We start from the raw sequence: 57,671 nt of genomic DNA on the forward strand, positions 1-57,671 counted from the left end.
ATATTAAAAATATAATATTATTCCATTCATCAATATAAAAGGAACTTAAGTGAAAGCAAAAATTCTCATTCCATCGTTATCTGTTCTCCTGATGGGTATATCGGCTTTAAGTTATGCGGACACTCCCGCCGGTAAAGTTCATTTCAATGGGCTAATTACTGCATCAACTTGTGACTTAGAGCAAGGTACAGGCAAGGGACAGAATGACCAGACCGTAACGCTTCAGACAGTGGACGTTGCTGATTTTGGCGCTGCTGTAGGTAATGAAGCAGCAAACTCTGCAACAGATTTTAATATTAATCTTACCGGTTGTACGACACAATTAGGTAGCATCAACCTTGAATTTAGCGGTAATACCACCGATGCCACCGATAATACAGCCCTGGCAATTGACACCGGTGCAGATAAAGCAACAGGCGTAGGGATTCGTATTTATCGTGAAGGTGCTTCTTCACCGATTAATTTTGCTACTGATCGTACCGATGCAGAAAGCTCTGCGGTAACACTTTCATCCATTAGCCCAACCAATGGTGATGGCAAGCATAGCTTTAATTATAAAGCGGTTTATGTCAGAACAGCAGATACAATTACTGAAGGTCAGGGTAACGCGACTGCGGATTATCGTATCGCTTACTATTAATGATATATTTCAAAGGGGTGAAATTACTACACCCCTTAATTACTAAAGTAAAAATGCATGAAAAAATACTCTTTATTACTGATTGTATTATTTGCCAACATTGCTTACGGGGGAGTGGTTATTCGGGGAACAAGAATTATTTACCCGTCCACGGCGCGGGAAATCCCTGTAGAAGTGACGAATCAAGATAAAGAGCGTTCATACCTTGTTCAGGCCTGGATGAGTGACTTTGCCAATGATGCAAATAAGAAAACGCCATTTGTACTCACTCCGCCGTTAGTTAAACTGGAAGCTCAGAAAAACACGCTTTTCCGCTTAATCTATACCGGTACGCAAAAATTGCCGGAGGATCGTGAATCCATTTTTTGGCTAAATGTAAAATCCATTCCTGGGATGTCAGAAGAGTCTTCACAGGTGCCGAATCAACTGCAATTTGCCGTTCAGAGCCAGCTCAAAGTTTTTTATCGTCCGCTGGGGCTTGCTGATGATGCCAATACCGCCTATAGCAAAATCGCTTTCCGGATACAAGGCAACAGGCTAATCGCCAAAAACCCAACACCTTACTTTGTCACCTTCCGCACTCTGGCAGTGAATGGTAAGCCCGTATCGTATAAAGGAAACGGCGTTGTGAAAATGATGCTCAATCCATTTGGCGAGCAAACATATACTCTGACCGCATCCTCTTCTGAAAACAATAGTGTTGAATGGTCAGCAATAAATGATTACGGCGGTACGACAAATACCATAAAGACCCGGTTATAAGCGCAATAGATTGTTCAGGAAAACAACAGGAATTATCTCGTACAAGGAAAGTAATAATAACATGAACTCCTTACATCTATTTTGTTTGCATGTTGTTGTAACAATAGTGCCATTGACACTGTTACAAAACAGTTACGCCCGCGAGGTGTTTAATTACAAACTTTTAGAGTCAGGGGCTTCAGAAAGCGAACTGGAAGCCATTAAAAATTTTGACAAAAATGATGGCCTGGTGCCCGGTAAATATCGGGTCGATGTTTTTATGAATAATCAACGCATTACACGTAAAGATATTGATTTTGTCGTTGATGATAAAGCGAACAAACTCTTACCTGTGTTAAGCAAAAAAGAGTATATCGCTATGGGGGTTGCCAATAGCCCCTCCGCGTCATTTGCCACGCTGGCAGATGACGATATCGTGACGAATTTAGAAAATTATATTCCCTTTTCATCAGTGCGCTTTGAGCAAAGTTCGCTGCGCCTGTATCTGTCAGTTCCACAACTGGCGATGAACAATGCCGCAAACGGGTATATTGATCCGGTTTTATGGGATAATGGATTGCCTGCGTTGTTTACAAATTACTATTTTAGCGGCTCACATAATTGGCAAGATGGTCGTTCAGATAATAGTTCATACCTTAATCTGAATAATGGTATTAATCTTGGCCCCTGGCGTTTAAGAAATAACATTAATTACAACGATGGCACCTGGCAAAATATTGATACCTATATCTGGCGAAATATCCCTGCGTTAACCAGCAAACTCATTCTTGGCGATACCTGGACAGATTCAGCCGTTTTCGATAGTTTCCAGTTTCGTGGGGTAAAACTGGAAAGTAATGAAAATATGCTTCCTTACAGCATGAGAGGTTTTGCCCCCGTTATTCGCGGCGTTGCCAAAAGCAATGCGCAAGTGACGATTCGACAAAATAATTATATTATTTACCAAAGTACGGTATCCCCAGGTCCTTTCGAATTACATGATGTCTCTCCTGTTTCTTCTGGTGGGGATATGGAAGTCACGGTAAAAGAATCTGATGGTAGCGAACAAAAATATATTCAGGCATCAGCTTCAATTCCTGTCATGCGCCGAGAAGGAGCCATGTCTTATAGTTTATCTGGCGGAGAATATCGCTCATCTGATAACTCCCATGATAAACCCGGCTTTGCTCAGGCGACGCTGATTTACGGTTTACCTGCAGGCATTACCCTCTATGGTGGCACAATTTTTGCCAGTGATTATCGTTCTGGCGCATTAGGCGCAGGTGTCGATTTACAACACTTTGGCTCGCTTTCAGCAGACATTACTCGTTCATATAGCCAGACGGTTGATGACAGTTCACAACAAGGACAATCTTACCGATTGCTTTACTCGAAAAATTTCTCCAGCACTGAAACGAATATCACGCTTGCTGGCTACCGTTATTCCACAGAGAATTTCTATACCTTTAGCGAAGCACAAAATAATAAAGAGTATGATGAGGACGACGCGTTTTCATACCGTAACAACTATAACCGCCATCGTCGGTTACAACTTACCATTAATCAGGCGATCCCCTCGTTTGGTCAGTTCAATATTTCGGGCTATCAACAAGATTATTGGGGACTCGGGGGTAAAGAGCGCAGCCTCAGCGTAGGGTATAGTCATAGTTGGGAAAATGTGAGTTTTAGCCTAAGTTATTTACTGACACGAATGCCAGACAATAATAAGAACGATCAACAACTCTCACTTTCTGTCAGCGTTCCACTAGGAAAATGGTTACCTGGTGCGCATGTTAATTACAATAACACCAGCAGTAATAGCGGTCACACTTTAAACAGTGTGGCGCTTAACGGTACTGCGCTGGAAGATAATAATCTCAGTTATAGTCTGCAACAAAGTCATGGCGATCAAGGTTATGGTGGCAATACGTCACTCAGTTATCGCTCCAGTAAAGGCGTAATTGGCGCAGGCTGGAACTATGGTCAGGATCAACGGCAATTAAATTACAATATGCAGGGCGCAATTGTTCTGCATCCGTATGGATTAACCCTTGCTCAGTCTTTAGGTGAATCATCGATTCTGGTGCGCGCCCCTGATGCCAGTGGGCTGGGCATTAACAGAGGAACGTCGGTTTATACCGACTGGCGAGGATACTCCATCATCCCTTACGCATCAGCATTTCAGCGCAACCGTATCGCCATCAATACGCAAACCTTGCCGTCAAATGTTGAAATACCGGAACCGGTACAAGAAGTTATTCCTACGGAAGGCGCATTAGTCGTAGCCAATTTTTCAACGCGATATGGTCAGAAATTACTTTTAACCTTAATGCATAAAGACAAATTTGTTCCCTTTGGAGCCGTAGTCACTGCTAAAGATGAGCAAATTTCAACCCTCGTTGGGCGAAACGGTGAAACGTATTTATCCGGCGCACAAGCTAATCAAAAATGGCAAGTCAAGTGGGGAAAATCGGCCACTGAAAGTTGCCAGGTTCGTATATTACCAGAACTACTTCAGACACCGCAAAACATGACTAATCTTATTATTGCCACCGCAGCGTGTGATTAACATCATGAAGATAAAAATCATCAGTACTTATAAAGTTACAAGTCGTGAAGCGTTATTGCTGCTGGTTATTTTGATAGCAGCCTTTGTTCCTTCTCTTAGTTTCGCTAAAACATGTAGCTACACCAGTGGTGGACCGGCATTAGTTTCATTTTCTGATATTTCGATCAATTCTGAATACAATAAAAACACAGCGCCAGGAACCATAATTTTTGATCGAAGTTACCATTCCAGTCACTCAGGACAGATCACATGCTCAGATAATTATCCTGATTACAGTGAAGGGTTTGCCACTTCTCCTTCAACTTTAGTCGGCAGTGATATCTGTTTATTCAATGTGCCTTTGACTAATGGAAAAAATTCTGGCGTCGGCATTAAAATATTTTACGATTTAAAGAATAATAATACCACCCCAAACAATTACTGCATGGAATACCCTAAACGCACCAGCACTGCAAATAAAAACAACTTCTCCGTTGAGGGTAATTTCCGCATACAATTAAAAGTCATCGGAGAATTACAGGGTGGTGAAATTGATTTATCTCGTTTTAGTAATGCTGGCATTTGGTGGAATAATATTGAGGCATTTTCTCTCGAATTTAGCAACACCATTATTAATCTTCACTCATTGAGCTGCGACCTGAACACGCCTGATGTTCCAGTTTCATTATCACCCGCCGCAGGAATTAATTCCGACACCACCTTCAAAGGGATTAACTCCACTTCGGCGCTGGTAGATTTTAATATCGGACTAACGTGTGATCCGGGAACCAATGTCGCCATACGTTTTGAAGGCGATACGGTAAGTGGAAGTAATAATTCAATCCTGAAGCTAACTCAACAGAATAATTCTGCCTCTGGGGTTGGCGTACAGATCTTAGATAAGAATAAAAATATTATCCCCCTTAATCAACCTGATTACGTTTTACAGTTAAGTAATATTCAGCAATCAGCCACGTCGTTGAATTTTAGTGCGCGATATATTCAGACAGAAAGTAATGTAACGCCAGGAAAAGCGGATGCGGATGCGACATTTTATCTTTCGTTTCCGTAATGAACAGCAATAAACCCGCGAACAGGTGCCGGAAGCATCCGGCACCTGGACTATTATTGCGGCGACAGTCTCAGCGACTCAACAACCTCAATCCAGCCATGCTCACTGGCGATGTTCTGCCCGTTCAGCCAGCGGCGCAGCATATTCAGTGCCATCATTGCGCACACTTCCTGACGGATAGCCAGGCTGTAGCGCGTAGTGCTGAAACGCACACGCAGAGCGAAAGTGCCGTCTGGTGTGGCTAGCGCAAAGTTGAGATGCTCGTTCTCGAAACCAGAAACAGCCAGTGCCAGCCCGGCAAAATGGTTGGCCCGCCGTTCTGTAATCCAGTGTGCAGTTTGCGCCAGAGTTTCTTCCTGTGAAGGAACCACTTCACATGCCAGTAATGGCGCACCTGCGCGCGCGAGTTGCAAAGCCAATAAACCACCGGTGAATTGCTCACTCAACGTCAGGCTGAACTGGCGACTTTGCAGTTCGCGACTGATTTGTGCAGGCAGTCCTTCTGTGCCTTCGAAAATCATGCTCTGCCCGGCGACGCGTTTAACGTCCAGCCACAGTTTTTCCATCGCCTGTTGCTCGCTTGCCGGTCCAGTGAGTTTCAGTTCAATAATCGGCATGGAAGAGCGATAGCCCATCGTCACACCTGGCGGCAGTTGCAACATATCCAGGCTTTGTGCCAGATCGCTTTCCGAACGACCAAAAGTGGTCAGCCGCAGACAAACCGGCGGCTGCGGCAAAGAAAAACGCTCGCGCAGGCGCGGCAGGATTTCATGCTCCACCATCACCTTAAACTCCGACGGTACGCCGGGGGTAAAGAATATCAGGCAACGGTTAAGCTGCACGGCAAAACCACAAGCGGTGCCTACCGGGTTATTGATAAATTCAGCACTGGCTGGCAGCTCCGCCTGTTTGCGGTTGCTCGGCGCCATTACGCGACCACGTTCGCGGAAATAGCGTTCCATCTCATTGAGCCAGGCTTCATGAAGAACCAGGCTTTCACCTTTGGCTGTCGCTGCGGCGAGTGCGCTTAAATCATCACTGGTCGGCCCCAGTCCGCCATTGACGATCAGCACATCGGCGTGCTGACTACGTTCGCGCAGAATGGTCACTAAATCATCAAGGTTATCGCCCACTGTATTGCGGCGAGATAATGGCAATCCCTGATGAAAGAAAAAATCCGCCAGCCAGGCAGCGTTAGTGTCAACGATTTGCCCGTGTAACACTTCATCCCCGGTGGATAACATTTCCACTTTTAACATGGTTATCTCCTGCTTTTGTTATCGAATCACTATAACGCAAAGGGAGATAAGGCGTAGTAAGAAACTGAATGGCGCGGCAGAACGCCGCGCCGGAAGGCATCAGAAACTGGCGTTAACACCGACATACGGGCCGTCAGCCACGGCGTTGTCGCGGTTACCGTCTTTACCCGACAGATTCAGGTAGCGATAACCCGCCTCAATACTGACTGGACGCATAATGGTGTAACGCGCGCCAGCATTCGCTTCTTCATAACTTTTAATACCACTGGAGAGCGAATCCGGAGAGTAGTAATACTCACCAAACAGACGGAAGCTATCGCCAATTTGCCACTGCAAGCCACCGCCTACCGCTGCGGCATAACCTTCATCGCCGTCGTTCGGGTTGGTGTAAACGCCTTTACCGCCCACAGTTGCCATTAACGGTCCCAGCGGCAGATTCAATCCCAGACCAACGCCCGCGACGTCACCGTCGTCATCGTTATGTGTCCAGTTACCGCTTAATGCCAGACCGGTCGATTCAGTACCGAAACCGACGCCAATATTGGTATATTCTTTTCCCGCCTGACCGCTAATGCTTATCGCATTTGCCGATGCAGAAACCAATAGCATTCCAGCCAGAACTGGCAGCGCAAATTTTTTCATTTTTACCTTTTCCCGCAAGAAGATAATTAAAAGTCCCCAAAGCTGCGGGATTGTACTGCCTGACACAGAGGATTCAATGCGTGAAAAAAGCGATCTGCTAACTTATTGTAACTAAATACTTCTTGAATAATTAAGTGCAGAAAAAATAGCCACCAAAAAGATGAAACCAAAAAAAACAATCACCATGATTATCATCGCAAAAAAGACCAATGCCACTTTCACGCGTTGATCCATTGCCGTATTCTTTTGTTTTATTTTTGGTGGTAAGGAATATTCCCATGCGGCAACGGACTATAGTTTGTCCCTTAATTCAAAATGATGGTGCTTATCTGCTGTGTAAAATGGCCGACGATCGCGGCGTTTTCCCCGGACAATGGGCGCTGTCTGGCGGCGGCGTAGAACCCGGTGAGCGCATTGAAGAAGCATTACGTCGTGAAATCAGAGAAGAGCTGGGCGAGCAACTGATTCTTACTGACATCACGCCGTGGACGTTCAGTGATGATATTCGCATCAAGACATATGCAGATGGCCGCAAGGAAGAGATTTATATGATTTACCTGATCTTTGACTGCGTCTCTGCCAACCGTGAAGTGAAAATTAACGAAGAGTTTCAGGAATACGCATGGGTAAAACCTGAAGATCTTGCTCACTATGATTTGAATGTCGCCACTCAGAAAACATTACGTTTGAAAGGTCTGATGTAACAGTAATGACAGCCATTATTGGCTGTCATATTAACAAATCACCGATTAACAAACTCACCATCCAGTAAAACGTTGCCTTTTTCCACATGCATTACCAACCCATCCAGATAATCTGGTTTAAATGTCACGTTTCGTTTATCTTTTGCGACATAGGTCAGACAATGGTTATGGGTGAAAATAACGATATTTTTATCTGGAGCTTTGCTTTGCAACTCCTTAATTGTGCTATAAATCTCATTTCTACATTGTAAAAACCGTTTATCTACCGTCAGTTTTTTTCCAGCAGAAAACCAGGTCGCTGATTGAATAGTCCGAACGGCATTACTGGAATAAAGATCGAAATCAGGGATGTCCGCGCTAAAAGCTTTGCCCAGTTCACGGGCATTCTGAGCACCTTTCACCGTAATGCCTGTTTTGTCTGACAAGCATTGATTAGAGGAGCGATCGCAGCGTTCCGCATGGCGAAACAGAACCACAACCGGGTGCTGCTGCGCTAATCTGGCCAGCGTTTTATTGTCGATACGCGGCAAACCATTACTGCTCCAGGCAGCATGTGTACCCAGCCCCACAATCGCCCCAAGCGCCAGTAAAATGTAGATATATTTTTTAGACTTCAACGAAGTCCCACTAAAAGCTAACACTTAAGCTCCACCTATAGACAAGCGTAGCCAGCTAAATGACCGCGAAAACAAACGACATTTTCACCGGTAAATAGTGGCTGGGATAGTATTAAAACATTACGATGCACGCAAAATGCCTTAAATCTTGTCAAATTAAAAGCCTGAATAAGATACAAAAACAAAAAAAATAATATTTAAGCCTTATATTCATTCCTTAAGGTTAAATTAATATTCTACCCTTAGAATTTCATTCCAAATGGCAAAATACACATAACGTTCCCTATGACAGATATTAGCGAATAACAGGGAAAGGTATTCAATGGCCGAAGGAAAAACGATGTCAGACTTTTTACCTTTTTCGCGTCCGGCAATAGGCGCGGAAGAACTCGCTGCAGTTCAAGAGGTTTTCGAATCCGGTTGGATAACCACTGGCCCGAAGAATCAAGCACTGGAAGCGGCCTTTTGCCAGTTGACAGGAAATCAACATGCCATCGCAGTCAGCTCGGCCACTGCTGGAATGCATATCACGCTGATGGCGCTGGGGATTGGCGCTGATGATGAAGTCATCACCCCCTCCATGACCTGGGTTTCAACCCTCAATATGATCTCCCTGTTGGGCGCAACGCCGGTGATGGTGGACGTTGATCGCGATACGCTGATGATCACGCCTGAAGCGATCGAAGCGGCCATTACGCCCTACACCAAAGCGATTATCCCGGTGCATTATGCCGGAGCGCCAGCAGATATTGACGCCATTCGCGCCATTGCTGAACGCCACGGTATCGCGGTCATTGAAGATGCCGCCCACGCCGTCGGTACGTATTACAAAGGTCAGCATACTGGTGCAAAGGGCACCGCTATTTTTTCGTTTCACGCCATCAAAAATATTACCTGTGCGGAAGGTGGCCTGATTGTTACTGATAATGAAAATCTTGCCCGCCAGCTACGGATGCTGAAATTTCACGGTCTGGGTGTCGATGCCTATGACAGACAAACCTGGGGCCGTGCACCGCAGGCTGAAGTCTTAACGCCGGGCTATAAGTACAATCTGACCGATATTAACGCCGCGATAGCTCTGACGCAGTTGAATAAATTAGAGCAACTAAATACTCGCCGTCGCGACATTGCCCTGCAATATCAGCAAGCACTGGCAACTCTCCCTTTCCAGCCTTTAAGCGTTCCTGCATGGTCACACGTTCACGCCTGGCATCTGTTTATCATTCGTGTTGATGAACAACGTTGTGGTATCAGCCGCGATGCTCTGATGGAAGCGTTAAAAGAAAGAGGCATTGGAACCGGGTTACATTTCCGCGCCGCCCACACGCAAAAATATTATCGCGAGCGTTTTCCCACGCTGTCGTTACCGAATACGGAATGGAATAGCGAACGCATCTGTTCGTTGCCGCTGTTCCCGGATATGACCACCGCCGATGCCGATCGCGTCATCACTGCCCTTCAGCAACTCGCAGGACAATAAGCCATGTTTGAAATCCACCCTGTTAAGAAAGTCTCGGTGGTTATTCCCATTTATAACGAGCAGGAAAGTTTACCGGAATTAATCAGGCGCACCACCGCAGCTTGTGAATCACTGGGCAAAGAGTATGAAATACTGTTGGTTGATGACGGCAGTAACGACAACTCCGCACAAATGCTGGTCGATGCCTCACAAGCGGAGGGCAGCCATATTGTGTCTATTTTGCTTAACCGCAATTACGGACAACATTCGGCAATTATGGCGGGATTCAGTCACGTTACCGGCGACTTAATCATTACTCTTGATGCCGATCTCCAGAATCCACCAGAAGAAATCCCCCACCTGGTGGAAAAAGCCGATGAAGGTTACGACGTGGTAGGGACTGTGCGCCAGAATCGCCAGGACAGCTGGTTTCGTAAAACCGCCTCGAAGATGATTAACCGGCTTATCCAGCGCACCACCGGCAAAGCGATGGGCGACTACGGCTGTATGCTGCGCGCTTATCGCCGGCATATTGTCGATGCGATGTTGCACTGCCATGAACGCAGCACCTTTATTCCTATTCTGGCGAATATCTTTGCCCGCCGCGCCATTGAAATTCCGGTGCATCATGCCGAGCGTGAGTTTGGTGAATCCAAATACAGCTTTATGCGCCTGATTAATTTGATGTACGACCTGGTGACCTGCCTTACCACTACGCCGCTACGTATGCTGAGTCTGCTCGGCAGCATTATTGCGATTGGCGGTTTTAGCATCGCGGTGCTGCTGGTGATTTTACGCCTGACCTTCGGACCACAATGGGCGGCTGAAGGAGTCTTTATGCTGTTTGCCGTGCTGTTTACCTTTATTGGCGCTCAGTTTATCGGCATGGGCTTGCTCGGTGAATATATCGGCAGGATCTACACCGATGTCCGCGCCCGCCCCCGCTATTTTGTTCAGCAAGTTATCCGTCCATCCAGCAAGGAAAATGAATAATGAAAACCGCCGTTTTTGCCTATCACGATATGGGATGCCTGGGCATTGAAGCCTTGCTGGCTGCCGGTTACGAAATTAGCGCCATTTTTACTCATACCGATAATCCTGGCGAAAAAGCGTTTTATGGTTCGGTGGCTCGTCTGGCGGCGGAAAGAGGCATTCCGGTTTACGCGCCGGATAACGTTAACCATCCGCTGTGGGTAGAACGCATAGCCCAACTGTCACCTGATGTGATTTTCTCTTTTTATTATCGCCATTTGATCAGCGACGAGATTTTGCAGCTTGCTCCCGCAGGCGCATTTAATCTGCATGGTTCGCTGTTACCGAAATATCGTGGTCGCGCGCCGCTGAACTGGGTGCTGGTGAACGGTGAAACGGAAACGGGCGTTACATTGCACCGAATGGTGAAACGTGCCGATGCCGGGGCCATTATTGCCCAGCTACGCGTTACCATTGCGCCGGATGATATTGCCATTACGCTACATCATAAATTGTGCCACGCCGCGCGTCAGTTACTGGAACAGACGTTACCCGCTATTAAACACGGTAATATTCTGGAAATCGCCCAGCGTGAGAACGAAGCCACCTGTTTTGGTCGCAGAACACCTGAGGACAGCCGCCTCGAATGGCATAAACCGGCTTGTGAACTCCACAACATGGTGCGTGCCGTTGCCGATCCCTGGCCTGGCGCCTTTAGCTATGTTGGCAATCAGAAATTTACAGTCTGGTCGTCCCGCGTTCATTCCCTTACTACTGCCGCACAGTCGGGCAGCGTGATTTCTGTTTCACCGCTGTTGATTGCCTGTGGTTATGGCACGCTGGAAATCGTCACCGGACAGGCGGGCGACGGCATTACCATGCAAGGCTCACAATTAGCGCAAACGCTGGGGCTGGTGCAAGGTTCACGATTAAATAGCCAATCAACCTGCGCTGCCCGACGCCGTACCCGGGTACTCATCCTCGGAGTGAATGGCTTTATTGGTAACCATCTGACAGAACGCCTGCTGCGCGAAGATCATTATGAAGTTTACGGTCTGGATATCGGCAGCGATGCGATAAGCCGTTTTCTGAATCATCCGCATTTTCACTTTGTCGAAGGCGATATCAGTATTCATTCCGAATGGATTGAGTATCACGTCAAAAAATGTGATGTCGTCTTGCCGCTGGTGGCGATAGCCACACCGATTGAATATACCCGCAACCCGCTGCGCGTATTTGAACTCGATTTTGAAGAGAATCTGCGCATTATCCGTTATTGCGTGAAGTACCGTAAGCGAATCATCTTCCCGTCGACTTCAGAAGTTTATGGGATGTGTAGCGATAAATACTTCGATGAAGACCATTCTAATTTAATCGTCGGCCCGGTGAATAAACCGCGCTGGATTTATTCGGTTTCAAAACAATTACTTGATCGGGTGCTCTGGGCGTATGGCGAAAAAGAAGGTTTACAGTTCACCCTCTTCCGTCCGTTTAACTGGATGGGGCCAAGGCTGGATAACCTGAATGCGGCGCGAATTGGCAGTTCGCGCGCTATTACGCAACTCATTCTCAACCTGGTGGAAGGTTCACCGATTAAGCTGATTGATGGCGGAAAACAAAAACGCTGCTTTACTGATATTCGGGATGGCATTGAAGCGTTATACCGCATTATCGAAAATGCGGGAAATCGCTGCGACGGCGAAATTATCAACATTGGCAATCCTGATAACGAAGCGAGCATTGAGGAACTGGGCGAGATGCTGCTGGCGAGCTTCGAAAAACATCCACTGCGCCATCACTTCCCACCGTTTGCGGGCTTTCGGGTTGTCGAAAGTAGCAGCTACTACGGCAAAGGATATCAGGACGTAGAGCATCGTAAACCGAGCATCCGCAATGCCCACCGCTGCCTGGGCTGGGAACCGAAAATTGATATGCAGGAAACCATCGACGAAACACTGGATTTCTTCCTGCGCACTGTCGATCTTACGGAAAAATGATCATGACCAAAGTGGGCTTACGCATTGATGTCGATACCTTTCGTGGCACCCGTGAAGGCGTGCCGCGTCTTCTGGAAATCTTGAGTAAGCATAATATTCAGGCCAGCATTTTTTTCAGCGTCGGCCCGGACAATATGGGTCGCCATCTCTGGCGACTAGTGAAACCACAGTTTTTGTGGAAGATGCTGCGCTCAAACGCGGCATCGCTTTATGGCTGGGATATTTTACTGGCCGGTACGGCATGGCCAGGTAAAGAGATTGGTTATGCCAACGCCGATATCATTCGCGAAGCGGCTAAATACCACGAAGTCGGCCTGCACGCCTGGGATCACCATGCCTGGCAAGCCCAGAGCGGTAACTGGGATCGCCAAACAATGGTCGACGATATTGCACGTGGTCTTCGCACCCTTGAAGAGATTATCGGCCAACCGGTAACCTGTTCTGCCGCTGCGGGCTGGCGTGCCGACCAGCAGGTGATCGAAGCAAAAGAAGCGTTCCATTTGCGCTACAACAGCGATTGTCGTGGGGCGATGCCGTTTCGTCCATTGCTCGAATCAGGAAAACCCGGTACTACGCAAATTCCGGTGACCTTACCCACCTGGGATGAAGTGATTGGTCGGGATGTGAAAGCGGAAGATTTTAACGGTTGGTTACTCAACCGCATCCTGCGAGATAAAGGCACGCCGGTTTATACCATTCATGCCGAAGTTGAAGGCTGCGCTTATCAGCATAATTTTGTGGATCTCCTCAAACGCGCAGCTCAGGAAGGCGTGACATTTTGCCCTTTAAGCGGACTGTTATCAGAAACGTTGCCGCTCGGACAAGTTGTTCGCGGAAGTATTGCCGGACGTGAAGGCTGGCTGGGTTGCCAACAAGCTGCGGGAATGCTTCCATGAAATCCGTTCGCTATTACGCAGCATTCTTTGCGTTTATCACCGCCTATTATCTCTTGCCGATTAATTATCGTCTGCTCTGGCAACCAGATGAAACGCGTTATGCGGAAATCAGTCGGGAAATGCTGGCATCCGGAGACTGGATTGTGCCCCATCTGTTAGGGCTACGTTATTTTGAAAAACCCATTGCCGGATACTGGATTAACAGCATTGGGCAATGGCTATTTGGTGCGAATAACGTTGGTGTGCGGGCAGGCGTTATCTTTGCGACCCTGTTAACCGCCGCGCTGGTGGCCTGGTTTACACTGCGCTTATGGCGCGATAAACGTCTGGCACTACTCGCCGCAGTGATTTATCTCTCATTGTTTATTGTCTATGCCATCGGCACTTATGCCGTGCTCGATCCGTTTATTGCATTCTGGCTGGTGGCGGGAATGTGCAGCTTCTGGCTGGCAATGCAGGCACAGACATGGAAAGGCAAAAGCGTGGGATTTTTACTGCTGGGGATCACCTGCGGCATGGGGGTGATGACTAAAGGTTTTCTCGCCCTCGCCGTCCCGGTATTAAGCGTGCTGCCGTGGGTAGCGACGCAAAAACGCTGGAAAGATCTCTTTATTTACGGCTGGCTGGCGGTTATCAGTTGCGTACTGACGGTTCTCCCCTGGGGACTGGCGATAGCGCAGCGGGAGTCTGACTTCTGGCATTATTTTTTCTGGGTTGAGCATATTCAACGCTTTGCGATGGATGATGCCCAGCATAAAGCCCCGTTCTGGTACTACTTGCCGGTCATTATCGCCGGTAGCCTGCCGTGGCTGGGGTTACTCCCCGGTGCACTGTACACAGGCTGGAAAAACCGCAAGCATTCCGCAACCGTCTATTTGTTGAGCTGGACGATAATGCCGCTGCTGTTTTTCTCCGTCGCGAAAGGCAAATTACCTACCTATATTCTTTCCTGCTTTGCACCTCTGGCAATGCTGATGGCGCATTACGCTTTGCTGGCAGCAAAAAATAATCCTCTGGCGTTGCGGATGAATGGCTGGATTAACATCGCTTTTGGTGTCACTGGCATTATTGCCACGTTTGTAGTCTCCCCCTGGGGAGCAATGAACACTCCAGTGTGGCAAACCTTCGAGAGCTATAAAGTCTTCTGTGCATGGTCGATTTTTTCGCTATGGGCATTTTTCGGCTGGTATACCTTAACAAACGTGGATAAAACCTGGCCTTATGCCGCGCTTTGCCCGCTGGGGATGGCGTTGCTGGTAGGATTTTCAATTCCTGACAGAGTTATGGAAGGAAAACATCCGCAATTTTTTGTCGAGATGACACAAGAATCACTGCAGCCAAGCCGCTATATTCTTACCGACAGCGTCGGCGTTGCCGCTGGTCTGGCATGGAGCCTGCAACGCGATGACATCATCATGTATCGCCAGACGGGTGAATTGAAATACGGCCTTAATTATCCGGATGCGCAAGGGAGATTTGTCAGCGGTGATGAGTTCGCAAACTGGCTTAATCAACATCGTCAGGAGGGGATGATTACACTCGTGCTTTCGGTTGACCGCGATGAAGACATCAACAGTCTCGCCATTCCGCCCGCTGATGCCATCGATCATCAGGGACGTCTGGTGCTCATTCAGTATCGCCCCAAATGATCTGGATGATTTTAGTCTTTGCCAGTCTGCTTAGCGTAGCCGGGCAGTTGTGTCAGAAACAGGCAACCGGCTTTGTGGCAATAAAAAAGCGGCGCAAACATATCGTACTGTGGCTGGGACTGGCGCTGGCTTGTCTTGGCCTTGCCATGGTGCTCTGGCTACTGGTCTTGCAGAGCGTTCCGGTAGGCATTGCCTACCCGATGTTGAGTCTGAATTTTGTCTGGGTGACGCTGGCGGCAGTAAAACTGTGGCACGAGCCGGTATCGCTGCGTCACTGGTGCGGGGTAGCATTCATTATTGGCGGCATTGTGATCCTGGGGAGTACGGTGTAATGGGGCTGATGTGGGGATTGTTCAGCGTCATGATTGCTTCTGCAGCACAATTAAGTCTGGGTTATGCGGCAAGTCATCTGCCATCGATGACGCGGTGGCGGGATTTTATCGCGGCGTTTTTTGCTTTTGATACCGGTGCTCAGATTCTGCTGGTCGGATTGCTTGGTTATCTGATCTCAGTTTTTTGCTGGTATAAAGCGTTACATCAACTGGCACTCAGCAAAGCCTATGCCTTACTGAGTATGAGTTATGTACTGGTATGGATTGCTTCAATGGTGCTTCCTGGTTGGGAAGGGACTTTTTCACTGAAGGCGCTGCTGGGCGTAACCTGTATTGCGAGCGGATTAATGCTGATTTTCCTTCCCACGACAAAACAACGTTACTGAATTTTCCCAGCCGATTTACACTGCCGTTCCCACTCATCGGGGCTGTAACTGCTTGCCGAGAGGACTTTCACCGTGTGCAACTTTTCACGATTAATACAGTAAAGCGCATTCTGCAAAGGCGAGAGTAAATCCCCCACTTTCACGGCGAAGTCACTCTTCACTTCAGCGATCATTTTTATCGCGCCGCCAGCATCGCAGAGCATAATTACATGTCTCTTATCTTGTTTATCGCAACACGATTTTTTGACCAGCCATTCCATTGCATTATCCTGTTAACTAAGAGTTTTCACATTAAGTTACAGATTAACAGATAAACTCTTTATCAACGGCAATGGAATGGCAAAAATGAGAAGTGAAACGGATGTTCCATTACTGCTGGCGTTGAACCCACTCTTTCAACGCCTGGCGTGAAATTTTAATGCCGCCGTTTTTCAGTTCTGATGGCAACGTCAGCCAACGCACCGGTTGCTGAAAACGGGCCAGCTTATCTTTCACCCATTCGCTAAGATCCACGCTGTCCTGGTCATACTCCACCACAGCTACCGGGCGATGACCAAACTCCTTGTCTGCAACGGGGACGATAAACACCTGCAAAACCGCAGGATGCGCAGCAATAACCCGCTCCACCTCTTCCGGCTGAATACCTTCGCCACCGCTAAAGAACAGATTATCCAAGCGCCCGACAATGGTCAGTTTACCGTTATGCATCTCGCCGCGATCGCGCGTAGCGTACCAGCCTTCATCATTGAGCAGCGACACCAGTTGCCCGTTACGCCAGTAACCTTCTGCCATACTGGCAGCGCGCAACCATACCTCATCGTTAACAACTTTCACTTCCCGACCGGGCAGCGGCGAACCGACGTCTGCCAGACCGTCGGCTTCTTTCGCACACACCGTGGAGGCAAACTCGGTCAGACCATAGCCGCAAAAGCAACGAATACCCTGCTCGCGTGCCTGTTCCGTCAATTCGACCGGGATTGCCGCGCCGCCAAGCAATACCGCTTTCAGGGAAACGGAACTACGGTTAACCAGCAAACGCCAGAGCTGCGTCGGCACCAGCGAAGCGTGAGTACAGCCTGCCAGCATTTGCTCCAGCGGCTGTTTATCGCGTACCGTCATCCGCGCGCCAGCATACAACCAGCGCCACATAATTCCCTGCCCGGAAACGTGAAATAGCGGTAAAGAGAGCAGCCAGTCATCGTGCTCGCCAAACGGAATCAGCGATAACACCCCTTCGGCGCTGGCAAGATGAGCCTGATACGTATGGACAGCGGCTTTCGGCAACCCGGTAGAACCAGAGGTCAACGTCATTGAGCACAGGCGTGTCGGCTGCCACATAGCTGCATATGCGCCCTCTCCAGCCTGAATTTGCAGCGACGTTAACGCCGGAAAGGTGTTCTCCCCTTCCGGCACCAGCGCAAATTGCAGCGTAAGATTGGGCAGCAACTCCTCAAGCAACGGCTGCGGAAGCTGTGGGTTGACGGGAAGCACCCGCGCACCGCATTGCAGCAACGCCAGCCAGGCCAGCAGCGTTTGCGGTGTATTCCACGCCCGCAGCATCACGCCGCTGCCCTCAACCACGCCCTGCGCCGCAAAGCCCGACGCTAATTCATCGACGCGAGCACAAAGCTCGCGCCAGTTGAGTTGCTCGTCATTGAGACGCAAGGCGATGGCATCTCCCCGCACCTGCCGCCAGTGACGCCACGGCCAGTCAGAGAAGATCATAGCAGCCGCTCCAGTGCATCTACTTCCACTAACGGTAGCGGGCTACCCGGCCAGCGACGAACCTGCTGCGCCTGCATCAGATCCAGCGTGTCCAGACCCGGAATGGTGTCTGGCGTTAACCAGGCCGCAATCCGCGCCAGTTGCGTTAAGCCTAAGCTCGACTCGATGGAAGAACTGATCACCGCCGTCAGCCCCAGCGCGTGCGCCGTCTGCACCTGCTCGCGTACTTTCTCCAGGCTGCCCGTGAGCGTAGGTTTGATCACCACCGCGCGCACGCCCTCTTCCGCCACAAAGGCAAAATCCGGCTCGCGCAGGCTTTCATCCCAGGCAATGGCAATGCCAGTTTCACGGGCAAAGGCGCGGGAATCATCGCGTGTTTTGCACGGTTCTTCGAGAAAAGCGATGCGGTCGCGATAATCCGGATTGACATATTTGGCAAACTGCTGGCTCTTCAGCGGCGTCCAGGCGCGATTCGCGTCAAGACGCAAATGCAGATCCGGAACCGCTTCCAGCAACAGATTCACTACCATGCCATCGCGCACGGCTTCGTACAATCCCACTTTGACCTTCGCCACTTTCTCGCCAGGCATATCGGCAAGTTTGAGGATCAGATCGTCCGGATCGCCGTTACACAGCGGTGCCGCACGGTAATTGGCTGCTTGCGGCAACGTATCAGTAAGCTCTGCCAGCGCGCAGCTCACGCCAAAGGCGACGGAAGGCATTTGCGGTAATTCGCAATCGCCTGCCAGCCAGTCATTTACCCAGGCAAGCAGCACGCTTTGCGCCTCTTCCCAGGTTTCCTGACTGAAGCCCGGCAGTGGGGAGATCTCTCCCCACCCTTCGCGCCCGCCATCGCGCAGGCAAACGTACAGCCCGTCGCGGGTTTTTAACCGCCTGTCGCGCAGAACCACCCCCGCGTCCATGGGGATCTGCCAGCGGTATACCTGCGCGCTACGCATTACGGATTCCGTTTAAATTTGCTGAAATCAGGCTGACGTTTCTGGTTGAAAGCATTACGACCTTCCTGACCTTCTTCCGTCATGTAGAACAGCATGGTGGCGTTACCCGCCAGCTCTTGCAGCCCTGCCTGACCGTCGCAGTCGGCGTTCAGCGCAGCTTTCAGGCAGCGCAGCGCCATCGGGCTGTTTTGCAGCATTTCGCGGCACCAGCGGACGGTTTCTTTTTCCAGATCCGCCAGTGGCACAACGGTGTTCACAAGGCCCATGTCCAGCGCCTGTTTTGCGTCGTACTGACGGCACAGGAACCAGATTTCACGCGCTTTTTTCTGCCCGACAATACGCGCCATATAGGAAGCGCCCCAGCCGCCGTCGAAGGAACCGACTTTCGGGCCAGTCTGACCGAAGATGGCGTTTTCTGCCGCAATGGTCAGATCGCACATCATGTGCAGAACGTGACCGCCGCCGATAGAGTAGCCAGCGACCATCGCGACAACCGGTTTCGGACAGGTGCGGATCTGGCGCTGGAAGTCCAGAACGTTCAGGTGATGTACGCCGGAGTCATCTTTATAACCACCGTAGTCACCACGGACTTTTTGATCGCCGCCAGAGCAGAACGCTTTATCGCCTGCGCCAGTCAGAATGATCACGCCGATGTTATCGTCATAACGCGCATCCGCCAGCGCCTGGATCATCTCTTTTACCGTCAGGGGACGGAAGGCATTGCGCACCTGCGGACGATTAATGGTGATTTTTGCGATACCGTCGGTGGATTTTTCATAACGAATGTCCTCGAAACCTTCGGAGCAGTCGTGCCATTCAACCGGTGCGTAAAGCATTGCTTCATCAGGATAAATCATATTGTGTCCTTTAGTCAGAAACGCAAGATCTGCGCCAGACTTGCGATTACGCCAGCGGGATTTTCCCGGTGCGCGTTATGTCCGGCGCGAGGAATGACATGGCAGTCAGCAGCCAGTTCCGCCGCCAGAGCGCGGAATTTGCTGTCACGTTCACCACATAAATAATAAAACGCAAATGTGCGGGCGCTAAGGTTAGCACGTAAATCAGGCTGGACGGACAATGAGGTTGCTTCCAGCATGGCGGCAAGGGTTGCGCCATTATTGTTGCTACGCAGCGTCACCAGTTCCCGGCGCTGCTCGTCGTTAAGCGAGGCAAAAACTGGTTGTTGATACCAGTCGGCAAATACTGCCGTTAATGGTTCTGTGCGAAAACGCTGCGCCCAACGGTGATCGGAACGCTGACGTTCCGTGCGTTGTTCAGCATTTTGCAACCCCGGATGACCGCCTTCCACAACAACCCCACTCAGCCCCGGCATCCCCTGACAAGCCGCCATCATCGTCACGCGTCCACCAAGCGAGTACCCCACCAGCCAGCAGTTAAGTATGTTGTAACTAACAAGGGTTTTACGCAGTAAGTCGGTGACATCATCAAAACCATCGACGCTAATTTCCGCCGAACCGCCGTGACCTGGGAGATCAACATACAACCGCGAGTAGTCGGCAAACGCTTCGCCGACTTCCTGCCATTCGTGGCAATCACCGGAAAAACCGTGCAGAAAAACCAGCCAGGGTAAACCTGGCTTGCCGTGTTTTTCCTTCGCGTGCAGGATCATAAATGGCTTACCTGCGCCAGCAATTGCTGGAGGGTCTGTGCGCCATCGGTGTCGTTAACCACCATCTCAATCACGGTGGTGGTCGGGGTGCGCCAGGCGTCGGCAAGCGCCGCTTCAAGTTCCTGCCAGTTTTGCGGGCGATGATATTTCAGCTCAAACATCGCGGCAGCATGATCAAAATGGACGTTTTGCGGCATCAGATAGAAACGCTCGCGCTCGCTTGTCGGCGTTGGTAGCAGCGAGAAAATTTGCCCGCCGTTGTTGTTTACCACAATTAATACCAGCGGCGCGGAAACCTGACGCAGTAACGCCAGTGCGTTCAGGTCGTAAAGTGCGGAAAGATCGCCAACAATCGCCAGCGTGGGTTTACCGCTCGCCCGCTGAACACCTGCGACGGTAGAGAGCAGTCCGTCAATACCGCTGGCTCCACGGTTGCTGTAAACCGGATAACCTGCCGGAAGTTGCGAGAGCGCATCAATCAGACGCACCACCAGGCTGTTACCGACAAACAGTTGCCCCTGTTCCGGCAGATAGTCGCTGATGCGGTGCGCCAGTTGCGCTTCACCAAATGCATCTCGGCGCGCCACAACCGCCTGCATTGCCTGTTCAGCCAGACGCGGGATATCAACGCACCAGGGCTGGCGTTTTTCTGCCGGATGCAGTTCCAGCCAGTCGGCGATATTAGCAATCAGCCGACGTCCACGATGGTGCGCCGGGTCGAGTCGCCCTTCGATATTATCAACAATCCAGTACTCTTCCGGCTCACAACTTGCCTGCCATTGCAGTAACCGTTTGCCGGTCAGGCTGCTCCCCAGTTGCACCACAATCTGCGCCTGCTGTAACTCGCTGATCGCTTTGGCATTGCCTAACCAGAGATCGGCACACGGCAGCGGCTGCCCGGTTTGCGACAGTACGTCGCCAATCAGCGGCCAGCCAAGAGTTTGCGCCCACAGGGCGACTTTTTTGCCCTCTTCCGCACTCATGCGACCCGCAACGACCACACCGCGCTTTTGCCGCCAGAAGAACCAGTCGCGCTGTTTTTCACTTTCCAGACGAGGCGCTTCACGCAGCCACGGTTTATCGTCCTGCCACCAGTCGCCCAGACGTTGTTGCCAGCTAAGCCCGGTGTCGTCCATCTCGCCATACAACGGTTCAGCAAACGGGCAGTTGATATGGACTCCGCCAGTATGCAAAGTACCGAGAGCATGGTCGATGGTGGATACCAGCCAGCGAGCGGGAATATCCTGGGTCGGACGCGGTAGTGAAATGCTATGCATGGGGTGAGAGGCGAACATTCCCGGCTGGCGAATCGCCTGATTCGCGCCGCAGTCAATCAGTTCCGGCGGGCGATCGGCGGTTAAGAGGATCAGTTTCTCTCCGGTTAACCCCGCTTCAATCAGTGCCGGGTAGAGATTTGCCACCGCCGTGCCGGAAGTCACTATCACCGCCACCGGCTGTTTGCTGACCTTCGCCAGCCCCAGTGCCAGATGCCCCAGCCCACGCTCATCAAAATGGGTGTGGTGGATGAATGCAGAATTTTCCGCCGCCGCTAACGTTAACGGCGTAGAACGAGAGCCAGGGGCAATGCAGACGTGTCTGACGCCATGACGCGTTAATGCTTCCAGAATGACCGCCGCCCAGCGTCGGTTAAATGCGCTTACTGACATGAGTTTGTCCGGTATCAATATTGCGGCTAAGTATAAGGAGCTACAAAAATAGATTATTGATATGAATCGGTAATGATGCGACTCATTACTATTCCATTTGTAATAATGTTCGCAACCCTGCTGCTTTGTTGTCGATTTCCTGCCACTCCTGCTCGGGGTCTGAGCCTCGGACAATGCCTGCTCCGGCATATAATCGCACCACATTGTCACTGATTTTCGCCGAGCGCAGGGAAACGCAGAATTCGCTTTGTTGTAATGAGAGATAACCCGCAGAACCGGCATACCATTCACGGGTGAACGGTTCGTGCCGGGCGATGAACTGCCGCGCCAGATCGCGCGGTAAGCCAGCAACGGCTGCCGTTGGCTGCAACTGATGTAAACAGATCACATCATCCGCTTTGTTGAGTGAAGTCCAGATACAGCGGCGCAGATGCTGCACTTTACGCAGGCGCAGTACCTGCGGCGGTAACACATCCAGCGTCTGGGTATCGGCCTGCAATCGTTGGCAGATATCTTCCACCACCAGCATGTTCTCGCGCTGGTTTTTATCATCCGCCATCAGCCACTCACCCAACTGTTGCGCCTGCTTATCATCAGAATGATTTGCTACCGTTCCCGCCAGGGCTTCGGTACGCAGAGCTTTGTCTCGCCGCCGCCATAGCCGCTCAGGCGTTGAGCCAAGAAAAGCATTTTCGCCATCAAAGGCCATGTAAAAATGATAGCAGTTCAGATTGAGCCGACGACTGGCAGCCATCATCGCCGCCGCATTGACCGGACTTGCGAAATGCAGGTCAGTCGCCCGAGCAAGAACCACTTTGTCGAGCTCACCTTCAGCGATGGTTTTCGTTGCCAGTTCGATTAATCGCGTCCAGCCAGTTTTGTCCGGCCAGTGTTGTTCTTTCGTGGTGGTTAAACGTAACGCGGGCAAAGGTTTAATATTCGCCAGTGTGGCGATAAATTCTTTTGCCTTAACTGCATCGTGCTGAAGGGAATTTTCACTGAATAGCGTCAGCCGTAGCGTGGCTTTACCGCCACAGCGTCGCCATTCCAGACGTGGTAAAAGTAGATTACCCTGCGACGGGTCAAACGCATTCAATCCCCAGATGCGTAAGTCGGTGTGTTCCGGATACTGACGAAGAAAACGTTGCGCCTGATCCAACGACGTAAAGCGGGTGATTGCGCCCAGCACGGCAGCTTCTTCATCGCCATTACGTTGTTGCCAGTAAAATTGCGGATACGTTTGCTGACTGGCCTGCCAGCTTAAGGCATCAAAAGCGTCATTGAGAGGGAAAGGAATGTCGAAAACCCGAATGCCGGGTGTCGCCGGAATCTCTTGCGACAAATGGCGCAGTAGATTTTCCAGCGCCGTAGTAAGTGATTGCACGCGGACCTCTCCCTGTTAAAAGCCTCACATTATACGGGGTACTACAGAAAAAATGCAGTACCCCAGTGTAGGGAGGTTTTAACGGCGAGCCAGCAACAGTCCTAATACCAGTCCAACAGCCGCGCCAACGCCAATTCCCTGCCAGGGTTTTTCGTGGACGTAGTCATCGGCGCGATAAACCGCCTGCTTCGCCCGATAGTAATAACTGTCAGAAGCCTGGCTTACCCTTTTTTTCACATCATCCAGCGCCTTTTCTGCACGCGCCTTTAACTCAACATATTTTTGATCGGCGGGATCGCCAGAGGAACGTAGTACCTCTTCAAGTGTTTCACTCAGCAACGTCAGGTCGTCATCGATACGTGTATCACCAAACTGATTAGACATTATCGTTCTCCATTTGCGTAAAACCTGCCACTAACTATAGACAACGGTTATCGATTACGCCTGAATAACCTCGCGCGCCATCCCGATATGCGGAATACCATCTTCCTCATAAATATCGGTCACAGGGATGAAACCAAATTGCCCATAAAAGTTTTGTAAATGCGCCTGCGCCCCCAGATAAATCGGCTTCTCCGGCCAGTGGCGAGTACACGATTCCAGCGCCTTACTCATCAATTGTTGACCGATTTTTTCGCCGCGTAAGTCTTCGCTGACAATCACCCGACCAATCACGACGGGTTGCAGTTCGTCGTCACTTTTCAGAATCCTCGCATACGCCACCAGTGTCCCGTTATGCCAACCGAGAATGTGGCGATTTTCTCCCTCCAGATCGTCACCATCGATATCCTGGTAAGGACAGTTTTGTTCCACTACAAATACCGCACAACGCAGTTGTAATAAGGCATAAAGCTGAGAAACGGATAAATCAGAATGATGCAGATCTTGCCAGTCGATCATGGAAGGCTCCTTTGTGCTGTTTGCTTTATACTAGCCGGAATATTTTCAGCAGCGTGATGAACTCATGGAATTAATTTTTTTAGGCACTTCAGCAGGTGTTCCGACCCGGACACGTAATGTCACAGCCATATTGCTTAATCTGCAACATCCGACGCAAGCCGGGCTTTGGTTATTTGACTGTGGTGAAGGTACACAACACCAGATGTTGCACACGGCATTTAACCCTGGAAAACTGGACAAGATTTTTATAAGCCATCTTCATGGCGATCACCTTTTTGGCTTGCCCGGGTTGCTATGCAGTCGTTCCATGTCAGGCATTGTGCAACCATTAACGATTTATGGTCCGAAAGGTATCCGCGAATTTGTTGAGACAGCGTTACGCATTAGCGGCTCATGGACCGATTATCCGCTGGAAATTGTTGAAATTACGGCAGGAGAAATAGTTGATGATGGCCTGCGCAAGGTAACGGCATATCCAATGGAACATCCACTGGAGTGTTACGGCTATCGTATTGAAGAACATGATAAACCAGGCGCGCTGAATGCCCAGGCGTTAAAAGATGCCGGCGTACAACCGGGTCCGCTGTTCCAGGATTTGAAAAAAGGCAAAACAGTCACGCTGGAAGACGGTCGGCAGATTAACGGCGCTGATTACTTATCCGCGCCTACACCGGGTAAATCAATCGCCATTTTCGGTGATACCGGCCCTTGCGATGCCGCAATCGATCTTGCTAAAGGTGTCGACATAATGGTTCACGAAACAACGCTGGATATGGAGATGGAAGCCAAAGCCAACAGTCGTGGGCACAGTTCAAGCCGTCAGGCGGCGACTCTGGCTCGTGAGGCGGGTGTCGGCAAATTGATCATTACTCACGTCAGCTCACGCTATGATGATAAAGGCTGTCAGCATTTATTACGCGAGTGCCGGGCAATTTTCCCGGCAACAGAACTGGCGAGCGATTTCGCGGTGTTTCACGTATAATTTTTAATTAATTGATAACAGGGCAAAATCGCCCTGTTTCATCAGCCAATGACTCAGGCTACTTTTATATAAATCTATCAAGCCAACAATATATTTGAGCATGATATTTATCATTAATAGTGATAAATAACAGACTCGCCTATGTCCTGGTTTTATTCCCGGTGTCGATTTCTCTGACCATCTTAATTACTGGCAGCAAGATATCCCCGCCGTCATGATTACAGACACCGCTTTTTATCGTAATAAACAATATCACCTGCCCGGTGATACCGCAGACAGACTGAACTATCAGAAAATGGCGCAGGTGGTGGATGGTGTTATAACCTTGTTGTACAACAGTAAATAATAAAATTTTCTCGAAGCGGCTCCAGAAAAAGCAGCTTGTATATTTTATTTCCCCCCGTCTGTTTTAAGATGCGCAAAAGGAAATCTGACGGGAGAAATAAGATGGGAATGATTGCGTATTTTGCGGAAATTAACTCAGAAAAGGCCAACAAGTTGATTGAGTCTAATGAGAAATCTTTAATGGACGATATTCATGAAACGATTTCAGGCTCAAGGCGACTGGATATTGATAAACGCTGGGACTTTTTACATTTTGGCCTGACGGGCACCTCTGCTTTTGATCCAGCGAAGAATGATCCGCTGAGTCGTGCGGTGCTCGGTGAACATAGTCTCGAAGATGGCATCGATGGTTTCCTGGGATTGACCTGGAATCAGGAGTTAGCCGCCACTATTGACCGACTGGAGGCACTCGACCGAAATGAACTGCGTAAACAGTTTTCCATTAAGCGACTCAATGAAATGGATATTTATCCGGGAGTGACCTTTTCAGAGGAGTTAGAGGGGCAACTCTTTGCTTCGATCATGCTTGATATGGAAAAACTGATTAGTGCGTATCGACGTATGCTGCGGCAAGGGAATCATGCGCTGACGGTTATTGTTGGGTGATGGTGTCAGGGCACCATAAAAAAACCGCCGAACATGTCGGCGGCTTTCTCAGCTTACTGACTGACGACTCACATCATCGGCATTGCCAAACGCACAATGCTAATCAGCGGTTGCGGCCATACACCCAGCACCAGAACCAGCAGGGCAGAGATCAGCACCACGATACCACCTGCTGTGTACTGCCAGTCTGACGGCGCATCACGGTTTGGCTGTTCTGAACCATGAAGGTACAGGCTCACCGCCACGCGCAGGTAGTAGTAGAGGCCGATTGCCGAACCGACAACCACGGCGCCCACCAGCCACCACAGGTGTGCCTGGACACCGACAGCCAGCACATAGAACTTACCGATAAAGCCCAGCGTCATCGGAATACCTGCCAGCGACAGCATCATCACCGTCATCACTGCCGCGAGTATCGGGCGATGCCAGAACAGACCACGGTAAGAGAACAGGGAATCAGCATCCGGGCCACGGTACGGGCTGGACATCAGGCTGACCACACCGAACGCACCGAGGCTGCTGAACAGATAACCGGCCAGGTAAACCCCTACCGCTTCCATCGACATCTCGCCGGTTTGCAGCGCAATCAGCGCCACCAGCAGATAGCCGAGGTGAGAGATAGACGAGTAACCGAGCAGACGTTTGATGTTGGTCTGGCTCAGCGCCATCAGGTTACCGAAGATGATGGAGGCAAAGGCGATAATCGCCAGCACCACGCGAATCGCTTCGCTGTCACCCACCGGTGCGTAAAGGAACAGACGCATCACCACACCGAAGATAGCGATTTTACTCGCCGTCGCCAGGAAAGTGGAAACCGGCGCAGGCGCGCCCTGGTATACGTCTGGCGTCCACAGGTGGAACGGAACCAGAGAGAGTTTGAAGCCGAGGCCGACAATCATCAGGCCAAAACCTGCCAGCAACAGCGGCTCGTTGAGCATACCGTCGCCGAGGTTTTTACCCAGCGCGACAAACGACAGGTCACCAGACTGTGCATACACCAGCGCCATACCGAACAGCAGGAAAGAAGATGCTGCGGCAGAAAGGATGGTGTATTTGATACTGGCTTCCAGCGAACGTTTCTGACGGAAAGCGTAACCGACCAGGCCAAACAGCGGCAAAGAGATCAGTTCGATACCGAGGAACAGAGACGCCAGATGGTTGGCATTCGCCAGCAAGATCCCGCCCAGCGCGGCAATTAACACCAACAGGTAGAACTCGTCCTTGTTGTCGTTATAGCCTTCAAGCCACGGGTAGGCGAAAGTACAGGTGGCGAGGCTCGCCAGCAGGACCAGCCCGGTATAAAGCATGGCGAAACCATCAACGCGCATCAGCGGCGTAACGTCCATAGCGCCAGCCTGGCCGACAAACCAGAGCGAAACCAGCGCCGCGTTAAGCCCAATAACCGAGAGCGTAGCGTTGAGGAAATGATTGCGTCGCCACGCAATGGAGAGCATCACAACCACCACCGTCAAGCCGACGATCAGCAACGGTAGCAGTGCGATCAGGTTTTGTGGAGTTATTGTCATGGCGATTTACGGCCTTGTAGTAGTAACGGAATTAACAAACCACTGCTGGATATTGCCAATCGCGGAGTGCGAGGTATCCAGAATCGGCTGCGGATAGAAGCCCAGCAGTACCAGCAGCACCACCAGCAACAGGATCATAAACAGCTCACGCAGCGACATCCCTGGCAGTTCCTGGCTGGCAATCTGGCTTTTCGCTTTACCGAAGTAAGCGCGATGCAACATCGCCAGCGAATAAACAGATGCAAAGACCAGCCCAAAGGTAGAGATAACGGTAATCACCGGCACAACCTGGAAGCTGCCGAACAGAATCATAAATTCGCCGACGAAGTTACCGGTGCCTGGCATCCCAAGCGTTGCCACCGCAAAGAACAGCGACAGTGCTGGCAGCCATTTCATCTTGCTCCACAGACCGCCCATCATGCGCATGTCGCGGGTATGGATACGTTCATAGAGCTGACCGCAGAGAATAAACAGACCCGCCGCCGACAAGCCGTGCGCAATCATCTGAATTACCGCGCCCTGGTAGGCCAACTGGCTGCCGGTGTAGATAGCAATCAGCACGAAGCCCATGTGGGAAACCGAGGTGTAGGCGATCAGACGTTTGATATCGGTCTGAGCGAAGGCCATCCACGCACCGTAGAAGATGCCGATAACACCCAGCCACATAGCGATTGGCGCGAACTCTGCCGACGCGTTCGGGAACAGCGGCAGGGAGAAACGCAGCAGACCGTAAGCGGCGGTTTTCAGCAAGATCCCCGCGAGGTCAACGGAACCGGCAGTCGGTGCCTGGGAGTGCGCATCCGGCAGCCAGCCGTGCAGTGGAACCACCGGCATTTTCACCGCAAAGGCGATGAAGAAGCCCAGCATCAGCAGATATTCCACACCGCTGGACATTGGCGTATTCAGCAACTCTTCATAGTTGAAGGTCCAGACGCCAGTCGCATTGTAGTGAACAAAAACCAGCGCCAGGATGGCGATCAACATCACCAGACCACTCGCCTGGGTGTAAATGAAGAACTTGGTTGCCGCCGTGATACGCGTTTTACCGTCAGAGGCTTTATGCCCCCACAGTGCGATCAGGAAGTACATCGGCACCAGCATCATTTCCCAGAAGAAGAAGAACAGGAACATGTCGATGGCAAGGAACACGCCGATAACGCCGCCCAGGATCCACATCAGGTTGAGGTGGAAGAAGCCCTGATATTTTTCGATCTCATTCCACGAGCAAAGTACCGCCAGCACGCCGAGCAGACCGGTCAGGACGACCATCAGCAGCGACAGACCATCAATGGCGAGATGGATAGAGATTCCAAAACGCGGGATCCACGGCATGTCGAATTCAGACTGCCACTGTGGAATTCCGGCGGATTGCGTCAGTGAATAACCGCCCTGCAACCACAGTTGCAGCGACAGCGCCAGCGTCAATCCCATGGTGATCAGCGCGATCCAGCGCGGCACCTTGACGCCAAAGCGTTCGGTCTGCCAGCACAGGAAGCCGCCGATAAAGGGGATTAGTATTAACCAGGGTAATAACATAGCTAAGTATGTCCCTTATATTTACTCCTGCTCAGGCTATCTCACTCGCCAGCCCGAATCCCGGCAGTGCTCGCAATCCTCACGTACTTAAGTACGCTCCGGTTGCTGTGCGCTGGCGGTATCCGGTCTGACTTCGCCGATGACGCCTGTACTTCAGGAACAGTTACCTAAAATTTATTCTTAGTTCACAGACCCGGCGCAACGCCGGGTATATTCACTCAGCCAACAACTCAACGCAGTACCATCAACAGTGCCAGCACCACGACCGCACCGATGCTCATGGATGCCACATACCAGCGCAGGTAGCCGTTCTCGCTTAACAGCAGGCCTTTACCTGCAAAGCGGGAAAGGACAGCCGGGATGTTCATCATTGAGTTCAGCGGATCGCGTTTCAGCAACCAGGCGATACCCAGGAACGGCTTGACGAACACTTTGTCGTACAGCCAGTCAAAGCCCCAGGCGTTGTACCACCAGGTTCCCAGCAGGCGACCCGGCGCACTGTTGGCGATGGAGGTCACCAGAGTACGTTTACCCAGCCACAGCCAGGCAGCCAGCAGAATGCCGACGACCGCAACCACGCCAGAGGTAATTTCCAGGGTCAACATACTGCCGTGCGCCAGTTCCGTCGTTTGCGGAAGCACGCCCTGCAGCGGCGGTACAATCAGTGCGCCAACGAAGGTGGAAAGGATCAGCAGCACAATCAGCGGCAGGCTGTGAGTTACCCCTTTCACGGCGTGAGCGTGAATTTGTTCTTTTCCGTGGAAGACGATGAAAATCATACGGAAGGTGTAAAGCGAGGTCATAAACGCACCGACCAGACCTGCCACCATCAGATTGATATGACCATTAGCCATCGCACCCGCGAGGATCTCATCCTTACTGAAGAAGCCCGCAGTGACCAGCGGCAGTGCCGACAGTGCCGCGCCGCCCACCAGGAAGCAGAGATAAACCAGTGGAATAGATTTACGCAGACCGCCCATCTTGAAGATGTTCTGTTCGTGATGGCAGGCCAGAATGACGGAACCGGATGCCAGGAACAGCAGCGCTTTAAAGAACGCGTGGGTCATCAAGTGGAAAATCGCCGCATCCCATGCCTGTACGCCAAGCGCGAGGAACATGTAACCAATCTGGCTCATGGTGGAGTAAGCGAGAACACGTTTGATGTCAGTTTGTACCAGAGCGGCAAAGCCTGCCAGCAGCAGCGTAACCGCACCCACGATACCCACCAGATGCAGAACTTCCGGGGTCATCAGGAACAGGCCGTGGGTACGGGCGATCAGGTAGACACCGGCTGTTACCATCGTTGCGGCGTGGATCAGCGCGGAGACTGGCGTCGGGCCAGCCATCGCGTCGGCAAGCCATGTCTGCAACGGCAACTGCGCAGATTTACCGACCGCACCGCCCAGCAGCATCAGCGTCGCCCACATCAGCATGTTATTGCCGTCAGCAAAGTGCGCTGGTGCCAGTTCCACCATTTCGCGGAAGTTCAGGGTGCCCAGTTCGTTGTAAAGAATGAACAGCGCGAAAGCGAGGAACACGTCACCCACACGGGTCACGACGAACGCTTTCATTGCCGCTGCGCCATTCTTCGGATCGGTGTAATAGAAACCGATCAGCAGATAGGAGCACAGACCCACGCCTTCCCAGCCGAGGTACATCAGCAGCAGGTTGTCGGCGAGAACCAGAACCACCATGCTGGCGATGAACAGGTTGGTGTAGGCGAAGAAGCGAGAGTATCCCTCTTCACCGCGCATATACCAGGAAGCGTACATGTGGATCAGGAAACCCACACCGGTAACCACCGAGAGCATAGTCAGCGACAGGCCGTCCAGCACCAGGTTGAAACCAATGTTAAAGTCGCCTACCGACATCCACGTCCACAGCGGCTGGCTGTAAGCCTGCTCGCCGTTAGCGAAGAAATCGACGCCGATAAAAGCGGTCACCAGCGCCGCCAGGCCCACAGAGCCAACGCCAACGATCGCAGAGACGTTTTCAGACCAGCGTCCACGGGAGAACGCCAGCAGGACGAAGCCAATCAATGGCAAAATAATGGTTAAGGCAAGCATGTTCATCCGCGCATCTCACTTACTGAATCGATGTTCAGGTTCTGGCGACGACGGTGAAGTTGCAGCAGCAGCGCAAGGCCGATACTCGCTTCTGCCGCCGCGAGGCTGATGGCGAGAATGTACATCACCTGACCGTCGGTCTGGCCCCAGTAGCTACCGGCGACCACAAAGGCCAGCGCGGAGGCGTTAATCATGATTTCCAGACCAATCAGCATAAACAGCAGATTGCGACGGATAACCAGACCGGTTAAGCCAAGAACGAATAAGATTGCCGCGAGGATCAGTCCATGTTGTAAGGGGATCATGCGCGCTCCTCCGTTTTTCTTTTCGCGCTGTCGTCTTTACGATTGCTCAGCACTTCACCCGCACGCTCTTCACGACCGACGTGGAAGGCCACAACCAGACCAGCCAGCAGCAGCATAGAAGCCAGTTCCACCGCCAGTACGTAAGGCCCAAACAGCGTAATACCCACTGCTTTAGCACTGATTGGCGTACCGTCGATACCCTGATCGTTAACACCAAGGATGGCGTAAACAATCACCACCAGCATGATGGCCGACAAAATTGCCGGACCAATCCACACCTGCGGTTTCAGCCACTGGCGTTCCTGTTCGATTTCTGAACCGCCCAGGTTGAGCATCATCACCACGAACACGAACAGCACCATAATGGCACCCGCGTAGACGATAATTTCCAGCGCACCAGCGAAATAAGCGCCCAGTGAGAAGAACACCCCGGAAATCGCCAGCAGCGAAATAATCAGGTACAGCAGTGCGTGTACCGGATTGGTATGGGTGATCACTCGCAAGGTCGCAAGTATGGCTATCAGGCCACAGATATAAAAAGCGAACTCCATTGCCCCTCTCCTTACGGTAACAGGCTCTTGACGTCGATAGGCTTGGCTTCGTTCTCTGCTTCGCCCTTATCTTTGCCGTCGATTGCCATACCTGCCATCCGGTAGAAGTTATATTCCGGGTATTTGCCCGGACCGGAGATCAGCAGATCCTCTTTCTCGTAAACCAGATCCTGGCGCTTGTATTCCCCCATTTCGAAATCCGGGGTTAACTGGATCGCCGTGGTCGGACAGGCTTCTTCGCACAGGCCACAGAAAATGCAGCGTGAGAAGTTGATGCGGAAAAATTCCGGATACCAGCGACCGTCTTTGGTTTCTGCTTTTTGCAGCGAGATACAGCCGACCGGGCAGGCTACCGCGCAGAGGTTACAGGCTACGCAACGCTCTTCGCCGTCCGGGTCGCGGGTCAGAACGATACGACCACGATAACGGGGCGGCAGATAGACCGGCTCTTCCGGGTACATTCGCGTTTCGCGTTTGGCGAACGCGTGCAGGCCGATCATCCAGATACTACGAACCTGGGTGCCGAAACCTACTAACAATTCTTTTAAGGTCATGGTCTTAGTGCCCCTTATTGCGCCTGCCAGAGAATGACAGCCGCCGTTACCAGCAAGTTGATCAGCGTCAGCGGCAGGCAGATTTTCCAGCCGAAGGACATTACCTGGTCATAACGCGGACGCGGTAACGACGCACGAATCAAAATGAACATCATCATAAAGAACGCGGTTTTCAGCGCGAACCAGATGAATGGCGGTAACAACGGGCCTTGCCAGCCACCGAAGAACAGCGTCACCATCAGTGCAGAGATGGTCACAATCCCGATGTATTCACCCACGAAGAACAGACCGAATTTCATACCGGAATATTCAATGTGGTAACCATCCGCCAGTTCCTGCTCGGCTTCCGGCTGGTCAAACGGGTGACGGTGACACACCGCCACGCCCGCGATGGCAAAGGTAATAAAACCAAAGAATTGCGGGATGACGTTCCACACATGCGCCTGGCTGTTGACGATGTCGGTCATGTTGAATGAACCGGCCTGCGCCACCACGCCCATCAGGGAAAGCCCAAGGAACACTTCGTAGCTCAGAGTCTGTGCAGAAGCACGCATCGCACCCAGCAGAGAGTATTTGTTGTTACTTGACCAGCCCGCAAACAGCACCGCGTAAACCGCCAGACCAGCCATCATCAGGAAGAACAAAATCCCGATGTTCAGGTCGGCAACCACCCAACCCGGACTGACTGGCACAATCGCAAAGGCCAGCAGCAGCGAGGTAAAGGCAATCATTGGCGCCAGAGTAAAGATGACGCGATCCGAGAATTTCGGGATCCAGTCTTCTTTAAAGAACATTTTGATCATGTCCGCGACCAGCTGGAGCGAACCGCCCCAGCCAACACGGTTAGGTCCGTAACGGTTCTGGAACAGACCCAGCAGGCGACGTTCGCCAAAGCTCATGAATGCCCCGCAGGTGACAACCACCAGCAGGATCACCACCGCTTTGAGGATGGTCAGCAGGATCTCAATCAGTTCCGGTGATAACCAACTCATTGTTGTGCCTCCTTGAGATCCTCAAGATGCGCGCCAGCCAGCACTGGAGCAATGCCGGACATACCCATCGGCAAGCCCACCTGCCCTGCCGTCAGCCCTTCGGCGATTTCAACCGGCAACGTGACCGTGTTGCCATCGTAACTAAAGGAGACGCGTGTACCCGCGTTCACACCCAACTTCGCGGCATCTGCCGGGTTAAGTTTGATGTACGGCTGCGGCATACGGCTCTGGAAGACCGGAGCACGCTGTGACAGTTCATCGCTGCCAAACAGGTGGTAGTACGGCGCGATACGCCATTTCCCTTCCTGCGGCTGGAAGCGAGCCGGTACGCTGGTGAAGTAATCCAGACCGTTTTCGCTGGTTTCAAACAGACGCACACCCGGATCGCCAAAGCGCAGTTTGCCGCCCACTTCATCCTGGAACTTGTTCCATGCCTGCGGGGAGTTCCAGCCCGGCGCCCAGGCAAACGGCACTTGCGAACGGTGCGCGGTCGGCTGGTTGTTACCTTCCATCGAGAAGGTGAACATGGTGTCAATATCCTGCGGCTGACGCGGCTCATGAACGCTGATGTTGGCGCGCATGGCGGTACGACCGCTGTAACGGTGCGGTTCACGAGCCAGTTTCTGCCCGCGAATGCGGAATGTCGCATCCGGCGCGGCATCTTTGATACCCGCCAGTTCCGGGATTTTCGCCACAACGGCGTCAATCACATGGTCGAGCTGCGTCCAGTCCACTTCACGGCTCAGCAGGGTGCTGTGCAGCGAGTGTAACCAGCGCCAGCTTTCCAGCATGACAGTTTTGCTGTCGTAATAGGACGGGTCGTAAACCTGGAAGAAACGTTGGGCGCGACCTTCATTATTAATTACCGTACCGTCGCTTTCAGCAAAGCTGGCGGCGGAAAGTACCAGATGGGCGTTTTCCATAATCGCTGTGCGTTGATGGTCAACCACCATCACCAGCGGCGCTTTCGCCAGCGCAGCATTCACGCGGGTAGCGGAAGCGTGACGATGCAGATCGTTTTCCAGCACCACCACCGCGTCGGCGCGTCCGGTTTCCAGTTCGGTTAACGCTTCTTCCAGCGAACCGCCCCCCATAATGCCCAGCCCCATGCTGTTGACGGAACGGGCAATCATGGTGATACCTACGTCAGCGCCGCGACCTTTCAGGGCTTTCGCCACGTTAGCCGCCGCCTGAATCACTTCTGTGCTACCGGCGTTCGTCCCGGAGATAATCAACGGTTTCTTCGCCCCAGCCAGTGCCTGCACGATGACGTCGATTTTGCTTTGCAGCTCAGGCTCGATACCGTCAACCGCTGGCGCGGAGTTATCCAGCGCATGGGCGATGGCAAAACCTAAACGCGCCTGATCTTCAACCGGTGCGCGGTAAGTCCACGCCGCAATATCATCCAGACGAGTGTCATCAACGTTGGTAACAAACAGCGGATGCTTCGCACGTTGACCGATGTTGAGGATTGCCGCAATCTGCCAGTCAGCCACTTTCTGTGCTGCCGCCATTTCGCGCGCTTTACCTTTCACCGCCTGACGCACCGCCAGCGCGACGCGTGCGCCGGTCTGGGTAACGTCTTCGCCCAGTACCAGTACCGCATCGTAAGATTCGATTTCGCGCAGTGCCGGCGTATAAATGCCGCCTTCACGCAGCACTTTCAGCGCCAGTTGCAGACGTTCCTGCTCACCGTGAGCGATACCGGTATAGAAGTTTTCTTCGCCCACCAGCTCACGCAGCGCAAAGTTGCTTTCTACGCTGGCTCGCGGAGAACCGATGCCGATCACTTTCTTCGACTGACGCAGAATATCTGCTGCGCCCTGCATTGCCTGTTCGGCGTTAAGGGTGATGAAATCATCGCCACGACGCTGTACTGGCTGACGCGGACGATCTTTCAGGTTGACGTAGCCGTAACCGAAACGACCACGGTCGCAGAGGAAGTAGTGGTTTACCGTACCGTTGTAACGGTTTTCGATACGACGCAGTTCGCCGTAACGTTCGCCGGGGCTGATGTTACAGCCGATGGAACATTGCTGGCAGATGCTCGGCGCAAACTGCATATCCCATTTACGGTTGTAACGCTCGGAGTGCGTTTTGTCGGTAAATACGCCAGTCGGGCAAATTTCGACCAGGTTACCGGAAAATTCGCTTTCCAGGGTGCCGTCTTCAGGGCGACCGAAGTAGACGTTGTCGTGTGCGCCATAAACGCCCAGATCCGTACCGTCAGCGTAATCTTTGTAGTAACGCACACAGCGGTAACAGGCGATGCAGCGGTTCATTTCGTGGGAGATGAACGGCCCCAGATCCTGATTGCGGTGGGTACGTTTGGTGAAACGGTAGCGACGGAAGCTGTGTCCGGTCATCACGGTCATATCCTGAAGATGGCAGTTACCGCCCTCTTCACATACCGGACAGTCGTGCGGGTGGTTAGTCATTAACCACTCGACCACACTTTCACGGAACTGTTTCGCTTCTTCGTCGTCAATGGAAATAAAGGTGCCATCGGAAGCCGGTGTCATACAGGACATCACCAGGCGACCACGCGTGTCTTCCGCGTTTTGGTACTGCTTCACCGCACACTGGCGGCAAGCACCGACGCTTCCCAGCGCCGGATGCCAGCAAAAGTAAGGAATATCAAGACCCAGAGACAGACAAGCTTCCAGCAGATTGTCCGCTCCGTTGACCTCGTATTCTTTGCCGTCTACATGAATTGTAGCCATTAGCATGCTTCCAGTTTTCTCAGTCAGAGACTGAGCGTTAATCGAAATCATTCCCCTCACCCCGGCCCTCTCCCCTAAGGGGCGAGGGAGAAAAGCGGCTCAGGATCATCCCCTCTCCCCTCCGGGGAGAGGGTTAGGGTGAGGGGTAAAAGGTCCTTACCAGCGCTCTTTCAGCAGGTTCGGCTGAATCCCATTAATCAAATGGGTATTGCTGAACGGCTGTTTGATTCCCGCTTCAAATTCTTCGCGGAAATATTTGATGGCGCTCTGTAACGGCTCCACCGCACCAGGTGCGTGGGCACAGAAGGTTTTACCCGGGCCTAAGAATCGACACAGTTGCTCAAGTGTTTCGATATCTCCCGGCTGACCTTCGCCCCGCTCCAGCGCACGCAGAATTTTCACGCTCCACGGTAGACCGTCACGGCACGGTGTACACCAGCCGCAGGATTCACGGGCGAAAAACTCTTCCAGGTTACGCACCAGCGACACCATGTTGATCTCATGGTCAACCGCCATCGCCAGCGCCGTACCCAGACGGCTGCCCGCTTTACCGATGCTTTCGAATTCCATCGGCAGGTCAAGGTGCGCTTCGGTCAGGAAGTCGGTGCCCGCGCCGCCTGGCTGCCAGGCTTTGAATTTCAGGCCGTCACGCATACCACCGGCGTAATCTTCGAGGATCTCGCGTGCGGTGGTGCCGAACGGCAGTTCCCACAGACCCGGATTTTTCACCCGACCGGAGAAGCCCATCAGCTTGGTGCCAGCATCTTTACTTTTCGAGATGTTCTGATACCACTCCACGCCGTTAGCAAGGATTGCCGGAACGTTACACAGGGTTTCGACGTTGTTGACGCAGGTCGGTTTACCCCATGCGCCGGAGGTTGCCGGGAATGGCGGTTTTGAACGCGGGTTAGCGCGACGCCCTTCCAGGGAGTTGATTAACGCTGTTTCTTCACCGCAGATGTAGCGCCCTGCCCCGGTATGGACAAACAGTTCAAAATCAAAACCTGTTCCCATAATGTTTTTGCCAAGCAGACCCGCTTCGGTGGCTTCGGCAATGGCACGGCGTAGATTCACTGCCGCTTCGATATATTCGCCGCGCAGGAAGATATAGCCACGGTAAGCTTTCAGCGCAAACGCGGAGATGAGCATGCCTTCCACCAGCAGGTGCGGCAGTTGTTCCATCAGCAGGCGGTCTTTATAGGTGCCCGGCTCCATTTCATCGGCGTTACACAGCAGGTAACGGATGTTCATGGATTCGTCTTTCGGCATCAGGCTCCACTTCAGGCCAGTAGAAAAGCCTGCACCGCCGCGCCCTTTCAGGCCGGAGTCTTTTACCTGAGTAACGATTTCGTCCGGAGAAAGTCCGGTCAGCGCCTTACGCGCCCCTTCGTAACCGTTTTTACTGCGGTATTCATCCAGCCACACTGGCTGTTTGTCATCGCGCAGACGCCAGGTCAGCGGATGCGTTTCGGGAGTACGGATAATGTTTTTCATTTATACCGCTCCAGCAGTTCAGGGATCGCTTCCGGGGTCAGATGCGCGTGAGTGTCCTCATCGATCATCATGTTTGGCCCTTTATCACAGTTCCCCAGGCAGCAGGTTGGCAGCAGCGTAAAGCGGCCGTCAAACGTCGTTTGCCCTGGTTTGATGTTCAGTTTTTTCTCCAGCGCCGCCTGAATGCCCTGGTAACCGTTGATGTGACAGACCACGCTGTCGCAATAACGGATCACATGGCGACCAACCGGCTGGCGGAAGATCTGGCTGTAGAATGTTGCCACGCCTTCGACATCGCTCGCCGGAATACCCAGAACGTCAGCGATCGCGTGGATCGCACCGTCCGGCACCCAGCCACGCTGTTTCTGAACGATCTTCAGGGCTTCAATGGACGCCGCACGCGGGTCTTCGTAGTGGTGCATCTCGTGCTCAATCGCTTCACGCTCTGCCGCACTCAGCTCAAAAGCCTCAGTTTGTGGTTGTTGATTCTCGTGCATAATTAGCGGTCCACATCTGACATAACAAAATCGATACTGCCCAGATAAACAATCAGGTCAGACACAAGGCTGCCACGGATCGCCGCCGGAATTTGCTGCAAATGCGCATAACTCGGCGTGCGGATACGGGTGCGATAACTCATGGTGCTGCCGTCGCTGGTCAAGTAGTAACTGTTGATCCCTTTAGTCGCCTCAATCATCTGGAAGGATTCATTGGCAGGCATCACAGGCCCCCATGACACTTGCAGGAAGTGGGTGATCAGGGTTTCGATATGTTGCAGCGTGCGCTCTTTCGGCGGCGGCGTAGTCAGCGGGTGATCCGCTTTGAACGGGCCTTCCGGCATGTTGTTGAGGCACTGCTCAAGAATGCGCAGACTCTGACGCAGCTCTTCCACTTTCAGCATTACGCGGGTGTAGCAGTCAGAAACGCCACCGCCCACCGGGATTTCAAAGTCGAAGTTTTCATAGCCAGAATAAGGACGCGCCTTACGCACGTCGAAGTCGATCCCGGTGGCTCGCAGGCCAGCACCGGTGGTGCCCCACTCCAGCGCCTCTTTCGCGCCGTAGGCGGCAACGCCCTGGGAACGGCCTTTCAGAATGGTGTTTTGCAGCGCCGCTTTCTCGTAAGACGCCAGACGTTTCGGCATCCAGTCGAGGAACTCACGCAGCAGACGATCCCAGCCACGCGGCAGGTCGTGCGCTACGCCGCCAATGCGGAACCACGCCGGGTGCATACGGAAACCGGTTATCGCTTCTACCAGATCGTAGATTTTCTGCCGATCCGTAAAGGCGAAGAACACAGGCGTCATCGCGCCGACGTCCTGAATAAAGGTGGAAATGTACAGCAGGTGGCTATTGATACGGAACAGTTCGGAAAGCATTACGCGAATCACGTTAACGCGATCCGGCACGGTAATTCCGGCCAGTTTCTCTACAGCCAGTACGTAAGGCATTTCGTTAACGCAGCCGCCGAGGTATTCGATACGGTCGGTGTAAGGAATATAGCTGTGCCAGGACTGGCGTTCGCCCATTTTCTCAGCGCCACGGTGGTGGTAGCCGATGTCTGGTACGCAGTCGACAATCTCTTCGCCGTCGAGTTGCAAAACGATACGGAAAGCCCCGTGCGCCGACGGGTGGTTCGGGCCGAGGTTGAGGAACATGAAGTCTTCGTTTTCGGTGCCGCGCTTCATCCCCCACTCTTCCGGTTTGAAGGTCAGGGCTTCCATCTCCAGATCCTGTTTGGCTTTGGTCAGCTCAAACGGCGAGAATTCGGTAGCGCGCGCCGGGTAATCTTTACGCAGCGGGTGACCTTTCCAGGTTTGCGGCATCATGATGCGGCGCAGGTTCGGGTGACCATCGAAAGTAATGCCAAACAGATCCCAGGTTTCACGCTCATACCAGTTGGCGTTCGGGAACAATTTGGTAAAGGTCGGTACGTGCAGGTCGTTTTCAGCCAGCGCCACCTTCAGCATGATGTCGCGGTTACGATCGATGGAAATCAGATGGTAGAAAACAGAAAAATCCGCAGCAGGTAGCCCTTCGCGGTGGGTGCGTAGACGTTCGTCCATGCCGTGTAAATCAAACAGCATGACGTAAGGTTTCGGCAGTTTCTTTAAGAAATCGCCAACTTCCAGTAATTGTTCACGCTTGATCCACACAACGGGAACCCCGGTGCGAGTCGCCTGAACAGTAAAGGCATCCGGCCCAAAACGGTTGCGCAGTTCGCCTATCACCGGATCATCAAGATGATCGCGGGTCTGCCAGGCGGGTTCTTGCGCGGTTAAGTCGGTCATATTGTTCACCATTGCATATGGTCCGTGGTGACTGTCGGCGTGGCTTCGCGCAATAGATTTAGGAATAAGCGAAGAAAAATGCCTTTGCCGACAGGCGCAAATTAAATCTCGTCAGGGGTGCGCAGGTTGGTAACGGCAATGCGTTCACCGCGCTTGCGTTCGCGCTCTGATTGCATATTGGCGCGATAAACGCCCTGATCGCCAACGACCCAGGAGAGCGGGCGACGTTCTTTACCAATAGATTCCTGCAACAACATCAGTGCCTGCATATACGCTTCCGGACGCGGCGGACACCCCGGGATATACACATCAACCGGAATGAATTTATCAACGCCCTGTACAACGGAATAAATGTCGTACATACCACCGGAGTTGGCACAGGCTCCCATAGAGATAACCCATTTCGGCTCCAGCATCTGGTCATACAGACGCTGAATAACCGGTGCCATCTTGGTAAAGCAGGTTCCTGCCACCACCATCAGGTCAGCCTGACGCGGCGAAGCACGTAATACTTCTGCGCCAAAACGCGCCACGTCATGCACCGCAGTAAACGAGGTCACCATCTCAACGTAACAGCAGGAAAGACCGAAGTTATACGGCCAAATTGAGTTTTTACGACCCCAGTTAACCATGTCATTGAGCTTGCCCATAAACACGTTTTTGTTAACTTCTTGCTCCAGAGGGTCGGTTACGATCTCCTGCTTTTGCAGGGGGTAACGGTCATTCTCACCGTTGGGATCTATGCGGGTGAGCGTATAATCCATCTTAATGCCTCGCGGTTAGCGTTGACGATTAGCGATACTGTTCGTTTCCGGGTTCATACGCTCGCGGCGAGAACGCGCGGGCGTCCAGTCCAGCGCGCCAATACGCACCAGATAAACCAGACCAGCCAGTAACACAAAAATAAAAATTGCCGCTTCTACAAAGCCAATCCAGCCGCTCTCGCGAATGGAGGTTGACCATGCGAACAGATACAGCGCCTCAACGTCGAAGATAACGAAGAACATGGCCACCAGATAAAACTTGGCAGACAGGCGTAAGCGGGCGGAGCCGACCGAGTCGATACCTGATTCAAACGGCACGTTTTTCGACCTCGCGCGTGCGCGACCGCCTAAAAACCAACCGCCTACCAGCATCAGGCAACACAGGCCAATGGCAACGATAAGAAAGATAGCGAATGCCCAGTGATGAGCGATGACTTCAGTGGATGTTGACATACTCATTGCTTACTCATCAAAAGTAGCGCCAGATTCACTGCTCTTCACGGCAGATGGACGCCACATCGATTCATGGGGAGGAATAAAAAAAACCTTACAATCACTGTAGAAACTATTTTATACAGCTAATTGATGTGGTCTTTTACTCCTTTCTATAACCTTTTGTCAACTTTAACAAAGGTTTCTTCACATTAATTTACATGATATCAACAACTTTTGCATTTAATGCCCTTTAGCCCCAGATTGTTGACAACTCCAGGAAAATTAGATGTTGTTGAATCGTGTCCGTTGTGAAGCAATGGAAAAAATACGGGTCTATTTTGACAGGAATTTGTGTCGATTCCTCCCCCCAAAAGAGAGTATTTTCTTGATCTGTGACACGCTTTTGTTAATCCATAACAAAAATACAGCAAAAATTTTACGCATTTTTTAACATCATTGTAGCAGGAGATTTTTTTCAGGCGATTTTTTGTTCGTCAGCGAGGAGAATGGCTGATGATTGAAAAATGAACGATTTTGTTCGTCGTGAGGAAAATTCTTAAGGATTTATTGTAAAAAAAGCCACTGACGTTTTATTCGTCACCAGTGGCTTATTTTTACAAACTTGTCATCAGAAATTGTTATTGCCGGACGATTATTCGTAATCCCCTTCTATCAACAGGGAATCGTCCCCCTCCTGGGTAGTCAGCGGGCTGTATTGCCATGGGTTGTGATAACTCTCCATCGCCAGGTATATCACCTGCGCCAACTCATTATTGCTGGATGGATCATAGCACAGCAAATATTCGGTATCTGGTAGTGGAGGTAAACCGTCTACCGCGCTCAAAACGCGCAGATCCGGACTCATCATCTCAACCGGTCTTGCCGTCACGCCAAGACCCGCTTTTACTGCAGCACGAACAGCCGGTAATGTGGAGGCAACATACGCCAGGCGCCATGGAATATCCGCTTTATTGAGCGTTGCCAGAACCATGTCACGGAACGGACTAGGATCATCCAGGAGCACAAGTGGGATCGGCTCGCCTTTTTGCAACACATATTCCGCAGCGCAATACCAGTGCGTAGGAGAAGTACGCAGGTTCAACGCCTTAAAGGTATCAGGACGATGAGTGGTAACCATTAAATCCACTTCCTGGGACTTCAGCATTTCTGCCATATAGGCATTGCGCTTAACGCGGACATCCAGCGCAAGTTTCGGATAAACCGAACTTACGCGATTAAGCAGGAAAGGTAAGATCGTATCAGCAGATTCATCTGAAGCACCGATAGTTAACACGCCCTGAAGATTACTGAACATCAATGATGAGCAAGCCTCATCATTAAAACGCAGGATTTTCCTGGCGTAACCAAGAAGCTGAATGCCATGTTCAGTTAACAGTTTGTTGCGACCATGCCGAGCGAACAGTTCTTTCCCAACGAGTTGTTCCAGACGTTGCATTTGCTGGCTAACAGCGGACTGAGTACGACACACAGCGGCAGCTGCAGCAGCAAAAGTGTTCAGATCGGCAACAGCAACAAATGTTCTCAGCAGATCGAGGTCGAGGTTAATTATCGGACGATTTGCACTTATCATATATTATCACTTACTGGCGGCTCATACTGAGCTGGTTAATGCTGTGCACACACAAACAAGCAATTCCATTTGTAATGTGCCTCCCTGGCAGTTTCATCCGGAACCCGGATGAAAGTAAAAATGCATATGAGTTGCACTAAAAATGTGGCTCACATTGTTCCGTTATAATGCCTGAAGTAGATCACAGAATATATCTTCAGGGATCGCATATCTATTAAGTTACTCACTCTTTTCTATTTATGACATGCGCGAGTTTGTGTAAATGTAAATGTTGCTCCCTGCTCCTCTTCCTCGCAGCAGCGCGGCTAATACGTATACGCGTACAAACAGCAAGGATGAGACCGCATCAAAAGCAGGTGTTCCGTCATTAAAGCAGGCATTTTACCCTAAAACCCTTTTATTTATAAGGGTCATTGCGAATTATCTGATGCAAAGTTATGTTATGTTAGGCAAAGTAATCTTCTATTATTAATATGCACAACAAAACCTTTTTGAATATTAAATAATAATTAATTAGCATCACCCGCATTCATTAATTCCTCTTAACAATAATTACCCCCGTCATCACCTATACGACACATCGGCAATCACTACTCGTTAATTTTTCACTTATAACGAAAATATCATCAACACTTTATGTTCGTGATTTCTTAAGCCGAAGAAATTTTACGCATTTATCTGCCAGACAAAAAAACCATACAGCGAATTAATATTCAGAATAAATCACTACAAAACATCGCTTATTAAGTATATGCATCTTATTATTTTGCGATAATTAAGTTATTAACAGCACAATTCCTCTTTCTCTGCTAGCAAAATCTTGTTCTGCAGAACTTCAAAACGCCGCCCTGGGAGAGTACATTGTTCTAAGCTGACTTCCACGGCAGGGAGTGGCGATAACAGCAAAAAGGTCAAGATTCATGTCCCCCATTGAAAAATCCAGCAAATTAGAGAATGTCTGTTACGACATCCGTGGTCCGGTGCTGAAAGAAGCAAAACGCCTGGAAGAAGAAGGTAACAAAGTACTGAAACTGAACATCGGCAATCCAGCGCCGTTCGGTTTTGACGCACCCGATGAGATCCTGGTTGACGTGATACGCAACCTCCCGACAGCTCAGGGCTATTGCGATTCCAAAGGCCTTTATTCCGCGCGTAAAGCCATCATGCAGCACTACCAGGCTCGTGGTATGCGTGATGTTACCGTGGAAGATATTTACATTGGCAATGGTGTATCAGAGCTTATCGTTCAGGCAATGCAGGCATTGCTGAACAGTGGGGACGAAATGTTGGTTCCTGCGCCTGATTACCCTCTATGGACAGCGGCAGTTTCGCTCTCCGGCGGTAAAGCAGTGCACTATCTTTGCGATGAATCCTCTGACTGGTTCCCGGATCTCGATGACATTCGCGCCAAAATTACGCCACGCACGCGCGGCATTGTTATTATCAACCCGAACAACCCAACCGGCGCAGTATATTCCAAAGAGCTTTTGATGGAGATTGTGGAGATTGCGCGTCAACATAATCTCATTATCTTCGCCGATGAAATTTACGACAAAATCCTCTATGACGACGCAGAGCATCACTCGATTGCGCCGTTAGCTCCTGACCTGCTGACCATTACCTTTAACGGGCTGTCGAAAACGTATCGCGTCGCTGGCTTCCGTCAGGGCTGGATGGTGCTGAACGGGCCGAAAAAACACGCCAAAGGCTACATCGAAGGTCTGGAAATGCTGGCCTCAATGCGACTGTGCGCCAACGTTCCCGCGCAACACGCAATACAAACCGCACTCGGCGGCTATCAGAGTATCAGCGAGTTTATCATGCCGGGTGGACGTCTTTACGAGCAGCGTAATCGCGCCTGGGAATTGATTAACGACATTCCAGGCGTTTCCTGTGTGAAGCCGCGCGGCGCACTGTACATGTTCCCGAAAATCGACGCCAAACGCTTTAATATTCACGACGATCAGAAGATGGTACTGGATTTCCTGTTACAGGAAAAAGTTCTGCTGGTACAAGGAACTGCATTTAACTGGCCGTGGCCGGATCACTTCCGCATTGTCACGCTGCCGCGTGTTGATGATATCGAACTGTCCTTGAGCAAGTTCGCTCGTTTCCTTTCCGGTTATCATCAGTTGTAATCTTAAATTCACTGCCGGAGATTGCATCCGGCAGTGTTATCCCTCCACAATGGCCTCAGGATGTCATCACTCGTAAGGTCACTATGAAACAGAGCCATTTTTTTGCCCACCTCTCCCGCCTGAAACTCATTAACCGCTGGCCGCTAATGCGCAACGTGCGGACGGAAAATGTGTCCGAACACAGTTTGCAGGTAGCGATGGTCGCCCATGCGCTGGCAGCCATCAAGAATCGCAAATTTGGCGGACAGGTGAATGCAGAACGCATCGCACTGCTGGCGATGTACCACGATGCCTCTGAAGTGCTCACTGGCGATCTTCCTACTCCGGTGAAATACTTCAACTCGCAAATCGCCCAGGAATATAAAGCCATTGAGAAAATCGCTCAGCAAAAACTTGTCGATATGGTTCCTGAGGAGTTGCGGGATATCTTTGCGCCTTTAATCGATGAGAATGCGTATAGCGATGAAGAAAAGTCACTGGTTAAACAGGCGGATGCGCTGTGTGCGTATCTGAAATGCCTTGAAGAACTCGCAGCCGGAAATAATGAATTTTTGCTGGCAAAAACGCGGCTGGAAGCGACGCTTGAAGCGCGCCGCAGCCAGGAGATGGACTACTTCATGGAAGTATTTGTTCCCAGCTTCCATCTTTCGCTCGATGAGATTAGCCAGGATTCACCGCTGTAAGCAGCCAGATACCAGCCGACACAGCCTGATAAGACGCGCCAGCGTCGCATCAGGCAATAAGCGACGGATGCGACATCAGGCTCTCGTCAAAATGGAAACAGCATCGGGATCATCACCACACAAACCGCCATCACGATAATGGTGAACGGTACACCCAGCTTCACAAAGTCACTGAAGCTGTAATTCCCCGGACCTAAAACCAGTGTGTTAACGGGCGAAGAAACGGGCGTCATAAAAGCGGCGGATGCAGCCATCGCCACGACCATTGCGAACGGATAAGGTGATACGCCCATTGTTTTTGCGGCAGCCAGCGCAATCGGAGCCATCAACACCGCCGTCGCGGTATTAGAGATAAATAACCCAATAACCGCCGACAAGACAAACAAACAGACCAGCATCATATGCGGTCCGTAACCGCCGCCGATGTCCATCAGTCCTTTTACCGCCAGCGCAACACCTCCGGTTTTCTGTAATGCTACAGCAAACGGCATCATCCCAACGATCAAAATAATGCTCGGCCAGTGAATGGATTTATAGGCGCTTTCGGCATCGATACAGCGGAATTTCCCCATTAGCAGGCAGGCAATGATAGCGGCAACAGGGTTAGGAATTTCATCGGTTAGCATTAAGGCCACCATCAACACCAGACAAAAAATGGCATGGGGTGCCTGGCTGTGTGCGGGCGATGCCTCACTCACTTCTTCCGGTAAATTCAGCGCCACAAAATCGCGCCCCTGTTTTGCCAGCATACCGATCAGTTTCCAGTTACCGACCACCAGAATGATATCGCCCAGCAGCAGAGGCTCATCCGCCAGCGAACCTTCCAGCGCCACGCCATTGCGTTTCAGCCCCACGACATTCAGCCCGTAGCGAGTACGAAAGCCAATTTCGCGCACCGATTTACCAATAAGCTCTGACTCAGGAATTAATGAAATCTCCGCCATGCCGACATCAAGAGCCTGATCGGAAAAATACTCACCGCGCAAAACCATCGGCTCCAGCAATTGCTCACTGCAAAATTGCCGGAGATCGACATCAGCCGCTGACATATCGATTAGCAAAACGTCACGCGCACGAAATTCAGAAACCCCGTTCACATTCACAATAACACGACGAAAACGACGCCAGCGTTCAACACCAATGACATTTGCGCCATAGCGTTCACGCAATTTAAGGTCGTCCAGTCGTTGCCCAATCATCGGCGAACCGGGGCGAATAGCCAGACGGCGCGCACGTCCGGTAAGACGGTATTCACGAATAAGATCGCGGAAGGTGCGACGCGTCCAGCCTTCGCGCTGCGGGGTCTGGGAATCCCCTTTCAGCATAAAACGCATCACCAGCATGTATAAGATGCCGAGTACCAATACGACCAGGCCGATAGGCGTTACGCTAAAGAAACTAAACCCGTGATAACCTTCGCGTAGCAGTTCACTGTTCACCACCAGGTTAGGTGGCGTCGCCACCAGCGTCATCATGCCGCTAATCAACCCGGCAAAACTCAGCGGCATCATCAGGCGCGACGGCGACGTTTGCATACGCATGGCAACGCTTAATACCACGGGGATAAAGATAGCGACGACGCCAGTTGAACTCATAAATGCGCCAAGACCCGCAACAGTTAACATCAGTAAAACCAGCATTTTGATTTCACTGTTGCCTGCTACTTTAACCAGCCATGTCCCCATCGCGGTTGCAACGCCGGTACGGACTAAACCATCGCCAATAATAAACAGGGCGGCGATCAGCACAACGTTGGGATCGGAAAAGCCGGAAAAAACTTCGGGAACCGTCAGCGTTCCGCTTAATGCAAACGCGACAATAACAAACAAAGCGACCGCATCCATACGCACTCTGCCTGTAGCGAACAGGACTATGGCAACGGCCAGTAATGAGAGAACCCAGATCAATTCACCGTTCACAACTTATCCTTGTTAATTGAGGGGGATGGCTTGATTCTGCCACAAAAAAGCCCCGACGAGACGGGGCTAAATCATGATTAGGTGTTTCACGAAATAATAACATCGCCATTTGGCTGTTTGGTCACAGAAATTTGCTCCAGACTATGGAGAACCAAATCTACCTCATTCAGACGTGGAGTGTCTGCCGGGGCATTAACCGCAATAACATGGCATCCCGCCGCCAGGCCTGAAAGCACACCTGCGGGAGCATCTTCCACCACCACGCATTCGTGTGGTGCAAGCCCCAGCAGTTGCGCGCCTAACAGATATGCATCAGGCTCTGGTTTTCCACGTTTCACCCGCTCCGCAGTAACAAATACTTCCGGTGCGGGAAGTCCGGCTATTTTGTGGCGGGCTCGTGCAACTGGCATAGAACCAGAAGTGACAATTGCCCATGGAATACCCGCTTTATTCAAATGATTGAGCAAAGCTATCGCCCCAGGTAGTGCGGAGATCCCTTCGGTTTCCGTAGCCTCGATTTGCTCCAGACGCGTAAACTCTGCAGCAATTTCCGCCTCCGATTTCCCCACCATAAAATGGCGCAGAGACGTTATTGCCTGTTTACCGTGAATAAAAGCCAGCACTTCTTCCGGCGTTAATCCATGGCGTCTCGCCCAGTTGCTCCACGCCCGCTCTACCGCAGGCAGGGAGTCCACCAGCGTACCATCAAGATCAAACAGAAAACCTTTGCACCGCACGCTAGCCTCCTCAGGCATTAATGATTTGATTAATTTCGTTAGTGCTCAGATGATACTGACGCGGGCAAGAATGCCAGACGTTCAACATGCGTTGATATTTCTCCCACATTGGCGTCTGAGCATTAAAGCCATGAGTCCCGGCATCAAAATGGGTGTAACGCCCTTCAACATTAACCATAAAGCGTACATAACCGAGATAACGCGCTTCAGTAGCGGCGTCGAAGCCGAGGAAGGTGACACGGCGTTCATCGATAGCTTGTTGATCCTGCAAATTAGACCAGGAAACATGCAGTGCGTGATACATCTCCATAATGTCGATGATAGTGCGGCAAGTTTCTTCTTTCAGCTCGCCAAACTCACGATCCAGTTCGCGCATCTGCAATCCATAACCACGCTCAATGATTGTTTGCAGGCGACGGTAACGTTCAGCATTTGCCGGATCGAGCATTGTCATCATTTTGTACTGGTTAGACAAAATAAGACGTTGCGCGTTGGTCATTTCCATTGTTGACTCCTGTATCACTTTACTACGGTGAAAAAAAAGAAGGCCGATGTCTGCCTTCTTTTATATGCGTAATCAGGGGTCAATTACAAATCATCAAGGAAAGTTTTATCCAGTTGTTTGAAGGCGCGCTTAAGCGTGTCAGCTAATGCCTGATAGTCAGGCTTGCCTTCTACGGGTGCTAATGCTTGCCCGGCCTCCTGCAATTTACCACGAACCTCATAAAACCAACTCAGGATCGCCGGCGGTAATGGCGTAATAGAACGTTTGCCCAGCCACCACAGCCCCTGCATCGGCAAACTCAGGGCGAACAGTGCAGTAGCAACAGCCGGCCCAAGCTGACCGCCTAGTGCAATTTGCCAGCAGAGAGTGAACACAGCAATCGGCGGCATAAAACGAATCGCATAGCGCGTCATCTTGATGACGCGATTTTCAACAAAGACCGGGGCAAGGCGTTTTTCCAGCGGCCACGTCTTTGAGTAATGCTGTCCCCGGCGAAACAAGCTAAAAAAATTAACAGAACGATTATCCGGCGTTGACATGCTTCACCTCAACTTCACATATAAAGATTCAAAAATTTGTGCAAATTCACAACTCAGCGGGACAACGTTCAAAACATTTTGTCTTCCATACCCACTATCAGGTATCCTTTAGCAGCCTGAAGGCCTAAGTAGTACATATTCATTGAGTCGTCAAATTCATATACATTATGCCATTGGCTGAAAATTACGCAAAATGGCATAGACTCAAGATATTTATTCCATCATGCAAAAAAAATTTGCAGTGCATGATGTTAATCATAAATGTCGGTGTCATCATGCGCTACGCTCTATGGCTCCCTGACGTTTTTTTAGCCACGTATCAATTATAGGTACTTCCATGTCGAGTAAGTTAGTACTGGTTCTGAACTGCGGTAGTTCTTCACTGAAATTTGCAATCATCGATGCTGTAAATGGTGAAGAGTACCTTTCTGGTTTAGCCGAATGTTTCCACCTGCCCGAAGCACGCATCAAATGGAAAATGGACGGCAATAAACAAGAAGCGGCTTTAGGTGCAGGCGCCGCTCACAGCGAAGCGCTCAACTTTATCGTTAATAATATTCTGGCACAAAAACCAGAACTTTCTGCGCAGCTAACCGCTATCGGTCACCGTATCGTACACGGCGGCGAGAAGTATACCAGCTCCGTAGTGATCGATGAGTCTGTTATTCAGGGTATCAAAGATGCGGCTTCTTTTGCACCGCTGCACAACCCGGCTCACCTGATCGGTATCGAAGAAGCTCTGAAATCTTTCCCGCAGCTGAAAGACAAAAACGTTGCTGTATTTGACACTGCGTTCCACCAGACTATGCCGGAAGAGTCTTACCTCTACGCCCTGCCGTACAACCTGTACAAAGAGCACGGCATCCGTCGTTACGGCGCGCACGGCACCAGCCACTTCTATGTAACCCAGGAAGCGGCAAAAATGCTGAACAAACCGGTAGAAGAGCTGAACATCATCACCTGCCACCTGGGCAACGGTGGTTCCGTTTCTGCTATCCGCAACGGTAAATGCGTTGACACCTCTATGGGTCTGACCCCGCTGGAAGGTCTGGTAATGGGTACTCGCTCTGGCGATATCGACCCGGCTATCATCTTCCACCTGCACGACACCCTGGGCATGAGCGTTGACGCAATCAACAAAATGCTGACCAAAGAGTCTGGCCTGCTGGGTCTGACTGAAGTCACCAGCGACTGCCGCTATGTTGAAGACAACTACGCGACTAAAGAAGACGCGAAGCGCGCAATGGACGTTTACTGCCACCGTCTGGCGAAATACATCGGTGCATACACTGCACTGATGGATGGCCGTCTGGACGCTGTTGTATTCACCGGTGGTATCGGTGAAAATGCCGCGATGGTTCGTGAACTGTCTCTGGGCAAACTGGGCGTGCTGGACTTTGAAGTTGATCATGAACGCAACCTGGCTGCACGTTTCGGCAAATCTGGTTTCATCAACAAAGAAGGCACCCGCCCTGCTGTTGTGATCCCAACCAACGAAGAGCTGGTTATCGCGCAAGACGCCTGCCGCCTGACCGCCTAATTCCACACCGCCAGCCCTGCTGGCGGTGCTGTTTTGTAACCCGCCAAACCGGCGGTAACGAAAGAGGATAAACCGTGTCCCGTATTATTATGCTGATCCCTACCGGAACCAGCGTCGGTCTGACCAGCGTCAGTCTTGGCGTGATCCGTGCAATGGAACGCAAAGGCGTTCGTCTGAGCGTTTTCAAACCTATCGCTCAGCCGCGTACCGGTGGCGATGCGCCCGATCAGACAACGACTATTGTGCGTGCGAATTCTTCCACCACGACAGCCGCTGAACCGCTGAAAATGAGTTACGTTGAAGGTCTGCTTTCCAGCAATAAAAAAGATGTGCTGATGGAAGAGATCGTCGCGAACTACCACGCTAACACCAAAGACGCTGAAGTGGTTCTGGTTGAAGGTCTGGTCCCGACACGTAAGCACCAATTTGCCCAGTCTCTGAACTACGAAATCGCTAAAACGCTGAACGCGGAAATCGTCTTCGTCATGTCTCAGGGCACTGACACCCCGGAACAGCTGAAAGAGCGTATCGAACTGACCCGCAACAGCTTCGGCGGTGCCAAAAACACCAACATCACCGGCGTTATCGTTAACAAACTGAATGCACCAGTTGATGAACAGGGTCGTACTCGCCCGGATCTGTCCGAGATTTTCGACGACTCTTCCAAAGCTAAAGTCAACAACGTCGATCCGGCGAAGCTGCAAGAATCCAGCCCGCTACCGGTTCTCGGCGCTGTGCCGTGGAGCTTTGATCTGATCGCAACCCGTGCGATCGATATGGCGCGTCACCTGAATGCGACCATCATCAACGAAGGCGACATCAACACTCGCCGCGTTAAATCCGTCACTTTCTGCGCACGCAGCATTCCGCACATGCTGGAGCACTTCCGTGCTGGTTCTCTGCTGGTGACTTCCGCAGACCGTCCTGACGTGCTGGTTGCCGCTTGCCTGGCTGCAATGAACGGCGTAGAGATCGGTGCCCTGCTGCTGACTGGCGGCTACGAAATGGACGCGCGCATTTCTAAACTGTGCGAACGTGCTTTCGCTACCGGCCTGCCGGTATTTATGGTGAACACCAACACCTGGCAGACTTCTCTGAGCCTGCAGAGCTTCAACCTGGAAGTTCCGGTTGACGATCACGAGCGTATCGAGAAAGTTCAGGAATATGTTGCTAACTACATCAACGCTGACTGGATCGATTCTCTGACTGCCACTTCCGAGCGCAGCCGTCGTCTGTCTCCGCCGGCGTTCCGTTATCAGCTGACCGAACTGGCGCGCAAAGCGGGCAAACGTATCGTTCTGCCGGAAGGCGACGAACCGCGTACCGTTAAAGCAGCCGCTATCTGTGCTGAACGTGGTATCGCAACTTGCGTACTGCTGGGTAACCCGGCAGAGATCAACCGCGTTGCCGCGTCTCAGGGCGTAGAACTGGGCGCAGGCATTGAAATCGTTGATCCAGAAGTGGTTCGCGAAAGCTATGTTGCTCGTCTGGTCGAGCTGCGTAAGAACAAAGGCATGACCGAAACCGTTGCCCGCGAACAGCTGGAAGACAACGTGGTTCTCGGTACGCTGATGCTGGAACAGGATGAAGTTGATGGTCTGGTTTCCGGTGCTGTCCACACCACCGCAAACACCATCCGTCCGCCACTGCAGCTGATCAAAACTGCACCGGGCAGCTCTCTGGTATCTTCCGTGTTCTTCATGCTGCTGCCGGAACAGGTTTACGTTTACGGTGACTGTGCGATCAACCCGGATCCGACCGCAGAACAGCTGGCAGAAATTGCGATTCAGTCCGCAGATTCCGCCGCTGCCTTCGGTATCGAACCGCGTGTTGCTATGCTCTCCTACTCCACCGGTACTTCTGGTGCAGGTAGCGACGTAGAAAAAGTTCGCGAAGCAACTCGTCTGGCGCAGGAAAAACGTCCTGACCTGATGATCGACGGTCCGCTGCAGTACGACGCTGCGGTAATGGCTGACGTTGCGAAATCTAAAGCACCGAACTCTCCGGTTGCAGGTCGCGCTACCGTGTTCATCTTCCCGGATCTGAACACCGGTAACACCACCTACAAAGCGGTACAGCGTTCTGCCGACCTGATCTCCATCGGGCCGATGCTGCAGGGTATGCGCAAGCCAGTTAACGACCTGTCCCGTGGCGCTCTGGTTGACGACATCGTCTATACCATCGCGCTGACTGCGATTCAGTCTGCACAGCAGCAGTAATCTCGTCATCATCCGCAGCCTTACGCTGCGGATATCTGAACCGGAAATAGTCACTATTTCCGGTTTTTTATTCTCTTAATTTGCATTACTCCTTTCTGATTATCTTGCTTAACTGCGCTGCATCAATGAATTGCGCCATATCACTTTGCATACTTACCACTTTGTCTTGTGCAAGGGAAAATTTGCGCTATGTCCGCAATAACTGAATCCAAACCAACCAGAAGATGGGCAATGCCCGATACGCTGGTGATTATCTTTTTTGTCGCTATTTTAACCAGCCTCGCCACATGGGTTGTTCCGGTGGGGATGTTTGACAGTCAGGAAGTGCAGTACCAGGTTGATGGTCAGACGAAAACACGCAAAGTCGTAGACCCTCACTCATTTCGCATTCTGACCAACGAGGCCGGCGAACCTGAGTATCATCGCGTACAACTGTTCACGACCGGAGATGAACGTCCAGGCCTGATGAACTTCCCGTTTGAAGGGTTAACCTCCGGATCGAAATACGGGACAGCCGTTGGCATCATCATGTTTATGCTGGTGATTGGCGGTGCATTTGGCATCGTGATGCGTACAGGAACCATCGATAACGGCATCCTGGCGCTTATCCGCCATACACGAGGGAATGAAATACTCTTTATTCCGGCGCTGTTTATTCTCTTTTCGCTCGGTGGTGCGGTGTTCGGCATGGGAGAAGAGGCTGTCGCCTTTGCCATCATCATTGCCCCGCTAATGGTACGACTGGGTTATGACAGTATTACTACCGTCCTGGTGACCTATATCGCCACGCAAATCGGTTTTGCCAGCTCGTGGATGAACCCGTTCTGCGTGGTTGTCGCCCAGGGGATTGCTGGCGTTCCGGTGCTTTCCGGCTCCGGCCTGCGCATTGTGGTGTGGGTTATCGCGACTCTGATTGGCCTGATCTTTACCATGGTTTATGCCTCACGAGTGAAAAAGAATCCTCTTCTGTCACGCGTGCATGAGTCCGACCGCTTCTTTCGTGAAAAGCAGGCTGATGTTGAACAACGTCCGTTTACCTTTGGTGACTGGCTGGTATTGATTGTCCTGACCGCCGTGATGGTCTGGGTAATTTGGGGCGTGATCGTTAATGCATGGTTTATTCCAGAAATCGCCAGCCAGTTCTTCACTATGGGGCTGGTGATTGGCATCATCGGCGTTGTCTTCCGTCTTAACGGCATGACGGTAAATACCATGGCTTCATCCTTTACCGAAGGCGCGCGAATGATGATCGCCCCTGCCCTGCTGGTAGGTTTCGCCAAAGGGATTTTGCTGCTGGTGGGTAACGGTGAAGCCGGTGAGGCCAGCGTGCTGAATACTATCCTCAACAGCATTGCCAATGCCATTAGCGGTCTGGATAACGCGGTCGCGGCCTGGTTTATGTTGCTCTTCCAGGCGGTATTTAATTTCTTCGTGACATCCGGTTCTGGTCAGGCTGCGCTAACCATGCCATTACTGGCACCGCTTGGCGATCTGGTCGGTGTTAACCGCCAGGTTACCGTGCTGGCATTCCAGTTCGGCGATGGCTTCAGTCACATCATTTACCCGACCTCGGCGTCGTTAATGGCCACGCTCGGTGTTTGCCGGGTGGACTTCCGTAACTGGGTGAAAGTGGGTGCGACACTGCTTGGACTGCTGTTTATTATGTCCAGCGTGGTGGTGATAGGCGCTCAGTTAATGGGCTACCATTAAAAATGTTAAGAGCCGCAATTGCGGCTCTTTTTTATTCTGCCGTTTCAGTCTCTACGGCTTCATTTTTGGCATTGCGCTTCATCCACAACGCCAGTGCTTTCAGCGAGTCTGGAGTAAACTCATCGCAACGTGCGGTGATTTCTTCCGGCGTTAGCCAGCAAACTTCACTGACTTCATCTTCCTGGAGGGCGAATGGACCGTGAGAGACACAACTGAACAGCGCGCCCCAGACACGGCAATTTTTATCTTCGAAATAGAACTGCCCGTGCTCGGCAAAGGGGACACCGGCAATGCCCAACTCTTCTTCCGCTTCGCGACGTGCGGATTCCAGCAGTTGCTCATCGGCCTGGACCACACCACCAGCGGTCGCATCTAACATGCCGGGTAAAAAGTCTTTTGTCTCGGTACGACGCTGCACAAGAATTTTGCCCATGCCATCATGCACGACAATATAAGTTGCACGATGACGCAGACACTGTGCCCGCATTTGTTCCCGGCTGGCTTGTGCAATGACTTCGTTCTCTTCATTGACAATATCCACCCATTCAGTACTTGCCAAACGACGCTGTTCCATTATCAGGAAACCTTCTTTTTCTGGCGCTCTTACGGCGCATTTTGAGTTGTGGGTAAATTACGGATTAATCGCGATCTGCGCAATGATACTTTGATCATTGAGTGCGATTACGCTTAGTACGTCATCATCCAACATGCCATAGCTCGCCGGATAACCGCCTTTCGGGATGCTTACCGAACCGGGGTTAAAGTGGAAGATTTCACCCCGCTGTTCCGCCACTGGTAGATGGGTATGACCGTACACCAACACGTCGTTCTGGTTTAAAGTCGGCAGATTATCCGGGCCAAACAGATGACCATGCGTCAGAAACAGACGTTGTTTTTCCAGTAATACCTGTTGCCACGGTGCGGTTATCGGGAAGTGCAGCAGCATCTGATCCACTTCGCTATCGCAGTTGCCGCGCACGGCGATAACTTTATGCGCCACCTCATTCAGCCGTTCGGCTACTTTGGCTGGCGCATACCCTTCAGGCAGGGCGTTTCTCGGGCCATGATTCAGCACGTCGCCAAGAATCACCAGCCACTGAGCTCCGCTCTGGGCAAACAAATCCAGAACACGTTCCGTCGCCGGTAACGACCCATGAATGTCCGATGCAAACATCAGTTTCATCACTCACTCCTCGTCGAAAAAACGTAAGCTATGATACTGGATTCTATCGCCTCTATCAGCCAGATTGCTTCGCCGAAAGTGCAATAAAACGCTGAACTGAAGCCCTCTGCCACTGGAATGCTGCATAATCCACCAGACGTTCCGGCACCTCATCACCCTGTAATACCAGGCGGTTAATCATTAACGCCAAATCAGTATCCGCAATACACCACTCACCAAACAGATTCGGCTGGTTATGTGCCAGTAAATGTTCTGCCATCGCGAACAGTTTCTCTACACTGGCTTTTCCCTCCGCCGTTAGTGGCGCTTTTTTCGCACCAGCAAAGACAACATCCGTCGAACGTTCTTCGCGGATGGGCATCAGATCGCTGCGTAACCAGGCCTGAATCTGCCGTGCTCGCGCCCGATTTTGTAAATCAAGCGGATAAATGCGCTCCCAGGTCGGCGGCGCAAAACGATCCTCCAGATATTCTGCAATGGCAGAGGATTCACTCAACTCAAAATCATCAATTTGTAACAACGGCACGCGCCGTGTCTGTCCGTAACCTTGCCACGTCGGCCGCAAATGTTCACCGCTGTCGAGGTTGATGGTTTTTATATGAAAAGGCAGGCCTTTCTCCTGCAACGCCACCCAGGCGGATAACACATAAGGGGAGAAAAAATGGGCATCTGACCACAGCGTGATAGCAGGTTTACTCATTATGTCCTCAGCGATAAATGGGCTTGCTATCAAACTATAGAGCCTTTTTGTCACGGTGACTTGATGAAAACTTACACAAGTCGCTGCGCTTTCTATACTTGATGTGTTCAGATTATTAGATAACCGGAGCTGCAATGATCGATCTCTATTTCGCCCCAACGCCGAATGGTCACAAAATTACGTTGTTTCTCGAAGAGGCGGGACTGGATTATCGCTTAATCAAAGTTGACCTCGGTAAAGGTGGTCAGTTTCGCCCGGAGTTTTTGCGCATTTCGCCCAACAATAAAATTCCGGCGATTGTTGATCATGCCCCGACTGACGGCGGAGAACCATTAAGCCTCTTTGAATCAGGTGCGATTTTGTTGTATCTGGCGGAAAAAACAGGGCTATTTTTAGGTCATCAACCGCGTGAGCGCGCCACTACATTACAGTGGTTATTCTGGCAGGTTGGAGGCCTGGGGCCGATGCTCGGGCAAAATCACCATTTTAATCATGCAGCGCCACAGACTATTCCCTATGCAATTGAGCGTTATCAGGTTGAAACTCAGCGTCTGTATCATGTATTGAATAAGCGCCTGGAAAACTCGCCCTGGCTGGGCGGTGAAAACTACAGCATTGCAGATATTGCCTGTTGGCCGTGGGTTAATGCCTGGACTCGCCAGCGAATTGAACTCGCAATGTATCCGGCAGTAAAAAACTGGTATGAACGAATCCGCTCACGTCCTGCTACCGGGCAGGCGCTACTAAAAGCACAAGTAAATGATGAGATTTCGAATAGTTAACAGAACCTGGTTCTCGTGTATTATTTAATCCTAAATAAAACAACGGAGAACCTGCAATGGCACAACCTGCCGCGATT

At 51.3% G+C, this 57,671-nt stretch carries 54 protein-coding genes and 1 pseudogene (1 of these 55 running past the window's edge); 22 read left to right on the forward strand and 33 right to left on the reverse strand.

Annotated features, from left to right (window positions below; translation table 11 throughout):
• Positions 1–49: 49 nt before the first annotated feature.
• The 4 genes from A7Z06_RS09715 (at position 50) to A7Z06_RS09730 (ending at position 5,001) form a co-directional block, all read left to right on the forward strand.
• Positions 50–640: a fimbrial protein gene (locus tag A7Z06_RS09715; protein WP_000644765.1), complete on the forward strand. Its 591-nt coding sequence runs from the start codon at positions 50–52 to the stop codon at positions 638–640.
• A 57-nt stretch (positions 641–697) separates the two neighbouring features.
• On the forward strand, positions 698–1,402 hold the full coding sequence (locus A7Z06_RS09720; protein ID WP_000760903.1) for a fimbrial biogenesis chaperone: 705 nt from the start codon (positions 698–700) through the stop codon (positions 1,400–1,402).
• 61 nt (positions 1,403–1,463) lie between these two features.
• A complete protein-coding gene (locus tag A7Z06_RS09725) occupies positions 1,464–3,950 on the forward strand; it encodes a fimbria/pilus outer membrane usher protein (RefSeq protein WP_001086635.1) in 2,487 nt (828 codons plus the stop codon).
• A gap of 4 nt (positions 3,951–3,954) precedes the next feature.
• Positions 3,955–5,001 (forward strand): fimbrial protein, encoded by a 1,047-nt coding sequence (locus A7Z06_RS09730; protein WP_128568110.1) that lies wholly within the window; start codon positions 3,955–3,957, stop codon positions 4,999–5,001.
• Between the two features lie 53 nt (positions 5,002–5,054).
• Here A7Z06_RS09730 and A7Z06_RS09735 read toward each other — a convergent pair whose 3' ends face one another.
• Complete coding sequence (locus A7Z06_RS09735) at positions 5,055–6,260, reverse strand: nicotinamide mononucleotide deamidase-related protein YfaY (protein ID WP_000921647.1); 1,206 nt, start codon at positions 6,258–6,260, stop codon at positions 5,055–5,057.
• Positions 6,261–6,359: 99 nt separating this feature from the next.
• The gene (locus A7Z06_RS09740) at positions 6,360–6,902 is read right to left on the reverse strand and encodes a YfaZ family outer membrane protein (RefSeq protein ID WP_000712688.1); all 543 of its coding nucleotides are present in this window, start codon (positions 6,900–6,902) and stop codon (positions 6,360–6,362) included.
• 278 nt (positions 6,903–7,180) lie between these two features.
• On the opposite strand from A7Z06_RS09740, the gene nudI reads away from it, so the two are divergent.
• A complete protein-coding gene (gene nudI / locus A7Z06_RS09750) occupies positions 7,181–7,606 on the forward strand; it encodes a nucleoside triphosphatase NudI (RefSeq protein ID WP_001249882.1) in 426 nt (141 codons plus the stop codon).
• Positions 7,607–7,644: 38 nt separating this feature from the next.
• Here nudI and ais read toward each other — a convergent pair whose 3' ends face one another.
• Positions 7,645–8,247, reverse strand: a complete 603-nt coding sequence (ais, locus tag A7Z06_RS09755; protein WP_000879241.1) for a lipopolysaccharide core heptose(II)-phosphate phosphatase Ais — start codon at positions 8,245–8,247, stop codon at positions 7,645–7,647.
• 316 nt (positions 8,248–8,563) lie between these two features.
• Here ais and arnB point away from each other — a divergent pair, with 316 nt between their 5' ends.
• The 7 genes from arnB to arnF are packed head-to-tail and all read left to right on the forward strand — an operon-like array spanning position 8,564 to position 15,914.
• Positions 8,564–9,703 (forward strand): UDP-4-amino-4-deoxy-L-arabinose aminotransferase, encoded by a 1,140-nt coding sequence (gene arnB / locus A7Z06_RS09760; protein WP_024165213.1) that lies wholly within the window; start codon positions 8,564–8,566, stop codon positions 9,701–9,703.
• A 3-nt stretch (positions 9,704–9,706) separates the two neighbouring features.
• Positions 9,707–10,675 (forward strand): undecaprenyl-phosphate 4-deoxy-4-formamido-L-arabinose transferase, encoded by a 969-nt coding sequence (gene arnC, locus A7Z06_RS09765; protein ID WP_000461630.1) that lies wholly within the window; start codon positions 9,707–9,709, stop codon positions 10,673–10,675.
• Positions 10,675–12,651, forward strand: a complete 1,977-nt coding sequence (gene arnA, locus A7Z06_RS09770) for a bifunctional UDP-4-amino-4-deoxy-L-arabinose formyltransferase/UDP-glucuronic acid oxidase ArnA (RefSeq protein WP_000845071.1) — start codon at positions 10,675–10,677, stop codon at positions 12,649–12,651. Before arnC ends, arnA begins: the two co-directional genes overlap by 1 nt.
• 2 nt (positions 12,652–12,653) lie before the next feature.
• Positions 12,654–13,547: a 4-deoxy-4-formamido-L-arabinose-phosphoundecaprenol deformylase gene (gene arnD, locus A7Z06_RS09775; protein WP_024165212.1), complete on the forward strand. Its 894-nt coding sequence runs from the start codon at positions 12,654–12,656 to the stop codon at positions 13,545–13,547.
• A complete protein-coding gene (gene arnT, locus A7Z06_RS09780; protein WP_000844088.1) occupies positions 13,544–15,196 on the forward strand; it encodes a lipid IV(A) 4-amino-4-deoxy-L-arabinosyltransferase in 1,653 nt (550 codons plus the stop codon). The genes arnD and arnT overlap by 4 nt, the downstream gene beginning before the upstream one ends.
• On the forward strand, positions 15,193–15,528 hold the full coding sequence (gene arnE, locus A7Z06_RS09785) for a 4-amino-4-deoxy-L-arabinose-phosphoundecaprenol flippase subunit ArnE (RefSeq protein ID WP_000638041.1): 336 nt from the start codon (positions 15,193–15,195) through the stop codon (positions 15,526–15,528). The genes arnT and arnE overlap by 4 nt, the downstream gene beginning before the upstream one ends.
• On the forward strand, positions 15,528–15,914 hold the full coding sequence (gene arnF, locus A7Z06_RS09790; RefSeq protein ID WP_000523886.1) for a 4-amino-4-deoxy-L-arabinose-phosphoundecaprenol flippase subunit ArnF: 387 nt from the start codon (positions 15,528–15,530) through the stop codon (positions 15,912–15,914). Before arnE ends, arnF begins: the two co-directional genes overlap by 1 nt.
• Here the strand turns inward: arnF and pmrD are convergent.
• The 9 genes from pmrD to A7Z06_RS09835 form a co-directional block, all read right to left on the reverse strand.
• Entirely contained in the window at positions 15,908–16,174 is a 267-nt protein-coding gene (pmrD, locus tag A7Z06_RS09795) for a signal transduction protein PmrD (RefSeq protein WP_000455127.1), read from the reverse strand. The two genes, arnF and pmrD, sit on opposite strands and share 7 nt — an antisense overlap.
• Positions 16,175–16,283: 109 nt before the next feature.
• Complete coding sequence (gene menE / locus A7Z06_RS09800; protein ID WP_000577540.1) at positions 16,284–17,639, reverse strand: o-succinylbenzoate--CoA ligase; 1,356 nt, start codon at positions 17,637–17,639, stop codon at positions 16,284–16,286.
• A complete protein-coding gene (menC, locus tag A7Z06_RS09805; protein ID WP_001255576.1) occupies positions 17,636–18,598 on the reverse strand; it encodes an o-succinylbenzoate synthase in 963 nt (320 codons plus the stop codon). Before menC ends, menE begins: the two co-directional genes overlap by 4 nt.
• On the reverse strand, positions 18,598–19,455 hold the full coding sequence (gene menB, locus A7Z06_RS09810) for a 1,4-dihydroxy-2-naphthoyl-CoA synthase (protein WP_000640000.1): 858 nt from the start codon (positions 19,453–19,455) through the stop codon (positions 18,598–18,600). The genes menC and menB overlap by 1 nt, the downstream gene beginning before the upstream one ends.
• A 14-nt stretch (positions 19,456–19,469) precedes the next feature.
• Positions 19,470–20,228 (reverse strand): 2-succinyl-6-hydroxy-2,4-cyclohexadiene-1-carboxylate synthase, encoded by a 759-nt coding sequence (menH, locus tag A7Z06_RS09815; protein WP_000600456.1) that lies wholly within the window; start codon positions 20,226–20,228, stop codon positions 19,470–19,472.
• Complete coding sequence (gene menD / locus A7Z06_RS09820; RefSeq protein WP_010347584.1) at positions 20,225–21,895, reverse strand: 2-succinyl-5-enolpyruvyl-6-hydroxy-3-cyclohexene-1-carboxylic-acid synthase; 1,671 nt, start codon at positions 21,893–21,895, stop codon at positions 20,225–20,227. Before menD ends, menH begins: the two co-directional genes overlap by 4 nt.
• Before the next feature lie 88 nt (positions 21,896–21,983).
• A complete protein-coding gene (gene menF, locus A7Z06_RS09825; protein WP_105279410.1) occupies positions 21,984–23,279 on the reverse strand; it encodes an isochorismate synthase MenF in 1,296 nt (431 codons plus the stop codon).
• Positions 23,280–23,357: 78 nt separating this feature from the next.
• Entirely contained in the window at positions 23,358–23,663 is a 306-nt protein-coding gene (gene elaB, locus A7Z06_RS09830) for a stress response protein ElaB (protein WP_000070621.1), read from the reverse strand.
• Positions 23,664–23,717: 54 nt separating this feature from the next.
• Positions 23,718–24,179: a GNAT family N-acetyltransferase gene (locus A7Z06_RS09835; RefSeq protein ID WP_000568143.1), complete on the reverse strand. Its 462-nt coding sequence runs from the start codon at positions 24,177–24,179 to the stop codon at positions 23,718–23,720.
• Positions 24,180–24,243: 64 nt separating this feature from the next.
• Between A7Z06_RS09835 and rbn the strand changes: the two genes are divergently transcribed.
• From rbn to A7Z06_RS09850, 3 genes and pseudogenes are all read left to right on the forward strand, one after another.
• A complete protein-coding gene (gene rbn / locus A7Z06_RS09840; RefSeq protein ID WP_000419107.1) occupies positions 24,244–25,161 on the forward strand; it encodes a ribonuclease BN in 918 nt (305 codons plus the stop codon).
• A gap of 145 nt (positions 25,162–25,306) precedes the next feature.
• Positions 25,307–25,507: pseudogene (locus A7Z06_RS09845) on the forward strand (M28 family peptidase); the annotation flags it as partial.
• Positions 25,508–25,608: 101 nt separating this feature from the next.
• Positions 25,609–26,112, forward strand: a complete 504-nt coding sequence (locus tag A7Z06_RS09850) for a YfbM family protein (protein ID WP_085460970.1) — start codon at positions 25,609–25,611, stop codon at positions 26,110–26,112.
• A 68-nt stretch (positions 26,113–26,180) separates the two neighbouring features.
• Here the strand turns inward: A7Z06_RS09850 and nuoN are convergent, their stop codons facing one another.
• From nuoN to lrhA, 14 genes are all read right to left on the reverse strand, one after another.
• Entirely contained in the window at positions 26,181–27,638 is a 1,458-nt protein-coding gene (nuoN, locus tag A7Z06_RS09855) for an NADH-quinone oxidoreductase subunit NuoN (RefSeq protein ID WP_000156703.1), read from the reverse strand.
• Positions 27,639–27,644: 6 nt separating this feature from the next.
• Positions 27,645–29,174 carry an NADH-quinone oxidoreductase subunit M gene (nuoM, locus tag A7Z06_RS09860; RefSeq protein WP_000926452.1) on the reverse strand — a complete coding sequence of 510 codons (1,530 nt, stop codon included), beginning with the start codon at positions 29,172–29,174 and terminating at the stop codon, positions 27,645–27,647.
• A 230-nt stretch (positions 29,175–29,404) separates the two neighbouring features.
• Entirely contained in the window at positions 29,405–31,246 is a 1,842-nt protein-coding gene (gene nuoL, locus A7Z06_RS09865) for an NADH-quinone oxidoreductase subunit L (RefSeq protein ID WP_001056618.1), read from the reverse strand.
• Entirely contained in the window at positions 31,243–31,545 is a 303-nt protein-coding gene (nuoK, locus tag A7Z06_RS09870; protein WP_000612644.1) for an NADH-quinone oxidoreductase subunit NuoK, read from the reverse strand. Before nuoK ends, nuoL begins: the two co-directional genes overlap by 4 nt.
• The gene (gene nuoJ / locus A7Z06_RS09875; protein WP_000393513.1) at positions 31,542–32,096 is read right to left on the reverse strand and encodes an NADH-quinone oxidoreductase subunit J; all 555 of its coding nucleotides are present in this window, start codon (positions 32,094–32,096) and stop codon (positions 31,542–31,544) included. Before nuoJ ends, nuoK begins: the two co-directional genes overlap by 4 nt.
• Positions 32,097–32,107: 11 nt before the next feature.
• Positions 32,108–32,650 carry an NADH-quinone oxidoreductase subunit NuoI gene (gene nuoI / locus A7Z06_RS09880; RefSeq protein ID WP_000172749.1) on the reverse strand — a complete coding sequence of 181 codons (543 nt, stop codon included), beginning with the start codon at positions 32,648–32,650 and terminating at the stop codon, positions 32,108–32,110.
• 14 nt (positions 32,651–32,664) lie between these two features.
• Complete coding sequence (nuoH, locus tag A7Z06_RS09885; protein WP_000118685.1) at positions 32,665–33,642, reverse strand: NADH-quinone oxidoreductase subunit NuoH; 978 nt, start codon at positions 33,640–33,642, stop codon at positions 32,665–32,667.
• Positions 33,639–36,365: an NADH-quinone oxidoreductase subunit NuoG gene (nuoG, locus tag A7Z06_RS09890; RefSeq protein WP_024165210.1), complete on the reverse strand. Its 2,727-nt coding sequence runs from the start codon at positions 36,363–36,365 to the stop codon at positions 33,639–33,641. The genes nuoH and nuoG overlap by 4 nt, the downstream gene beginning before the upstream one ends.
• 156 nt (positions 36,366–36,521) lie before the next feature.
• The gene (gene nuoF / locus A7Z06_RS09895) at positions 36,522–37,859 is read right to left on the reverse strand and encodes an NADH-quinone oxidoreductase subunit NuoF (RefSeq protein ID WP_000789511.1); all 1,338 of its coding nucleotides are present in this window, start codon (positions 37,857–37,859) and stop codon (positions 36,522–36,524) included.
• Positions 37,856–38,356, reverse strand: coding sequence for an NADH-quinone oxidoreductase subunit NuoE (gene nuoE, locus A7Z06_RS09900; protein WP_000545042.1), 501 nt, complete (start codon positions 38,354–38,356; stop codon positions 37,856–37,858). The genes nuoF and nuoE overlap by 4 nt, the downstream gene beginning before the upstream one ends.
• A gap of 2 nt (positions 38,357–38,358) precedes the next feature.
• The gene (gene nuoC, locus A7Z06_RS09905; protein WP_000247878.1) at positions 38,359–40,161 is read right to left on the reverse strand and encodes an NADH-quinone oxidoreductase subunit C/D; all 1,803 of its coding nucleotides are present in this window, start codon (positions 40,159–40,161) and stop codon (positions 38,359–38,361) included.
• A gap of 89 nt (positions 40,162–40,250) precedes the next feature.
• Complete coding sequence (nuoB, locus tag A7Z06_RS09910) at positions 40,251–40,913, reverse strand: NADH-quinone oxidoreductase subunit NuoB (RefSeq protein ID WP_000386733.1); 663 nt, start codon at positions 40,911–40,913, stop codon at positions 40,251–40,253.
• A gap of 15 nt (positions 40,914–40,928) precedes the next feature.
• A complete protein-coding gene (nuoA, locus tag A7Z06_RS09915) occupies positions 40,929–41,372 on the reverse strand; it encodes an NADH-quinone oxidoreductase subunit NuoA (RefSeq protein WP_000062994.1) in 444 nt (147 codons plus the stop codon).
• Positions 41,373–42,000: 628 nt separating this feature from the next.
• The gene (lrhA, locus tag A7Z06_RS09920; protein ID WP_000622295.1) at positions 42,001–42,939 is read right to left on the reverse strand and encodes a transcriptional regulator LrhA; all 939 of its coding nucleotides are present in this window, start codon (positions 42,937–42,939) and stop codon (positions 42,001–42,003) included.
• Between the two features lie 920 nt (positions 42,940–43,859).
• On the opposite strand from lrhA, the gene alaA reads away from it, so the two are divergent.
• Both alaA and yfbR read left to right on the forward strand, forming a co-directional pair.
• Positions 43,860–45,077: an alanine transaminase AlaA gene (alaA, locus tag A7Z06_RS09930; protein WP_000074519.1), complete on the forward strand. Its 1,218-nt coding sequence runs from the start codon at positions 43,860–43,862 to the stop codon at positions 45,075–45,077.
• Positions 45,078–45,160: 83 nt separating this feature from the next.
• A complete protein-coding gene (yfbR, locus tag A7Z06_RS09935) occupies positions 45,161–45,760 on the forward strand; it encodes a 5'-deoxynucleotidase (RefSeq protein ID WP_000813872.1) in 600 nt (199 codons plus the stop codon).
• 86 nt (positions 45,761–45,846) lie between these two features.
• Here the strand turns inward: yfbR and A7Z06_RS09940 are convergent, their stop codons facing one another.
• From A7Z06_RS09940 to yfbV, 4 genes are all read right to left on the reverse strand, one after another.
• Positions 45,847–47,679: an SLC13 family permease gene (locus A7Z06_RS09940; protein WP_001012872.1), complete on the reverse strand. Its 1,833-nt coding sequence runs from the start codon at positions 47,677–47,679 to the stop codon at positions 45,847–45,849.
• Positions 47,680–47,765: 86 nt separating this feature from the next.
• Positions 47,766–48,416 (reverse strand): hexitol phosphatase HxpA, encoded by a 651-nt coding sequence (gene hxpA / locus A7Z06_RS09945; RefSeq protein WP_105279411.1) that lies wholly within the window; start codon positions 48,414–48,416, stop codon positions 47,766–47,768.
• Between the two features lie 10 nt (positions 48,417–48,426).
• Positions 48,427–48,921 carry a YfbU family protein gene (locus tag A7Z06_RS09950; protein WP_000426118.1) on the reverse strand — a complete coding sequence of 165 codons (495 nt, stop codon included), beginning with the start codon at positions 48,919–48,921 and terminating at the stop codon, positions 48,427–48,429.
• An 83-nt stretch (positions 48,922–49,004) separates the two neighbouring features.
• Positions 49,005–49,460, reverse strand: coding sequence for a terminus macrodomain insulation protein YfbV (yfbV, locus tag A7Z06_RS09955; protein WP_000106624.1), 456 nt, complete (start codon positions 49,458–49,460; stop codon positions 49,005–49,007).
• 337 nt (positions 49,461–49,797) lie between these two features.
• On the opposite strand from yfbV, the gene ackA reads away from it, so the two are divergent.
• The 3 genes from ackA to yfcC all read left to right on the forward strand — a co-directional run bounded on the left by ackA (position 49,798) and on the right by yfcC (position 54,929).
• Positions 49,798–51,000, forward strand: a complete 1,203-nt coding sequence (gene ackA / locus A7Z06_RS09960; protein ID WP_000095695.1) for an acetate kinase — start codon at positions 49,798–49,800, stop codon at positions 50,998–51,000.
• A 74-nt stretch (positions 51,001–51,074) separates the two neighbouring features.
• Positions 51,075–53,219 carry a phosphate acetyltransferase gene (gene pta / locus A7Z06_RS09965; protein ID WP_016158687.1) on the forward strand — a complete coding sequence of 715 codons (2,145 nt, stop codon included), beginning with the start codon at positions 51,075–51,077 and terminating at the stop codon, positions 53,217–53,219.
• A gap of 189 nt (positions 53,220–53,408) precedes the next feature.
• Positions 53,409–54,929 carry a putative basic amino acid antiporter YfcC gene (gene yfcC / locus A7Z06_RS09970; RefSeq protein ID WP_001274494.1) on the forward strand — a complete coding sequence of 507 codons (1,521 nt, stop codon included), beginning with the start codon at positions 53,409–53,411 and terminating at the stop codon, positions 54,927–54,929.
• Between the two features lie 31 nt (positions 54,930–54,960).
• Here yfcC and yfcD read toward each other — a convergent pair whose 3' ends face one another.
• The 3 genes from yfcD to yfcF are packed head-to-tail and all read right to left on the reverse strand — an operon-like array spanning position 54,961 to position 56,812.
• On the reverse strand, positions 54,961–55,503 hold the full coding sequence (gene yfcD, locus A7Z06_RS09975; protein WP_000437935.1) for an NUDIX hydrolase YfcD: 543 nt from the start codon (positions 55,501–55,503) through the stop codon (positions 54,961–54,963).
• Between the two features lie 57 nt (positions 55,504–55,560).
• Entirely contained in the window at positions 55,561–56,112 is a 552-nt protein-coding gene (gene yfcE / locus A7Z06_RS09980; RefSeq protein WP_010346680.1) for a phosphodiesterase, read from the reverse strand.
• A gap of 55 nt (positions 56,113–56,167) precedes the next feature.
• Positions 56,168–56,812, reverse strand: coding sequence for a glutathione transferase (yfcF, locus tag A7Z06_RS09985; RefSeq protein ID WP_000042423.1), 645 nt, complete (start codon positions 56,810–56,812; stop codon positions 56,168–56,170).
• A gap of 134 nt (positions 56,813–56,946) precedes the next feature.
• Here yfcF and yfcG point away from each other — a divergent pair, with 134 nt between their 5' ends.
• The gene (yfcG, locus tag A7Z06_RS09990) at positions 56,947–57,594 is read left to right on the forward strand and encodes a GSH-dependent disulfide bond oxidoreductase (RefSeq protein ID WP_000566493.1); all 648 of its coding nucleotides are present in this window, start codon (positions 56,947–56,949) and stop codon (positions 57,592–57,594) included.
• A gap of 56 nt (positions 57,595–57,650) precedes the next feature.
• Positions 57,651–57,671 carry the start of a dihydroneopterin triphosphate 2'-epimerase gene (folX, locus tag A7Z06_RS09995; protein ID WP_000068453.1) on the forward strand. It continues 342 nt past the right edge of the window, so only the first 21 of its 363 coding nucleotides appear in the window; the start codon lies at positions 57,651–57,653; its stop codon lies beyond the right edge, outside the window.

It is taken from the genome of Escherichia sp. MOD1-EC6819 (genome assembly GCF_002965765.1).
Lineage (GTDB): Bacteria > Pseudomonadota > Gammaproteobacteria > Enterobacterales > Enterobacteriaceae > Escherichia > Escherichia ruysiae.

Bases quoted from the DNA above. Each gene is read 5' to 3' on its own strand.
- A7Z06_RS09720 (WP_000760903.1), top strand. From the start codon at position 698: ATGAAAAAATACTCTTTATTACTGATTGTATTATTTGCCAACATTGCT.
- A7Z06_RS09725 (WP_001086635.1), top strand. From the start codon at position 1,464: ATGAACTCCTTACATCTATTTTGTTTGCATGTTGTTGTAACAATAGTG.
- A7Z06_RS09730 (WP_128568110.1), top strand. From the start codon at position 3,955: ATGAAGATAAAAATCATCAGTACTTATAAAGTTACAAGTCGTGAAGCG.
- A7Z06_RS09735 (WP_000921647.1), bottom strand. From the start codon at position 6,260: ATGTTAAAAGTGGAAATGTTATCCACCGGGGATGAAGTGTTACACGGG.
- A7Z06_RS09740 (WP_000712688.1), bottom strand. From the start codon at position 6,902: ATGAAAAAATTTGCGCTGCCAGTTCTGGCTGGAATGCTATTGGTTTCT.
- nudI (WP_001249882.1), top strand. From the start codon at position 7,181: ATGCGGCAACGGACTATAGTTTGTCCCTTAATTCAAAATGATGGTGCT.
- arnB (WP_024165213.1), top strand. From the start codon at position 8,564: ATGTCAGACTTTTTACCTTTTTCGCGTCCGGCAATAGGCGCGGAAGAA.
- arnC (WP_000461630.1), top strand. From the start codon at position 9,707: ATGTTTGAAATCCACCCTGTTAAGAAAGTCTCGGTGGTTATTCCCATT.
- arnA (WP_000845071.1), top strand. From the start codon at position 10,675: ATGAAAACCGCCGTTTTTGCCTATCACGATATGGGATGCCTGGGCATT.
- arnD (WP_024165212.1), top strand. From the start codon at position 12,654: ATGACCAAAGTGGGCTTACGCATTGATGTCGATACCTTTCGTGGCACC.
- arnT (WP_000844088.1), top strand. From the start codon at position 13,544: ATGAAATCCGTTCGCTATTACGCAGCATTCTTTGCGTTTATCACCGCC.
- arnE (WP_000638041.1), top strand. From the start codon at position 15,193: ATGATCTGGATGATTTTAGTCTTTGCCAGTCTGCTTAGCGTAGCCGGG.
- arnF (WP_000523886.1), top strand. From the start codon at position 15,528: ATGGGGCTGATGTGGGGATTGTTCAGCGTCATGATTGCTTCTGCAGCA.
- pmrD (WP_000455127.1), bottom strand. From the start codon at position 16,174: ATGGAATGGCTGGTCAAAAAATCGTGTTGCGATAAACAAGATAAGAGA.
- menE (WP_000577540.1), bottom strand. From the start codon at position 17,639: ATGATCTTCTCTGACTGGCCGTGGCGTCACTGGCGGCAGGTGCGGGGA.
- menC (WP_001255576.1), bottom strand. From the start codon at position 18,598: ATGCGTAGCGCGCAGGTATACCGCTGGCAGATCCCCATGGACGCGGGG.
- menB (WP_000640000.1), bottom strand. From the start codon at position 19,455: ATGATTTATCCTGATGAAGCAATGCTTTACGCACCGGTTGAATGGCAC.
- menH (WP_000600456.1), bottom strand. From the start codon at position 20,228: ATGATCCTGCACGCGAAGGAAAAACACGGCAAGCCAGGTTTACCCTGG.
- menD (WP_010347584.1), bottom strand. From the start codon at position 21,895: ATGTCAGTAAGCGCATTTAACCGACGCTGGGCGGCGGTCATTCTGGAA.
- elaB (WP_000070621.1), bottom strand. From the start codon at position 23,663: ATGTCTAATCAGTTTGGTGATACACGTATCGATGACGACCTGACGTTG.
- A7Z06_RS09835 (WP_000568143.1), bottom strand. From the start codon at position 24,179: ATGATCGACTGGCAAGATCTGCATCATTCTGATTTATCCGTTTCTCAG.
- rbn (WP_000419107.1), top strand. From the start codon at position 24,244: ATGGAATTAATTTTTTTAGGCACTTCAGCAGGTGTTCCGACCCGGACA.
- A7Z06_RS09850 (WP_085460970.1), top strand. From the start codon at position 25,609: ATGGGAATGATTGCGTATTTTGCGGAAATTAACTCAGAAAAGGCCAAC.
- nuoN (WP_000156703.1), bottom strand. From the start codon at position 27,638: ATGACAATAACTCCACAAAACCTGATCGCACTGCTACCGTTGCTGATC.
- nuoM (WP_000926452.1), bottom strand. From the start codon at position 29,174: ATGTTATTACCCTGGTTAATACTAATCCCCTTTATCGGCGGCTTCCTG.
- nuoL (WP_001056618.1), bottom strand. From the start codon at position 31,246: ATGAACATGCTTGCCTTAACCATTATTTTGCCATTGATTGGCTTCGTC.
- nuoK (WP_000612644.1), bottom strand. From the start codon at position 31,545: ATGATCCCCTTACAACATGGACTGATCCTCGCGGCAATCTTATTCGTT.
- nuoJ (WP_000393513.1), bottom strand. From the start codon at position 32,096: ATGGAGTTCGCTTTTTATATCTGTGGCCTGATAGCCATACTTGCGACC.
- nuoI (WP_000172749.1), bottom strand. From the start codon at position 32,650: ATGACCTTAAAAGAATTGTTAGTAGGTTTCGGCACCCAGGTTCGTAGT.
- nuoH (WP_000118685.1), bottom strand. From the start codon at position 33,642: ATGAGTTGGTTATCACCGGAACTGATTGAGATCCTGCTGACCATCCTC.
- nuoG (WP_024165210.1), bottom strand. From the start codon at position 36,365: ATGGCTACAATTCATGTAGACGGCAAAGAATACGAGGTCAACGGAGCG.
- nuoF (WP_000789511.1), bottom strand. From the start codon at position 37,859: ATGAAAAACATTATCCGTACTCCCGAAACGCATCCGCTGACCTGGCGT.
- nuoE (WP_000545042.1), bottom strand. From the start codon at position 38,356: ATGCACGAGAATCAACAACCACAAACTGAGGCTTTTGAGCTGAGTGCG.
- nuoC (WP_000247878.1), bottom strand. From the start codon at position 40,161: ATGGTGAACAATATGACCGACTTAACCGCGCAAGAACCCGCCTGGCAG.
- nuoB (WP_000386733.1), bottom strand. From the start codon at position 40,913: ATGGATTATACGCTCACCCGCATAGATCCCAACGGTGAGAATGACCGT.
- nuoA (WP_000062994.1), bottom strand. From the start codon at position 41,372: ATGAGTATGTCAACATCCACTGAAGTCATCGCTCATCACTGGGCATTC.
- lrhA (WP_000622295.1), bottom strand. From the start codon at position 42,939: ATGATAAGTGCAAATCGTCCGATAATTAACCTCGACCTCGATCTGCTG.
- alaA (WP_000074519.1), top strand. From the start codon at position 43,860: ATGTCCCCCATTGAAAAATCCAGCAAATTAGAGAATGTCTGTTACGAC.
- yfbR (WP_000813872.1), top strand. From the start codon at position 45,161: ATGAAACAGAGCCATTTTTTTGCCCACCTCTCCCGCCTGAAACTCATT.
- A7Z06_RS09950 (WP_000426118.1), bottom strand. From the start codon at position 48,921: ATGGAAATGACCAACGCGCAACGTCTTATTTTGTCTAACCAGTACAAA.
- yfbV (WP_000106624.1), bottom strand. From the start codon at position 49,460: ATGTCAACGCCGGATAATCGTTCTGTTAATTTTTTTAGCTTGTTTCGC.
- ackA (WP_000095695.1), top strand. From the start codon at position 49,798: ATGTCGAGTAAGTTAGTACTGGTTCTGAACTGCGGTAGTTCTTCACTG.
- yfcC (WP_001274494.1), top strand. From the start codon at position 53,409: ATGTCCGCAATAACTGAATCCAAACCAACCAGAAGATGGGCAATGCCC.
- yfcD (WP_000437935.1), bottom strand. From the start codon at position 55,503: ATGGAACAGCGTCGTTTGGCAAGTACTGAATGGGTGGATATTGTCAAT.
- yfcE (WP_010346680.1), bottom strand. From the start codon at position 56,112: ATGAAACTGATGTTTGCATCGGACATTCATGGGTCGTTACCGGCGACG.
- yfcF (WP_000042423.1), bottom strand. From the start codon at position 56,812: ATGAGTAAACCTGCTATCACGCTGTGGTCAGATGCCCATTTTTTCTCC.
- yfcG (WP_000566493.1), top strand. From the start codon at position 56,947: ATGATCGATCTCTATTTCGCCCCAACGCCGAATGGTCACAAAATTACG.